The following is a 57,671-nucleotide window of genomic DNA, read 5'->3' as shown; positions in this document are numbered from 1 at the left end:
TTCATGCATTGATATTTCAGATGGTCTTGTCGCTGATTTAGGACATATTTTAACGAGAAGCCAATGTTCTGCGGAGATTGAGTTATCTTCCTTGCCTTTATCCACATCATTCAAAAAAACATATCGCTTAGAAAAAGCAGAAGCGTTTGCATTAAGTGGCGGGGAAGATTATGAGCTTTGCTTTACGGTTCCAGCAAATAAAAAATCTGAGATTGAGAAGTTATCTCAATCGTTGAATGTACCTTGTACCTGTATCGGAAAAATTGTTCCGCAAAATAGCAATCAGATTACTTTTTTAAAAGATGGGCAAGTAATCAATTATCAAGCGCCGTCTGGTTTCGATCATTTTAAGGATAAATAATGAATAGTTCACCACTTGATAGAGTCAGCTTAAAAAATCCAGTGCATTTACTTGCATTAGGTTTTGGTTCCGGATTAATTCGTCCAGCACCGGGTACATGGGGAAGTTTAGCTGGAACGATTTTAGGTTCGGCATTATTAGCTTGCCTTGGACTAAAAATCTTCTTAATTTTGACCGCGCTTTGCTTTGCGCTTGGCTGTTATCTATGTCAAAAAACCGCAGATGATATGGGCGTTCATGATCACGGATCTATTGTTTGGGATGAATTTGTTGGGGTATTTATTGTGCTAGCTGCAATTCCAACTTTATCTTTACCTTGGATCGCGATTGCCTTTGTGCTGTTCCGTTTCTTCGATATTTTAAAACCTTATCCTATTCGTTATTTTGACCAAAAACTGGAAAGTGGTTTTGGGATTATGGTGGATGACGTTTTAGCGGCAATCTATGCTGTTATCGTGATCGTGATATTACGCATTGTAGGCTTACCATGCTAAATTTGATGATTATTCATCTTGTTGGTTTACTTTCGCCAGGTCCAGATTTTTTCTATGTCAGCCGAATTTCTGCCATGCGCTCTCGCCACGAAGCCATTGGTGGCGTGATTGGGATTACCATTGGTGTATTAATCTGGGCAACGGCTGCTGTTTTAGGACTCGCTATTATTTTTGCCACCATGCCAATTATTCAAGGCATAGTGATGATGCTTGGTGGATCGTATTTAGTTTATCTCGGCATTAAAATGGCAAAAGTAAGAACCAATGCAGTCTTTGATGAAAAGCAGAATGCAAATACATCAAATCAATCGACTTTAACGAGCATTATGAAAGGCTTATTGGTCAATTTATCTAATGCTAAAGTTGTGATTTACTTCAGCAGTGTGATGTCATTGATTTTAGTGAATATTACCGAAACATCACAGATTTTGACCGCGCTAACCGTGATTACCGTAGAAACCTTTTTATATTTCTACATCATTTCGGTGCTTTTCTCGCGTTCTGTTGCAAAACAGTTTTATAGCCAATATAGTCGCTATATTGATAATGCCGCTGGGCTGATTTTTATTTTCTTCGGAATCTATTTAATTTATAGTGGCGTTCAACACGCTTTAATTTGATTAAAAAAGGACAAAACATGACATTAAAAATTGCGATCGCCGGTGCTGGCGGAAGAATGGGGCGTCAATTAATTCAAGCCGTACATAATGCAGAAGGGGCAGAATTAGGTGCTGCTTTTGAGCGTAAAGGTTCCTCTTTAGTTGGTGCAGATGCCGGCGAGCTTGCAGGCATTGGTGCATTAGGTGTCAAAGTATCAGATGATTTAAATGCAGAAAAAGACAATTTTGATTTGCTTATCGATTTCACCCGTCCAGAAGGCACGCTTGAGCATATCGCATTTTGTGTTGCTAATAATAAAAAGATGGTAATTGGTACCACAGGTTTTGATGATGCTGGCAAAGCCGCAATTCAAGCTGCATCAGAAAAAATTGCCATTGTATTTGCATCCAACTTCAGCGTAGGGGTGAATTTGGTGTTTAAACTATTAGAAAAAGCCGCCAAAGTGATGGGCGATTATTGCGATATCGAAATCATTGAAGCACACCACCGCCACAAAGTGGATGCACCATCGGGTACCGCACTTTCTATGGGCGAACATATTGCGAAAACCCTTGGTCGTGATTTGAAAACGCATGGCGTATTTTGTCGTGAAGGCATTACAGGCGAACGCAAACGTGATGAAATTGGTTTCTCTACCATTCGTGCCTCTGATGTAGTGGGTGAACATAGTGTATGGTTTGCAGATATCGGTGAGCGCGTTGAAATTGCTCATAAAGCATCAAGCCGTATGACTTTTACCAATGGCGCAGTGCGTGCAGGTAAATGGTTAGAAAAACAATCTCACGGATTGTTTGATATGACAGACGTGTTGGATTTGAATAATTTATAGAGTAGACTTAATTTTAAAATTCGCCGATCAAATAACGATCTATTCATTTTGTGTAGATCGTTATGTTTTTATTTGTGTATGGAAGTATCCCTTCCCCCTAAGCTTAGTACATCAGATAAATTAAAATAGAGATAAATAATGACAATAAATAAAATTATTAGAATAGCTATTGCTTCTATTTTGTCCACTATCATGATTTATTTGACTCTTTTACTTAGTGGGAAAATTGAATTTAGTACAGAAAAATTTTTTCATTATTTTGTGGTGTGGGGGGCTTTTTTGTTTTTTTCGGCTCTTCTAATTTCTTATTACTCACCTCTCATTTATGGGGAAGATAAAAAAGATGATGTCAAAAAAACTAGAACTAAAAAGAAGAAACGAAAGAAAGGAAAATAATGAAATATATAATGGTTGCATTTAGAAACTCATTTTTCATGCTACTTGGATTGCAATTAATAGTCTTTATAGACAGGTTCTTTTCTACTGGTGAAATAGATTAATTTGAATTATTTACCAATAAAGATTACTTGATTCTTTCTTTTAGAATATGGGGAGCTTTATTTATTATCTACTTTTGTGGATATTTTCTTGTAGGTGAGAAAACAAAATAAGAAACAAGCGCATGAGAGCTTTTGAACTTATACTATTACAATTAGTAAAATTTTTAGCTATATAAAATTTACATCTTATAGTTCTATTTCCAAATCACTTTCCACCCGACAACAACACAGTAGAATCTCATCGGGTTGAATAAAGGCAAGGGGCGCTTCAGCGTAGGAAACCTTGCCTTTTTTGATCTTCACGCGGCAAGAACCACAATAACCTGAACGACATTGATATTCATGGTGAATTTGATGTTGTTCTAAAAAGTTAAGCAGGGAAGTTTGGTTATCAAAATCTAAGGTGATTTGGCGCTGAATAAGATGGATTTTCATGAAATAAAATAAAACAAAATTTTACTCATTATAGAAGAAAGAGAAGTAAAACTCACGGCTCTTTTGTTGTAATATAGCGAGCTAATATTCATCATAAGGGAAGATCATGCGAACCTTTATAAAATTAACTTGGATTTCAACCGCACTTTTATTAACAGCTTGTAGCACCATTTCAAAAGAGCCGGTTAAGCATATTGATATGTATGTAAAGCCTTATTACGATGCCAGAGATGGGCGACTTGAACAGATTAATGTGAACAAAGATATTGATGCGTTATTACTGAAAAATACACAAAAAGATTTTGAAAGTGCGGTCAATATTATTGAGAAAAAAGTGGATTTTGTTTCTCCGATGACAATGTTTGCGCTTTCTGCTCGTGCTTATGATTTTGGCTTACGTGATGAAGCAGTAAAATGGTTTTATCGTGGACAAAACCGTTTAATCACCGCGTTATATGTGTTGGATTTAGATAAATTAACAGTATCGAATAACACAGCATTTGGGCAATTAGTGGGACAGCATGTTAATCCATATGCGTTCTGTGATTTGAACAAGCAACACAAAGCGGCGCAAGATGCGATTGACTGGGCTAAAAATCATCCGTATCAGGCGGTGTTTTTACCTCAATTACCAAGCAAGCATCCAGATAGAAAACAAGCGTTAAAAGAAGCAGAAGCAAAACTTGATGCACGTTTAGTTGAGCAAGACCGCTATTTTGCTAATCCTGAAAATAAAGCGAAATGGGAAAAAGAACGCCAAGATAACTTAGTTAATGAACGATTTTGTTGGTAATTTTAAAAATCTTAAGGTTGCTTAAGATTTCATTAAGATTTGTTGTGTTTAATAAGCATCAACAAGGCGGCAATGAGGATAATCCTTCGCTTTGAAACATGATTAATTTATGCTTAATTCTATTTAGGAGAACATGATGAAAAAATTTGCTTTAGCAACCCTTTTAGCTTTATCTACTTCAGCAGCATTTGCTGGTTTTAATGGCAACACTGCACAAGGTGGCTTCCAAGGTGGTGATCAAGGTCAACAATTGACTGTTAAACAAGCATTATCTGCGAAAGATAATTCTATGATTACCTTAGTAGGTAACATCACTCAACAAATTGACGGTGATGAATACGTTTTCACTGATGGCACAGACCAAATCAAATTAGAAATTAAAAAGCGCGTTTGGAATGGTTTAAATGTGGGACCTCAGGATAAAATCCGCGTTTACGGTAAATTGGATAATGAACCTTTTGAAAAACCAGAGCTTGAAGTAATTAGCGTTGAAAAAGCGCAATAATTCATATAATTTGAAGTGGTGGGCAAAAGCCCGCCATTTTTTCGTTTTGAGAAAGAGAAAAGTTCGGTCAATATTATGCGAGTTTTATTAGTAGAAGACGATGCTCTCATCGGCAATGGTCTGCAAATTGGTTTAACGAAATCAGGCTTTATTGTAGATTGGTTTACCGATGGTCAAAGTGGATTAAATGCCTTAATCGGCGCGCCTTATGATGCGGTGGTATTGGATTTAACCCTGCCTAAACTGGATGGTTTGGATGTATTAAAACAATGGCGTTCAAATAATCAAGATGTACCTGTATTGATTTTAACTGCACGTGATACATTGGATGAGCGCATTAAAGGCATTCAACAAGGTGCAGATGATTATCTTTGTAAACCCTTTGCCTTAGCTGAAGTGGTGGTGCGATTACAAGCACTAATTCGTCGTCGTTATGGGCAAGTTAAACCGCAGATTGAGCATGGCAATGTCAAACTCGATCCTGCTCAACGTAAGGCTTGGTTGAATGAAGATGAAATTACATTAACCGGGCGTGAATATAAATTACTCGAACTTTTTATGCTGAATAAAGAGAGAGTACTTTCTCGTGCAACCATCGAAGAAAAACTGTCAAATTGGGATGAAGAATTAAGTAGTGGTGCATTGGACGTGCATATTTATAATTTACGTCAAAAACTGGGTAAACAATTTATTCGTACTGTACATGGCGTAGGCTATGCTTTAGGACAAGTTAATGAAAAATAAACGACTGAGTTTTCGTCTCTTAATCGGTTTAAGTTTGACCGCACTTTGTGTGTGGTGCATTGCCACAGCTGTAGCATGGACGGTCGTCAAAAAAGAAGCTAAAGATGTGTTTAATGCACAACAAGTGCTTTTTGCTGAGCGTTTAGCGACGTCTGATTTGAAAAATGTCTTATTAGATGAAAATGCTAACTTTCCACGTGGTGGATTTAAACCGCAGAAACGTCATTACGATAATGACGCTCTAGCCTTTGCTATATTTTCTAACAAAGGCAAAAGACTATTAACCGATGGTGATAATGGCGACAAATTTATTTTTCAAAATAAGACGGGTTTTAGCAAAGAATATATTTTAGATGACGACGATGAATGGCTGATTTATTGGCAACCTGTCGGTAAAGGTGAACTTGTCATTGCGGTGGGACAAGAATTGGAATACCGCGAAGAGTTGGTCAATAAAATGGTCTTCAGCCAAACAGGGATTTGGTTTGCAGGATTACCAATACTATTATTGGTTGCGTTTATTGTGATTTATCGTGCATTAAAGCCAATTAATCGATTGAGTCGAAACGTACAAGCTCGCCGACCAGGTGATGTGTCGTTATTAGAAACTGATGATGTGCCAACAGATATTCTACCGTTAGTCCAAAACTTAAATCAATTTTTCACACGTACCAGTGAGCAGTTAGAACGGGAGCGCCGCTTTGTTTCTGATGCAGCACATGAATTACGTAGTCCATTAGCGGCATTGCGTATTCAAACAGAAGTCGCACAGTTAGCTGGCGATGATGCACAAACTCGTGAAATGGCCTTAGCGCATTTAACCCAAGGTATCGATCGAGCAACCCAATTAATTGAGCAGCTTCTTACACTTTCTCGATTAGATAATCTTAAAGAATTAAATCATCAGGAACCGATTTATTGGTCAGAAATTATAACTTCACTTATCGGTGAGTTGTATTTTAGTGCACAACAACGCCAAATCGAATTGCAGTTTGAGCATCAGGGAGATCCTGCCGTTAAGCAAGGGCAGCCATTATTACTTGCACAAATGCTACGAAACTTATTGGATAATGCCATAAAATATTGTCCGCAAGGCACTCAGGTTCGTGTGATTTTACAGCCTCGTAAAATTCTTATTGAAGATAATGGCGGTGGTGTTGCGCCAGAAGAATTAGCAAAATTAGGGCAGCGTTTTTATCGTCCTGCAGGACAAAATGAAAAGGGAAGTGGGCTTGGATTGTCTATTGTGGCAAGAATAGCGGAATTGCATCACTATCGTTTCCGATTAGAAAACATTGAATCTAACGGGCAAATTCAAGGTTTACGAGCTATCATTGAGTTATAAAAAAGGGCGTTTAATACGCCCTTATTGTTAAAACATTCCACCAATTAATTCTAATCGACCTTTCTCAACTTTAATTTCTTTGGCAAATTTCTTAATCAGCATTTGTTTCATATCACTTTCATCCAAGGTATAAACTGGCATCCGACTTAATAGTGCAGCCACACCGTCACTTAATAGTGGCATAACATCTTGGAGTTGCTCCATCACACTATTAGGTTCACCAGACCAGCGTAAAATTCGCAGATTTTTTAAATAGAGCGCACCTTCCTGTGGGTTATATTCAGGAACGGCATCAAAGGTTAAATGCAATTTAGCCGGATAGGTTTTACCGGATAAACGAATAAGCGTATCAGCCAAACCACTCATTTCAACACGATTACTTTCAGTTTGCCCGATTTGAGTTACTAAATCTTTCAGTGCGTAATCCACAGAAAATAATCCTGGAATACCGAGTTTGTCATTAATCGTGCCTTTTTCACTTAAATATTGGTTAATTTGTTGCTCGCTGATACTGAAGGGAGAGGCTTGTACAGATAGCGTACAGAAACCTAAGGTCAGTATGGTAAGCACTTTTTTCAAAAAATGCATATTTTTCTCCTTGATTGAAAAAGAATAAAAATTTTGTAGAATGTATCGCTTATCTTTTCAATACACAATAAAAATTTAAGTAGAGATTATGACTTTGTCACTTAAAGACCATGTGCAAAAGCTTCTTGAAGAACATCGTGGAGAACGCGTTTTCCGCTTTGAATATTTAGGAAAACATTATTGGTTAAAACAGCCTGAACAATTAAAAGGGATATGGTTATTATTAAAACCATATCCAAAACAACATTTTAAAGAAGAGTGTGAAATACTACAGCATTTAAATAATATTGGTGCACCAGTACCTAAATTATGCGGTTTCGGTGATGATTATTTAGTATTGGAAGATGCAGGGCCAACATTAAACATCTGGCTGAATGATGAAACATTGTCTTGGGCAGAAAAATCACATATTTTGCATTCAGCGATAGAAATATTGATTAATCTTCATCAACAAGGCATTATTCACGGTCGTCCAGCTATACGAGATATCGCATGGAAAGATGGTAAAATTAGTTTTATGGACTTTGAATCTCATTCAAAAAGCCATAATGAACATTGGTTGATTACACGTGATATGCTAGCATTTTTAGACAGTTTATGTCGTGTGAAAGGCTTAGATGATGAAAAGCTTAATGAATTATTTGATTATTATAAATCTCACTGTCCGACAACTTATTGGGTTGATATGTTGTCATATGTGAGAAGATTTCGTTGGCTTTATTATCTTTTACTTCCGTTCAAACCGATTGCACGAACGGACTTATTGGCCGTTTATCGGTTATTTGAACATTTAACAAAGGAAAATCTATGAAAAAATTATTTTTAGTGGCCGTATTAAGTGCTTTGGTGAGTGCTTGTTCTGTTGGCGTAGGTGCTGGTGGCGGCAGTAATGGTGTAGGCGTTGGTGTAGGCCTTGGTACTGGCTTTGGATTCTAATTATCACTTTAGATAAAGCAAAGTGCGGTCAAAAATCTTACGTTTTCAAGAAAATTAGTAGAAATCGCTTGATCTTTTGATTTAGATCACTATAATACACCCCATATTTCGGACGCGGGGTGGAGCAGCTTGGTAGCTCGTCGGGCTCATAACCCGAAGGCCGTCGGTTCAAATCCGGCCCCCGCAACCAATAACAAGTTCAGTAAAAAGAACCCCAAATTTGGGGTTTTTTTGTACGAGAAATTTAGAAACTGGGCTTAGGTTCATTGACGAACCTAGCCCTTTTTTTATGTCTGAATTTTAAGATTAGGAGCAAAAATTGGCAACATTAGAACAAAAATTGCAAGAGATACTTCAAGGTGCAGTAGAAGACTTAGGCTGCGAACTTTGGGGGATTGAATGCCAACGTGCAGGTCGTTTTATGACCGTGCGTTTATTCATTGATAAAGAAGGTGGCGTAGGCGTTGATGATTGTGCTGATGTAAGTCGTCAAGTGAGCGCGATTTTAGATGTGGAAGATCCTATTACGGATAAATATAACCTCGAAGTGTCATCACCAGGTCTCGACCGTCCATTATTTACGCTTGAACAATTCCAACGTTATGTAGGCGAGGATATCGCCGTACATTTACGTATTCCCGTTTTAGATCGTCGTAAATGGCAAGGTAAATTGGAAAAAATTGAAAATGACATGTTGACACTTATTGTTGATGGTCAGGAACAAGTTCTTATTTTTGGCAACATTCAAAAAGCCAATGTAATCGCAAAATTTTAAAGGAGAAAAAGGAAAATGAGTAAAGAGATTTTGTTAGCTGCTGAAGCAGTATCTAACGAGAAGTTATTACCACGTGAAAAGATTTTTGAAGCGTTAGAGAGTGCAATTGCGCTTTCAACGAAGAAAAAATATGACTATGAAACCGATATTCGTGTGTCTATCAACACCAAAACAGGGGAGTTTGATACATTCCGTCGCTGGTTGGTTGTGGATGAAGTTAAAGTGCCAACAAAAGAAATGACATTAGAAGCGGCACAATTTGAAGATCCTAATATTCAACTTGGTGATTATGTTGAAGACCAAATTGAGTCTATCGCATTTGACCGTATTGCAATGCAAACCGCTCGCCAAGTAATCAGCACTAAAATCCGTGAAGCAGAGCGTGCAAAAGTGGTTGAGCAATTCCGTTCTGAAGAAGGTAAGATTGTTACTGGTACAGTGAAAAAAGTAAATCGTGAAAGCATTATTTTAGATTTAGGCAATAAAGCTGAAGCCGTGATTATGCGTGAAGATATGCTTCCACGTGAAAATTTCCGTCCAGGCGATCGTGTACGTGGTGTGCTTTATAAAGTGAATCCAGAAAGCAAAACCGCACAATTATTTGTGACTCGTGCAAAACCTGAAATGTTAATCGAGTTATTCCGTATTGAAGTACCAGAAATCGGCGAAGAAATGCTTGAAATTCGAGGTGCAGCACGTGATCCTGGTTCTCGTGCAAAAATTGCGGTGAAATCAAATGATAAACGTATCGACCCAGTTGGTGCATGTGTGGGTATGCGTGGTGCACGCGTTCAAGCGATTACCAATGAGTTAGGTGGTGAACGTGTGGATATCGTACTTTGGGATGACAATCCGGCACAATATGTGATCAATGCAATGGCACCAGCTGATGTGACGTCAATCATTGTGGATGAAGATAACCACTCAATGGATATCGCAGTTAATGCTGATAACCTAGCACAAGCAATTGGTCGTAACGGTCAAAACGTACGTTTAGCGACACAATTAACCGGTTGGACATTAAACGTAATGACTACCGAACAATTAAATGAAAAACATCAAGCAGAAGATACCAAAGTATTAAATTTATTTATGGATAAATTAGGTCTTGATGAAGAGTTTGCTCAAATCTTAGTGGATGAAGGTTTTACTTCATTAGAAGAAGTGGCTTATGTTCCTGTGAGCGAACTGACTGCAATTGATGGTTTAGAAGATGAAGATCTTATCGAAGAGTTACAAGGCCGTGCAAAAGATGCGATTACTGCAGCCGCTGCAGCAGAAGAAGAAGCCTTGAAAAAAGCGAATATCGAAGATCGTTTATTAAATCTTGAAGGCATGAACCGTCATATTGCTTTTAAATTAGCTGAAAAACAAATTACTACACTTGAAGAACTTGCGGAGCAAGGTGTAGATGATTTAGCTGATATTGAAGAATTAACCGCAGAGCAGGCCGCTGATTTCATTATGGCTGCTCGTAATATTTGCTGGTTTAGCGAAGAGTAAGGAGTTTAATAATGACTGAAGATGTAAAAAATACGGATGCAAATGCACCGAAAAAACTAAGTATTCAACGCAGAACAAAAACAACCGTAAGCAGCACAACTGCTGGTGGCAAAGCAAAAGCGGTACAAGTTGAAGTTCGTAAAAAACGCACAGTGCCAACAGATGCCGCTAAAAAAGCGGAAGAAGCAGCAAAATTAAAGGCACAGCAAGAAGCTGAATCGGCTGCAAAGAAAGCGGCTGAAGAAAAAGCCCGTTTAGCCGCAGAAAAAGCAGCAGCTGAAAAGGCGAAAGCAGAAAAAGCTCAAGCGGAAAAAGCAGCGAAACCAGCACAAAGTGCGGTTGAAAATAAACCTAAATCTGTTGATCCAGAAAAAGAAAAACGTAAAGCAGAAGAAGCTGAACTTCGTCGTAAAGCGGAAGAACTTGCTCGCCAAAAAGCAGAAGAGCAAGCGCGTAAAGCAGCTGAAGAAGCTAAACGTTATGCTGAGTCTGACTCTTCAAGTAATGATAGTTCATCAGAAGATTACACGGATTATAATTTAAGCTCTCGTTATGCTTTAGAAGCAGAAGACGAAGAAGAACGTCGTAACGAAAATCGTGGTCGTGGCAAAAATAAAGTCGCTAAAGCGAAAAAAGAACGGGATGACGTGAAGAGCGGCAATAAAAATGAGCGCGAATCGAATCGTAAAAATCAAAAAGACGGTAAATTCGGTAAAGGTAAAAATGGTAAAAAAGGTGCTGCATTACAACAAGCCTTCACAAAACCTGTTCAAGTTGTAAAACAAGATGTTGTTATTGGCGAAACCATTACTGTTGCAGAATTAGCAAATAAAATGGCAACCAAAGCGACTGAAATCATCAAAGCAATGATGAAAATGGGCGAAATGGTAACCATTAACCAAGTACTTGACCAAGAGACGGCACAATTAGTGGCTGAAGAATTAGGTCACAAAGTGATTCTTCGCAATGAAAATGAACTCGAAGAAGAAGTATTAGGCGATCGTGATGTTAATGCAGAAAAAGTGACTCGTGCACCGGTTGTAACGATTATGGGGCACGTTGACCATGGTAAAACCTCATTACTTGACTACATTCGTAAAGCGAAAGTCGCAGCAGGTGAGGCGGGTGGTATTACTCAGCACATCGGTGCGTACCATGTAGAAATGGATGACGGCAAAATGATCACCTTCTTAGATACGCCGGGACACGCCGCATTTACCTCAATGCGTGCACGTGGTGCGAAAGCAACGGATATCGTCGTTCTTGTTGTTGCAGCAGATGATGGTGTGATGCCTCAAACCATTGAAGCGATTCAACACGCAAAAGCAGCAGGTGCGCCTTTAGTGGTTGCGGTGAACAAAATTGATAAACCAGAAGCCAACCCAGATCGCGTAGAACAAGAATTACTTCAACACGAAGTGATCTCTGAGAAATTCGGTGGCGATGTACAATTCGTGCCAGTTTCTGCGAAGAAAGGTACCGGTGTTGATGACTTATTAGATGCCATCTTACTTCAATCAGAAGTACTTGAATTAACCGCGGTGAAAGATGGTATGGCAAGTGGTGTGGTGATTGAGTCTTACCTTGATAAAGGTCGTGGTCCGGTTGCGACGATTCTTGTTCAATCAGGTACCTTACGTAAAGGTGATATCGTACTTTGTGGCTTTGAATACGGCCGTGTTCGTGCAATGCGCGATGAAAACGGTAAAGAAATCGATGAAGCAGGTCCATCTATTCCTGTTGAGGTGCTAGGTCTTTCTGGCGTACCTGCAGCTGGTGATGAAGCAACCGTAGTGCGTGATGAGAAAAAAGCTCGTGAAGTAGCATTACACCGTCAAGGTAAGTTCCGTGAAGTGAAACTTGCTCGTCAGCAAAAAGCGAAACTTGAAAATATGTTTAGCAATATGACAGAAGGTGATGTAGCTGAACTGAATATCATTGTGAAAGCAGACGTACAGGGTTCTGTGGAAGCGATTATTCAATCGTTACAAGATCTTTCTACTGATGAAGTGAAAGTAAAAGTAGTGGGCTCTGGTGTAGGTGGTATTTCTGAAACTGATGCAACCTTAGCTGCGGCTTCTAATGCGATTATGGTCGGCTTTAACGTACGTGCGGACGCTTCTGCTCGCCGTATTATCGAAGCAGAAAATATTGACCTTCGTTATTATTCTATCATTTATGAGCTCTTAAATGATGTGAAAGCTGCGATGAGCGGTATGTTACAACCTGAATTCAAACAAGAAATTATTGGTTTGGCTGAAGTGCGTGATGTGTTCAAACATCCGAAATTTGGTGCAATCGCAGGTTGTATGGTGACCGAAGGTGTAGTAAAACGTAACAATCCAATTCGTGTATTACGTGATAATGTGGTAATCTTTGAAGGTGAATTGGAATCTCTCCGTCGCTTTAAAGATGACGTCTCTGAAGTCCGTAATGGTATGGAATGTGGTATCGGCGTTAAAAACTACAATGACGTAAAAGTTGGCGACCAAATCGAGGTGTTTGAAGTCGTTGAAATTAAGCGTTCAATCTAATCGATAAAAGAGCGGTCAAAATTCAACGTATTTTTGACCGCTTTTTAATAAGAGAAATATTATGGCAAGAGAATTTAAACGCAGCGATCGTGTTGCACAAGAATTACAAAAAGAAATCGCCATCATTTTACAACGGGAAGTAAAAGATCCCCGTATTGGCATGGTAACCGTGTCAGATGTGGAAGTATCAAGTGATTTAGCTTATGCAAAAGTGTTTGTCACATTTTTGTTTGATCATGATGAGGTGGCGATTGCACAAGGCATGAAAGGGTTAGAAAAAGCAGCACCTTATATTCGTTCATTAGTGGGTAAAGCAATGCGTTTACGCATTGTGCCAGAAATTCGTTTCTTCTACGATCAATCCTTAGTTGAAGGGATGCGTATGTCTAATTTAGTAACAAACGTAGTACGTGAAGACGAAAAAAAACACGTTGAGGAAAATGACTAATGTCGAGACCTCGCAAGCGTGGGCGTGATATTGATGGTGTATTTTTATTAGATAAGCCACAAGGCATGTCATCGAATGACATTATGCAAAAAGTGAAACGCGTATTCCAAGCGAATAAAGCAGGGCATACCGGTGCGCTTGATCCATTAGCAACTGGTATGCTGCCTATTTGTTTAGGCGAGGCTACAAAGTTTTCACAGTTTTTGTTAGATGCAGATAAACGCTATGTGGTCACAGCAAAATTAGGTGAACGTACGGATACCTCAGATGCAGAAGGACAAGTGGTCGAGACGCGACCTATCAATGTAGAAACATCAAAAATTTTGACCGCACTTGAACAATTCCGTGGTGATATTTTACAAGTGCCAACTATGTTTTCTGCATTAAAGCACAATGGGAAACCGTTGTATGAGTATGCTCGCGCAGGCATTACCGTAGAACGTGAAGCACGTCCTATCACGATTTTTGAGCTAAACTTTATCAAGTATCAAGCACCTTTTCTAACCTTAGAAGTGCATTGTTCGAAAGGAACCTATATCCGTACATTAGTGGATGATTTAGGTGAAGTGTTAGGTTGTGGCGCTCATGTGACAGTGTTACGTCGAACTGCGGTTGCGGATTATCCAACAGAAAAGATGATGACATGGGATGCATTACAGGCGCTTGCAGAGCAAGGTGATCTTGCACAACTTGATCAACATCTTTTACCGACAGATACAGCAGTCAGTAAATTACCCGCATTACAGCTAAATGCCGAGCAAAGTAAAGGTATTGGCTTTGGACAACGTGTCAAATTTGCTAATGAAGCAAAATTACATGGTCAAGTGCGGTTGTTTTCTGACGAGAATATCTTTTTAGGCGTAGCTCTTGTAGATGATAACAATGTGATTCGTCCACAACGCTTGATTACGCAATCTCTCTAATCATTTGCCTTTCTGTTTTAATTCCAGTAATCTCACCTGTAATCTTTTAATTGCAACTATGTAAATAAGATATTACAGGTGAATTATGGATGCTCTTAACCATTTACGTCAGGAAATTGATGCACTCGATCGTGAACTGATTCAACTTTTCGCTAAACGTCTCGAACTGGTAAGCCAGGTAGGAGAAGTTAAGCACGAAAAAGGTTTGCCGATTTATGCACCAGATCGTGAATTAGCCATGTTACAAGCTCGCCGAGAAGAAGCGGCTAAAGCAGGAATCTCTCCACAACTCATTGAAGATGTGCTACGTCGTTTCATGCGTGAATCGTATTCCAATGAAAATCAATTTGGTTTTAAAACCTTGAATCCAGCCATTAACAAAATTGTTATTGTCGGCGGTTACGGAAAAATGGGGCAGTTATTTGCCCGCTATTTGCGTGCTTCTGGTTATCCTATTTCTATTTTAGACCGAAATGATTGGGATGTGGCAGAACGTATTTTAACGAATGCGGATGTTGTTATTGTCTCAGTACCGATTGATCACACGTTAGAAACAATAGAACGTTTAAAACCCTATTTAACAGAAAATATGCTACTGGCGGATCTCACCTCTGTGAAACGTGCGCCCTTGGCTAAAATGTTAGATGTGCATAAAGGGGCAGTGGTTGGGCTGCATCCCATGTTTGGTCCTGATATTGCGAGCATGGCAAAACAAGTTGTCGTGCGTTGTGATGGGCGCTTTAGTGAGCGTTATGAATGGCTACTGGAGCAAATTCAAATCTGGGGTACCAAAATTTATCAAATTGATGCTGCAGAGCATGATCACAATATGACGTACATTCAAGCATTACGTCACTTTTCTACTTTTGCGAATGGTCTGCATCTTTCTAAACAGCCTGTCAATTTAAGCAATTTATTGGCATTATCTTCCCCGATTTATCGTTTGGAATTAGCCATGATAGGTCGTCTATTTGCCCAAGATGCGGCACTTTATGCCGATATTATTATGGATAAGCCAGAAAATTTAGATGTGATTGAAAGCTTGAAGCAAACGTATGAAGAAGCGTTACAATTTTTTGAAAAAGGCGATCGCCAAGGGTTTATTGATGCTTTCCATCAGGTGAGAGAATGGTTTGGGGAGTATTCCGATCAATTCTTGCAGGAAAGTCGTCAGTTATTGCAACAAGCTCATGATTTACGACATGTATAAAATAAAAGTGCGGTTGATTTTCACCGCACTTTTGTTTTGTGATTTATTGTCTTGCCAAGCGTAAATTTTGCGGAATTTCCTCAAAGTTAGAACGGAATGGATTAATATCCAATCCACCACGGCGCGTATAGCGCGCATAGACGGTGAGTTTTTCTGGTTTGGCATAATGCATCAAATCACAGAAAATACGCTCAATACACTGCTCGTGAAACTCATTATGTTGACGGAAAGACACAATGTAGCGGAGAAGTTTTTCGCGATCGATTTGTTTGCCCACATAATGAATTTGTACGGTTCCCCAATCCGGCTGACTGGTGATAAGACAGTTAGATTTCAATAAATGGCTGACTAAGGTTTCCTCCACCACATTATCGGACGTGCAATTTTGCAAAATGTCTGCATCAAATTCGTAGCTGTGGATTTCAATATCCTGATCATCAATGCAATCTCCAGTTAAAGTATCAATACTTTGCCCTTGATAGTGGGGTAATGGATGTAAACGAACTTTGACCTCACCTTGAGCACAAGCGCTTAGGTCTTCACGCATCGTGCGTTCTACGCTAGCAAAATCAGCAAATTGACTTTGGTTAAAGCTGTTTAAATAGAGTTTAAAGCTTTTTGATTCAATTAAATTTTCACTGCGATAATCAATTTCCACATCTGCAATAGCCACTTGTGGCAAACCTTTTGGATTTAACCAAGAAATTTCATAGGCCGTCCAAATATCAGCGCCTTGGGTAAAAGGCTGTTGTTCGGTAATGCCTAAGCCATCACGATTGAGTTTGCGAGGCACGGGTTGTAACAAAGTGCGGTCATAATTTGCCGCATATTCTGTTGCTTGGCCGAGTTTTAAAGATTGAAGACTTTTATCTTGATAGTTCATTTGTTTTCCTAAATGACGAAAGCGTTATAAAAAATTCCACGACACATTCGAGACTAATCGACATTGGTCGCATTTAAAGTAAATTACATCAAATAGTGGCGTTTCTAATGCCCAATTACCACCACATTGCGGGCAACTGCGTTGTTGTTCAGATTCTAAAGAATGGCCTCCGACACGGTATAAATAATAATAGGTCGGTATGCCGCTTTCTTTTTCAATTTCAGCAGCAAGGTAGCGTCCATGTTTAGTAAGCGTGCTATTAACCTCGGCGATTTCATTTAGCGCTTCTTTTTCTAAAACCGAACCATTCATTTGCAGCTGATCGCAAGCTTGCCAATTTTCCTGCCATTTAATCAAATCTTGGCTTAAGTGCGGTTGATTTTTTAATTGTTTATAGAGCGGAATTGGAGAAAAATCTCCTCCGCTATGCAATGGCGAGCAGGATTGCAAATGTGTGGTGTAGAGCATTTGCCATGCTGGTTGGCTACATTCTACGGTGCTGTCCGCATTTAAATCATCGGCAATAATTTGAAAACCTTGAAAATTTAGACCGCTCTTTTCAGCATTTTCCATCGCCTGATTCACAGATTGATTATTGTTTTCGGGTAAAAGGCTATCTTGCTCAGGGCAAATAACGCGCATCGCAAAACCTTGTTCGCCATCTTCTTCCGTTAAATAAAGCGGGATTTCACGGCCGATAATTTGTCCGTTATAACGCCATTGGTCGATGACTGCATTGAGCAAACGGCTTTGTTGGCCAATGTCGTTTTCTAAGGCGGTCAATTTAAAAAAGGGTTCGATCAGATACATAATTACAGATTGTGCAAGATTTCTTCAATTTGTTTTAAACCGTTTAAGCGGGTTTCACTTAAGCGAGAGGCAATGCCAAGTTCATCAAAAAATTGACGGATATTAAATTGTTGTAGTTGATTATTGGTTTGTCCATTGATATTTTGCAGTAACAACCATAACAAACCATTCATAATGCGCGCTTCGCTGTAAGCTTGAAATTGAAACGTGCCGTCATTTTGTTGAATGGTCTTAAACCAAAGTCCTGCTTCGCAGCCTTGAATCGATTGCATTTGAGCCAATTCATCTGGAGAAGGTTGAGGAATATGTTTACCGGCTTGAATAATGAAACGGTAACGTTCTTCCCAATTTTTTGCCTGTTTAATGTTTTCTAGCATGCTAATAACTCTAAGGATTTATCTAATGCCGCAAAAAAAGCATCCACATCTTGCGGGCTGTTATAAGGTGCAAAAGAAAGTCGTAATGTAGTGCGTTCGCCAAGGCGGGCTAAGTAAGGTTGGGCGCAATGTTCGCCAACACGCAACGCAATTTTTTGTTCGCTTAATAGGGTAGCAAGATCTGAAGCTGCAATCCCATCAAAAACAAAACATACAACAGAACTTGGTTGCGGTGAATTAAATAAACGACAATTCGGATAGTTTTTTAACCGCACTTTACTTTGTTCGGCAAGCTTAACGGCATGCGCCTCGGCTGCTTGAAAATCCGATTTTTTGAGCCAATCTAACACCGCACCAAAGCCAATTACGCCCGCAATATTTGGTGTGCCGGCTTCTAATCGATAAGGCAAATCGGCAAAAGTAATGCATTCATGGGAGACGCGCTCAATCATTTTTCCACCGTAAAAAAGCGGTTGTAATAGGGAAAGCGAGCTTAATTTTCCGCTTAATACGCCAATGCCGTTTGGTCCATAGATTTTGTGTGCAGAAAAGGCAATAAAATCCGCATCTAATGCCTGTAAATCAATCTGTATATGACTAACAGCCTGAGCGGCATCTACTAAAATGAGCGCATTGCTATGTTGGCGGATTAGTCGAATTAAATGTTGGATATGTTGTTCCGTTCCCGTTACGTTGGAAACAAAATTGAGTGCCACTAATTTGGTTTTCTCATTTAAGGCTTTAATTAAGGCATTTTCATCAATTAGCCAATTATCCAAAATGGGCAGCACTTTAATTTTCGCGCCGCATTTTTTCGCTGTTTCGTGCCAAGTAACAAAATTAGCATGATGGTCCGCTTGGCTAATTAAAATCTCGTCATCTGCATGCAATGAGGGGAGTAAACCGTTAGCAACCAAATTAATGCTATGAGTTGTTCCAGAAGTCCAAATTACCGCTTTTTCATCTTCCGCATTAATTAAGGTTTTAACTAAGTGACGAGCATTTTCGTATTGTGCTGTTTGCGCCGCTTCATACTGACTACGATGCACAGAACCTGCCGATTGATAAAAAGTAGTCGTTGCATCAATGAGTGCTTGAGGTTTTAATGCCGTCGCTGCATTATCCAAATAGACCACGGCATTTGGCGATGTAAAATAAGGGAATTCATTTTTAAATGATTGATAATCAAAAGCCATGGTTATCTCCGTGTTTGAGTGTTTTTTTCTGTTTACGCCATTCATAAGGGGCAACAGGGTTGGGATCTCGCCATAAGCCGATTTTTTGTTGTTGGGCAAAATCTTGTGCCTGGAAGTAGATTGGATTTTTAGCATATTGCGGATAAACCCAAGCCATGCCGTTTTTCACCATTTCTAAGTTGATGTTTTGTTCTTGTAGATAAACCGTTGCTAAAATACGTTGGTAGCGATCATAACCGGAAACTGACAACGTCACATTTTGTTTGAAAACAAGCTGTGAAAGATATTGTTTGGCTTTCTTTCCAAATGGTTGGCCTTTTTCTGGAGCATCAATTTCTTGTAATCGCACTTTGAATTGTTTTTTAGTGGGTAAGAGGCAAGTTAAGGTGTCGCCATCACTGACTCCCACCACCCAACAAGACACTTGGCGTTCAGCTGAAATTGAAAATTGCGTCCAAAGTGCGGTTAAAAATAAGAAGAATTTTTTAATCATTTGGAATTTCTTTGATCTGCATCGCAAAATTTAGCTAAAATGAATGGGTAATTTTAACAAAAAAAGCGTAAAATAAATTTTAATTATTATTAAAAAAGTTGATAGAGGAAATATGTTACTCCAAAAAGGCGTTCAACTCGCTCGTTCGCTCATCATTTTATACATTATGTTACTACTCGGCAATTTGATTTCTCACTATATCCCCGTGGGGATTCCAGGCAGCATTTGGGGATTATTAATACTTTTTATTGGATTAACCACTCGTATTATTCGCTTGGAATGGATTTATTTTGGTTCTAGCCTGTTGATTCGCTACATGGCGGTACTTTTTGTACCAGTGAGTGTGGGGATTATAAAATATTATGATTTACTTGTTGCTCAATGGAAAATTTTACTCATTCCAAATATTCTAAGTACATTCCTGACACTCTTTATTATCGCATTTCTTGGTAATTATTTGTTTTACAAGCAATCCTTTGCCCATAAACGTCAAAAAGTATTAGAAAAACGTAATATTCAAGCAGATTAAGGTTTCATTATGCAATATGCAATTTATCTTTATACTGGTTTAACAATTTTCGGATTTTGGCTCGCGTTACAAATTAGTAAACGTTGGAAATCCATGATTTTCAATACATTTGTACTGACGGTATCAATTCTGGTGTTGGTTTTAGAAATTGGTGATATCTCTTATGATGATTACATGACGGGTAACGCACCAATTAATAATTTACTCGGTTTAAGTATCGTGGCACTTGCATTGCCATTGTATGAGCAGCTTCGTCAAATTGCGAAACAGTGGAAAATTATTCTTTCTGTGGTGACATTAGCTTCTTTGTTTTCTATGTTTACCGGTGCCATTTTTGCGATTATTTTAGGTGCGAGTCCTGAAATGGTGGCGACCGTATTACCAAAATCAATTACCACGCCAATTGCGATGGAAGTGTCTTCTCATTTAGGCGGTATTCCAGCTGTTACAGCCGTAGGTGTGATTGTTGCAGGTTTGCAAGGTTCGGTTTTTGGTTATCTCATCTTGAAAAAGATTGGTATTAAACAACAAGAAGCCGTGGGTTTATCTGTTGGAGCCGTTTCTCACGCATTAGGCACGGTAAGCTGTATGGAAGCCGATCCGAAAGCCGGTAGTTATAGTTCGATTTCTTTGGTACTTTGCGGTATTATGAGCTCAATTTTAGCCCCCTTAGTATTCAAAGTTATCCATCTATTTTTATGAGAACCCAATTAGCTGATTTTTGGACTGAACGTTTCCTTCCTGATCCGCCTCGCGAAAAAGATCACCGACCTCCATTTCGTCGTGATCGCGGGCGGATTTTACATTCCGCCGCTTTCCGTTGTTTACAAGCCAAAACACAGATTCATGCTGTGGGCGAAAATGATTTTTATCGCACGCGCCTAACTCATTCTCTAGAAGTGGCACAAATCGGTAGCAGCCTTGTTTCCCAATTAAAATTTGCGGAAAGTTATGTTGCTATTTCAGACCAGCTTCATATCGAAAAAAGTGAATTACAGAAACAACTCAAGCCTTTATTACCAAGCAATGATTTAATTGAAAGTTTGTGCTTTGCGCATGATATTGGTCATCCGCCGTTTGGTCATGGTGGGGAAGTAGCGCTTAATTATATGATGCGCAATCATGGCGGCTTTGAAGGCAATGCGCAGACATTTCGTATTATTACTAAACTCGAGCCTTATACTGAAACGGCTGGGATGAATTTAACGCGTCGTGCCATTTTAGGTGTGGTGAAATATCCGAATATGTTAGACTTATCTTCCCCTCAATATGCCCAGTTGCCGCATACTGAAAACGCTGATCCGCGTTATGTCAAAATTAGCGACTGGAAGCCTGGAAAAGGGTTATTCCGTGATGACGTCACAATGTTTACTTGGTTGTTGCAAAACCTTTCTGAAAATGACCTCACTTTGTTTGGTTCATTTCAAAAAGTGCGGTCAAATCCTGCTGAGTTTTTAAAAACACAATTTAAATCTTTAGATTGCAGCATTATGGAATTGGCGGATGATATTGCGTATGGCGTGCATGATTTAGAAGATGCGATTGTGACTGGTGTAGTAAATCAACATCAGTGGCAAGAAGCATTGGCTGAACTTAAAACAATTCCTTCAGATTGGTTGACAAAAAATATAGAACAAGTCAGCCAACGATTGTTCTCCAATCATCATTTTGAGCGTAAAAATGCCATTGGTGCATTAGTGAATTTCTTTATCACCCATGTGCGCTGGAAAGTCACCGGCAATTTTGATGAGCCTTTGTTACGTTATAACACGGAATTACCACAAGATGTGATTGCGGCATTAAATGTGTTCAAAAAGTTTGTGTGGAAATACGTGATTCGCCATGTCGAAACGCAGCGTATCGAATATAAAGGACAACGCATTCTCACCGAAATGTTCCAGATTTTTGAGTCTGACCCCGAACGTTTATTGCCAACGAATACGGCTAATCGTTGGAGAAATGCACCAGAACAGGGCAAAAAACGTATTATTTGTGACTATATCGCAGGCATGTCAGATGCCTATGCCTTAAAGGTTTATCACCAGCTTTAAAGTGCGGTTATTTTTATTGATATTTTGAATTTATAGGACAATTTTGTGGCATTAATTAGTTTAACTAACGCTTATCTTTCTTTTAGTGATCATCCGTTACTTGATCACGCTGAACTTCATATTGAACCAAATGAGCGCGTGTGTTTGGTGGGGCGTAATGGTGCAGGTAAATCGACTTTATTAAAAATTATTGCACAGCAAGTCACCATGGATGACGGCAAAGTGCAGTATGAAAAAGATTTAGTGGTTTCACGTTTAGAACAAGATCCGCCTCGCCATGCTGAAGGGAATGTATTTGATTATGTAGCAGAAGGCATTGAGCATTTAGCGGATTTATTAAAGGAATATCACCATATTTCACAAGAGTTGACACAAAATTACAGCGAACAAACTCTTAACCTGCTGGCACAAGTGCAAGCCAAATTAGAGCATGCCAACGGCTGGCAATTTGAAAATAAAATCAATGAAGTTCTGCAAAAGCTCGAGTTAAATCCTGATACTAAATTAGCCGATTTATCGGGTGGTTGGTTGCGTAAAGCCGCCCTTGCTCGTGCGTTGGTGTGTAACCCCGATGTCTTGTTATTAGATGAACCGACTAACCACTTGGATGTGGATGCAATCGAATGGTTAGAAAACTTCTTATTAGAATTTACCGGAAGTATTGTGTTTATTTCCCACGACCGTTCTTTTATCCGCAAAATGGCAACTCGTATTGTTGATTTAGATCGCGGGAAATTAGTGTCTTATCCAGGTAACTATGATTTATACCTCACCGCTAAAGAGGAAAGTTTACGTGTCGAAGCATTGCAAAATGAACTTTTTGATAAGCGTTTAGCACAAGAAGAGGTCTGGATTCGTCAAGGGATTAAAGCTCGCCGTACGCGTAATGAAGGCCGTGTGCGTGCTTTAAAAGCTATGCGTGAAGAACGTCGCCAACGTCGTGAGGTGATGGGTACTGCTAAGTTACAATTAGATAACTCAAGTCGTTCTGGCAAAATCGTATTTGAAATGGAAAATGTGAGCTATGAGATTGAAGGCAAACAGCTGCTCAAAGATTTCAGCACGACCATTTTACGCGGCGATAAAATTGCATTGGTTGGCCCAAATGGCTGCGGAAAAACCACCTTTATTAAACTTTTATTAGGTGAAATCAAGCCAACCAGCGGTCGCATTCACTGTGGTACAAAATTAGATATCGCTTATTTTGACCAATACCGCGCTGATCTTGATCCGGAAAAAACAGTGATGGATAACGTTGCCGATGGCAAGCAGGATATTGAAGTCAATGGTGTAAAACGTCATGTGTTGGGCTATTTGCAGGATTTCTTATTTCCACCCAAACGCGCCATGACACCCGTAAAAGCGCTTTCAGGTGGTGAACGTAACCGTTTATTATTGGCTAAATTATTACTAAAACCTAATAATCTATTGATTCTCGATGAACCAACCAATGACTTGGATGTAGAAACCTTAGAATTATTAGAGGAAATTCTCACGGATTATCAAGGCACCTTATTGATTGTCAGCCATGATCGTCAGTTTATTGATAACGTCGCAACGGAGTGCTATTTCTTTGAAGGCGATGGCGTATTGAATAAATACGTAGGTGGTTTCTTTGACGCGAAAGGACAACAAGCCAATTACTTTGCGATGAAAGCAGAGCAAGAGACTCAAAAATCCAAAAAAGAAGCACCAAAAGTACAGGAAAGTGCGGTCAAAAATGATGTTGTTTCTCAAAAGCCGAAATCCGTTAAACTTTCTTACAAAGAGCAACGTGAGTTAGAACTGCTACCACAATTGTTGGAAGAATTGGAAGAGAAAATTACCGCACTTCAAGCTGAAATTGGTGATCCTCACTTTTTCCAACAAGCCCATGATGTAACAGATGCTAAGCTTAAGGAATTATCAGACACTGAAGCTGAACTTGAAACAGCTTTCCTCCGTTGGGAAGAACTTGAAGAGAAGAAGACCCAAGCTGAAGCAAAATAGAGGATAGATAAAAAGAAACCGAGCTAAATAGCTCGGTTTTTTTATTAAATATTACTGATAAAAATCACCAAAATAATCACAGGAACCACAAATTTGACATAGTTAAACCAAATTGTGGTGAAGAGCGAATTTGGTGTTGGTGATAGTTCTTTTTTCGCATCATCTTTTAACACGAAACCAACGAAAATGGCACAGCCAAGTGCGGTCAGCATAAAGAGAATATTTCCGCTGACGAAATCGAAGGCATCGAAAATGCTTTTACCGAAAATGGTGACATCTTTCAAAAGGTTATCACCTAGAATAGATGGCAAGTTACCTAATAAGAAAATCCCCATTAAGGTAACAAAAATCGCTTTACCACGGCGCATTCTGAGTTTTTCTTGTAATGCGGTGATGATGACTTCGTAAATCGTGATTGATGTGGTTAATGCCGCAATAAGCAATAAACCGAAGAACACGATAGCAAAGAATTTACCCGCCCATAAATGTGAGAATACAATTGGTAAACTTTGGAAAACCAAGGTTGGCCCGGCGTTAGGTTCAATGCCGAATGTGAATAATGATGGGAAGATCATAAAACCACATAACACAGCGATAATGGTGTTAGTGAAGCCTGTAATAACGGCTGTGTGAATAAGGTTTTCTTCTTTGTTTAAATAGCTGGAGAGGGTAATCAATACACCGAAACCAAGGCTTAATGCGAAGAATACTTGCCCTAATACGAAGATGAATAATTTAGGGGTGATTTTGCTGAAATCAGGTTTTAAGTAGAAAGTCACACCTTCCATTGCGCCAGGTAAGGTGAGGTTACGAATCACCATACCAATTAGGAAGATAAAGAGTAATGGCATTAAGTATTTCACGGAACGTTCAATCCCGCCAATGATACCTTTCGCTAAAATAATGTAATTCACTGCCACAAATAGGAATGTGTAGAGCATGATTTCCCATGGACTATTGCTGATGTGTAAATCGTAGAAATCTTTGGCCACTTCTTTTGTAATTGGGGCGCTAATATCAAGGGTGTTATTCATCAGGCTGATGATATAAGACATCACCCAACCACCAAGCACCATATAATAGGCCATGATACCAAATGCGCCAAGAAGCCCCATATAACCGATAATTTTCCAATATTTGGAGATGTTTTTACCTTTATCTTGGATTTTATCGCCAAAGGCATCAATGGAATTTACACGTAAACGGCGACCAATGACGTTCTCTACTAAAATCATTGGGATACCAATCACAATCATCGCAATACAAAAGAGGAGTACATAGGCACCACCGCCATTTTCACCCACTAAATAAGGAAAGCGCCATGTTGCCCCAAAGCCAACTGTCGCTCCCGCAACGGTGAGCACATAAGTTAGTCGACTAGACCAAGTTTGGCGAGATTGATTGTTTGTTGTCATAATATATTCCGTTTAATTGTATTCGTTTAATAATCTGTTTTTTCTTTGTATTCGCAGAGGTCTTCAATTAAGCAAGCTCCGCAGCGAGGTTTGCGGGCAATGCAGGTATAACGCCCGTGCAAAATAAGCCAGTGATGCACATCGACTTTAAATTCTTTAGGCACAACTTTGAGCAGTTTTTCTTCTACTTTTACCACATCTTTGCCTGGGGCAAAATTCGTGCGGTTGCATACGCGAAAAATATGGGTATCCACTGCAATAGTTGGGTGGCCGAAAGCGGTATTTAATACCACATTCGCTGTTTTTCTACCAACCCCCGCAAGGGCTTCTAAGGCTTCACGGCTTTCAGGTACTTCGCCGTTATGTTTCTCAACTAAATCACGGCAGGTTTTAATAATATTTTCTGCTTTGCTGTTATAAAGCCCGATGGTTTTAATGTATCCTTTTAAACCCTCTAAGCCAAGATCTAAAATGGCTTGTGGTGTATTCGCCACAGGGAATAATTTTGCCGTCGCTTTATTGACACCTTTATCGGTGGCTTGGGCCGATAAGATCACGGCGATGAGTAATTCGAAAGGCGAATTATACTCTAATTCCGTGGTGGGATGCGGGTTTTGCTCCCGAAGTCGAGTGAGTATTTCAATTCGTTTAGCTTGGTTCATTTTTTCATATCAATTCGGTTTTTAATCGCCAATAGGATACCTAATCCAATAAATGCACCTGGCGGAAGAATAAAGAGTAAAAAGCTACTATCCGTTTGGTAAATATGTAATGTAAGGAATTTCGCACCTTGGCCAAATAAATTTTCAATGCCCTCAAAAAGGGTACCTTGACCTAAGATTTCACGTAACGCACCTAATACAGTGATACTTAATGCCATGCCTAATCCCATTGAAAAACCATCCCAGGCAGCATGTGCAACGCTATTTTTAGAGGCAAAGGCTTCTGCTCGACCGATGACGATACAGTTGGTCACTATTAAAGGAATAAAAATCCCGAGGGCTTGATAGAGCGTATAGGTATAAGCATTCATCAATAATTGCACCACGGTTACAGTGGTCGCAATAATCATCACATAAATTGGAATGCGAATATCATGAGGAATTTGCTTACGAAAGAGCGAAACAACTGTATTGGTGCAAGTTAAAACCAACATAGTCGCAAGCCCTAAACCTAAGGAATTTGTTGCAGTACTCGAAACAGCTAAGAGCGGACAAAGCCCCAATAATTGCACGAGGGTTGAGTTGTTTTTCCATACGCCCTGAATAAAGATTTCTTTCCAAACAGAAGGCGTTTGCGTTATTTCTTCTGAATTTTCAACCGCACTTTGCTCATCAAGTGCGGTCGTTTTTTCGGTTAAATCAGTCATAATAAATATCCTATTGCGCGTATTTTTTTGCCATCTCGTTGAGTAATACTTCATTTTCAAGCATCACGAGAGCAGAGCGTTTTACTTGATTAACAATCGCGCGCGGCGTAATTGTTGCGCCGGAAAATTGATCAAATTTACCGCCATCTTTTTTGACTGCCCAATCTTTTAGGCTTTCGGGCACAATAACCTGGTTTGTAAAACTCAAAATCCAGTCAGAAATGCGAAGTTCGATTTTATCGCCCAATCCTGGAGTTTCATGATGTTCGATGACTCGCACACCTAAAACTTCACCTTTTGGTGTCATACCCACTAATAAACGGATATTCCCTGAATAACCATCAGGTGCTGTCGTTTCATAAGCATAGGCGGTTGGCACATGATCTTTGATCGCAAAATAGACTTTTTGAATACCTTTGAGTTTATCTTGCTCGGACGTTTCTACGCTTTCAAGCAAGTTATTATTAAAATAATCCTGAGGGATGACTTGGAGCAATAAGGCTTTTTGGTGTTCAGCCATGGCTTCATCAATTTTATCTTTTGTCAGCATATAAATGCCTGCAGAAACAGCGGTACATACAAGCGCAATAAAACCTAATAACAAACCAAAACGGGAGGTGACTTTAAAAATACCCATTATTTTCTCCCTTTTGCAAAGTGTCCAGCTACACGAGGACGGGTGTAGTAGTCGATAAGTGGCACACAAATATTACTTAACAAAATCGCAAATGCCACGCCGTCAGGATAGTTTCCAAAGTAACGAATGAGGTAAACCAATAGTCCAACCAAAGCACCAAATACAAGCTTACCACGAGGTGTAATAGAAGCTGTGACAGGGTCAGTCGCAATAAAGAATGCGCCGAACATCATGGCGCCGCTAAAGAGTTGGCTTATCATACTTAAATGATGATGGCCTGACATTGCAGTGATTGTTGCTAAGGTCACAAAGGTCACGAGCATTGAAACGGGAATTTGCCAGTGAATTTTTTTCTTTAAGATTAATACAATCCCACCAAGCATGAATGCCAAATTAACCTGCCACCAACCTTCAGCAAAATCAGTCCCGTTTTGTAATAAAATCGGTAATTTTACAAAATCATGAAATACGCTTTCATCGCCTTGATGTAAGTTATAGAAGATTTTTGCACTGTCTAATGGTGTCGCTTGTGTAATTCCATCAATGGAATGAACAAGTTGACTCAAACTAAATCCATCAGTGGTTAAGCCTGTGAAAATTAAAGAAAGAGAATCAGCAAATGTTGGTGGTTCATTTAATAATGAAATCGGTGGCATCCAACTTGTCATTTGTAGAGGGAAAGAAATCAATAGTACTACATATCCCACCATAGCCGGATTAAACGGGTTTTGTCCCAAGCCACCGTAAACGTGTTTGCCTAGAATAACAGCGGAAAGCGTACCAATTAAAATCACCCAATAAGGTGCATAAGGCGGAATCGCCATCGCTAAAATTAAGGCAGTAAGTACCACACTAAAATCTGAAATATAGACAAGATTTGGCTTATTACGCAATTTAGTCACAATAAACTCAAGTAATAATGCGAAAGAAATAGCCAATGCGGATTGCACCAAAACACCCATTCCAAAATAATAAATCTGCGTGAGCAGAGCAGGCAGCATGGCTGCAATCACCCATAACATAATACGGGCGGTTAATTTGCCTGAATGGGTATGAGGCGAACTCTCCATTTTCTTAAACATAATCTTTTCCTGCGTTATTCTGTTTCTTTGGCTGCTTCAGCAGCCGATTTTTTTGCTTTAGCTCTTGCTATGGCTGCTGCGATAGCGGCTTTTTTCGGATCAAGTGCGGTTGGATTTTCATCTGTTTTTTCGACCGAGCTTTCAGTTGCATGTGTCGCAACAGTTTCATCTTGAGCAGCAGCTTTCTTAGCTTTGGCTCTCGCAATGGCTGCAGCTACGGCGGCTTTTTTCGGATCAAGTGCGGTTGGATTTTCATCTGTTTTTTCGACCGCACTTTCAGTTGCATGTGTTGCAACTGTTTCATCTTGAGCAGCAGCTTTCTTGGCCTTCGCTCTTGCTAGAGCAGCTGCAACAGCCGCTTTTTTCGCATCTTTTTCGTCAGTTTGTGACGTTGTTGCATCCGTCACAGCGCCAGTATCTGCTTGTGCTTGTTGTTTAGCTAGGCGACGGGCTTTACGCTGCTCCATGAGCTCATGGTTATCCGGTAAGATTTCGCCTTTCTCAGATACGATAGTTTTTGTTTCTTTATTTGCGGCTGAACCCGCTTGTTTTGCTTTCAGGCGTTCTAATGCCGCTTTAACTGGGTCTTCACCTTTTTGTTTTGCAAGTTCTTCACGGCGAGCTTCTGCAGCACGTTGTGAACGAGCTTTACGCTCTTGTTCTTCACGCTCCATACGAGCTTGTTTTGCTTCAAAACGGATTTTAGCCTCTTCGGCTTTTTTCGCTTTTTCTTTAATTTCCCAAATTTTAGCTTTTTCTTGTCGGAAATATTGAATAAGCGGAATATGGCTTGGGCAAACATAAGCACACACGCCACATTCAATACAATCTTTTAAGCTGTATTCTTCAGATTTTTGGTGATCTTCACTGCGAGCATACCAATAAAGTTGCTGTGGCATTAAATTGACAGGGCAAGCATCAGAACAAGCAGAGCAGCGGATACAAGATTGTTCCGGCTCGGGTTCACCATATTCAAAATGATCAGGTGCCAATAGACAGTTAATTAATTTGGTGACGGGTGCGTTGAGATCAGAAAGTTGTAATCCCATCATTGGTCCGCCTGCAAAAACAGGGAAGCGTTCGTCATATTGATAGCCAACTTGCGCCAATAAGTGATCAACCGGTGTGCCCAAGCGAACCCAGTAGTTGCCTTTCTCTGAAATTTTATCACCAGTCAGCGTAACGACACGCTCAATTAAAGGCTCATCATTAATGACCGCTCTTTTCACCGCAAAAGCTGTACCGACATTATGCATCAATACGCCAATATCGTAAGAACGTCCGCCACTTGGCACTTCCATGCCGGTAAGCAAATAAATCAGTTGTTTGGCAGCACCAGATGGATATTTAGTTGGAATAACGCGCAATTCAATATCATTTGCACCATGCAGCGATTGTTGAATAGCTTGAATCGCTTCGGGTTTATTGTCTTCAACCGCAATCACCACTTTTTCAGGACGTAAGATATAACGTAAGATGCGAATCCCTTCGATCATTTCATCCGTGTAATCACGCATTAAGCGGTCATCACAGGTAATATAGGGTTCGCATTCCGCGCCATTAATAATTAAGAGTTTAACTTTCTTTTCAGCTGATTGGATTTTGGCGGCAGTCGGGAATACCGCACCACCTAAGCCGGCAACGCCTGCTTGATAAATACGATCAATGAGTTGTTCGACAGGTTGTGTGAAAAATTCTTCAAGTGGAAATTGCTCACGCCATTTATCCAAGCCATCCGCTTGAATATGAATCATGTCCTCGGTTAAACCAGAAGGATGGGGCGCAACATGTTTTCCGATAAACTTTACGGTACCAGAAGTCGGCGCATGAACAGGTAAGGCTCTTAAACCATCACCTTGTGTTAGAGGCTGGCCTTTAAGCACATAATCACCTTCTTTAACTAATAGATTTCCTGCAGTGCCAGCGTGTTGTTTAATCGGCACGTAAAAATCATGAGCAAGTTCTGATTGCTGAATAGGGGATTGGTTTGATTGAGATTTCATTTCAGGAGGATGAATCCCGCCTTTGAAATCCCAAATTTTGCCGGAGTTAAATCTTGTTAATACATCAGCCATATTATTCCGACTCCCCAACCACTAATTTTTTCTCGATTTCTGTGGTATTTACAACCGGAATGACTAATTTAGGATCAAATTTCCAGTTCCAATTATCAATATCTTTTTTCACTTTAATCATGGAAATACAATCTGTCGGACAAGGTGCTACGCAAAGTTCACAGCCCGTACAGAGATCAGGAATAATAGTATGCATGGCTTTGTTTGTACCAATAATGGCATCAACAGGGCAGGCTTGAATACATTTGGTACAGCCAATACACATATTTTCATCAATAAAAGCAACCATTTCTTCAGGTTCAGCGACATCATCCATTGCTGGGACATCAACGCCCATGATTTCGGCAATTTTTACTACCGTCGGACGACCACCTGGCACGCATTTTGTGATAACGTCACCATTAGCAATTGCTTCAGCATAAGGCTTACAGCCAGGATAGCCGCATTGCCCACATTGGCTTTGCGGTAAGATAGCATCAATTTTTTCGACGATAGGATCAGCTTCGACTTTTAATTTAATCGAAGCAAAGCCTAAAATCGCGCCAAAAATTAAAGCGAGAACGGTTACTGAAATTAAGATAAACATTATTTTTTAGTGTTATTCCAAAATAATCCGAGAAAAATCACTGTTACAGTAATAAACATCAAGAGATAAATCATTTTACTAATCCGGCGAAGCCCATAAAGGCGAGAGACATCAAACCGGCCGTAATTAATGCGATAGACGAGCCACGAAACGTAATAGGGACATCTGCAGCAACAAGGCGTTCACGCAACGCGGCAAATAAAACTAAAACCAGCGCAAAACCTAAAGAGGCGCCAAAACCATAAATGACGGATTCGGTTAAATTGTGTGCCAAATTGACGTTTAATAATGCCACGCCGAGTACGGCACAGTTTGTGGTAATCAGTGGTAAGAAAATCCCTAATAAGCGATAAAGTGATGGACTCGTTTTATTGATTACCATTTCGGTAAATTGAACCACGACGGCAATCACTAAAATGAACACTAATGTGCGCAAGAAGGTGGCATTTAGTGGCATTAAAATATAATTATCGACTAAATAAGAACACAATGATGCGACGGTTAATACGAACGTCGTAGCAAGCCCCATACCAATTGCTGTTTCAATTTTTTTGGACACACCCATAAATGGACAAAGTCCTAAGAATTTGACCAAAACGAAGTTATTGATTAATGCAGTGCTGATAATAAGTAGAATGTAATGTGTCATTGCGTCTAAATTTATTTTATATAAGTGGCGTATTATCCCTGTTTATCGCCTTGAGAACAATAAAAAATTCGGGGTAGTGCGGTCAGTTTTTCCTTTGTTTTTTTATTTTGCAATCAGTTCTTTCTGACTATGTTGAAAATAGCGATATAACTGAGGTAGCAATTGATAAATCAAGTTAAGTTGCTGGTATGGCAACGCAAAGACCGCATTGTTTTTGGCTTGAGTTTCATCCCACTGAATTTTTTTGAGACTTTGTTCAATGCTATTTTGGAGTTTTTCAAAGATTTCTGGACGAAGCTTTTCAATATTTTCCAGTGCATATAAAACCTTTTTCGCAACAGGATAAAAATCTGACAAAAATTCGGTAGTTTGTTGTAATTGCGCCATTTTATTGCGATATGCCCCTAAAGCAGAAATATAGCTCAATAAGGAATAATTCATTTTTAACAAGTCAAAACCTTCCTGCAAATAAGCTTGATATTTCTTCGGTTCGTTGTTCATATTGGAAAGCGTGGTACTTAATGCTGCCGCATATTGATGAGCATTACGGCGTGCAATACGGTATTTTAAATTATCGCTTTTACCAAATTGCAGTTGGCTAATAATGTGTAAGAAATATTGTGCATCACTTTGAATCGCTTGACGGCTCACTTTATCGAGTTGGAGATATTTCCAATCCGGCCATAAATAAGAAACGGCAAACCATGCAATGGCTGAACCTAATACGGTATCAATCAGGCGAGGGAAGAGCGCTGATTGTGTGTCAAATCCCATCACATCAAAACTGATCAATACTTGCAAGGTAATAAAGAACGTGGAGAAACTGTAATTATTACTGCGGAAAAAGAAAAAGAGCGTACTGGTCACCACCATTAAGCCTAGTTTCATCTCTAATGTTGGGTTGAGGTAAGGTAATAAAGAGCCAATAATTACCCCTAAAATCGTACCAATAATACGCTGACGTAACCGCACTTTCGTCGCTGAATAGTTTGGCTGACACACAAAGACTGCAGTAAGTAAAATCCAGTAACCTAAATTAAATTGGAAAAATTCAACAATTGCGCAACACAAAAACACCACGATAGACAAACGTACAGCATGGCGGAAAAGTGGTGATTCAAAAGTGAAATTACTTCCAATAACAGAAAGAATATTTTTTAAGCCCGTAATTTGTTCGGTATGGATCTGTGCAGTTTGCTCATTTTCACTGGTTTCTTGCTCGAGCTGACGTAGCTGCCAGTTAATGCTTTGCAGATTATCAATAAGTGTTTGAAGGGCTAGCAAAACATTGTTTTGATTGGTATGTTCTTTGCTATAAAGTTCAAGGGATTGAATTGTGCCCATCAATGCTTTTTCTACGCGAATATTATAGTGATAAGGCGTATTCTGACGCAGGCAAGCCGTAATATCGTGACAGGCTTGCGCTTGTAATTCGAGCAAACGCTGAATGCGGAAAATTAAATCTGTATTTTTGAGTTGCTCTGCAATTTGTCGATAATCAAAATATGTGGAATTCGCACGTTCATGAATGTCTTGCGCTGCAAAATAATAGCGAATCATACGTTGTGTGCGAGCATGTCGATGTTGTCCACGAATGCGATAGAAAAGTGCTGTTCTGGCTTGGTTAAAGGCATCCACCACGTTGGTGTTTTTCATCGCAAAATTAAGATGTTTTTTCTCGATTTCATCAATTTCATCAGGATCAAAAAATTCTGATTTGGCATCTAAATAATTACCGAGGGCACAAAAAGCTTTTGCGACACTTTCTTGGACAGGACGGTTAGGGAAAAAAAGGTAAACGATGATGGTCACAATACTGTAGAGTAAGGTGCCCAATAAAATCATTACAGGATTAATAAACCAGCTTGCAGAATTATCCGGTGTATAAGTGAGGGTGGTATAAATGGCTACCACCAGTGTACCAAAAGCAATAGTACGATAACGTTCACCTACAGCGCCAACCATCGTAAATAAAAAGGTGATGATGGTCATCAACAATACATATTGGATAGGTTGACCAATATTAAGCTGAACGATGAAGGTTGAAATAGAAAAGGCAATTAATGTGTAAAAGATATTTTTTAATCGTCCAGTGAGGCGATTATCTAAATCCACCAAACCGCCTGCAATAATCCCTAAAATTAACGGCATGGATTGCGTGGAAATATCAAAAAACCAGACACCGAACTCTGCGATATTCACTGCAATAAAAATAGGTATTGAAGCGATTATTTTTGCATTAAGCCATTGGTTCATGTTGATATCCTTGCTTATTGTGTGACTAAAAATTGGATGATAAAAAAGTGAGCGGGAAGGCTCACTTCTTTATCAAATAGCGGTTAAAAAACGATTATTTTTGTTTTTTCGCCCAGTTTAAGAAACGAGTTTGAGTTTCTTTATCGGCTTGTTGGAACCAGTATTGTAATTGTTGTTCAGCAACGTTTTCACCTTGTACAACAACTTTGCCTTTCGCAGCTTTTCCTGACGCTGCAGGCATCATTCCAACTGCAGGAGCAGCTAAAGCAGAAACTGCTGCTGACGCATTTGATGCATTATATTCAGCTAAATCGTTAACAATATTCGCTGCTGGGAATAAACCTTCTTGTTTTAAAGTATCGATTTTAGCATCAATCACATTACCTGATTTCGTTTTAACAGTAATTTGTGGTTGAGCATTGAATTTCTCACCATCTTCTTTGGAGCGAATTTTTTCTGCAGATACCACAACATCATCAGCAGGACTTTGGAAAGTCACAATAATTGGGTTAGATTCAAAAAGCGCTTGGCTAGAACCAGTACCAACGATTTCACCTAAACGTACTACAACTTGTTGTGTTTGGTTTGCTTCAGCGTTGAATGATTTTTTTTCTTTTAGAATGGATTTGCTGGCTTTTTGGCCGTTGATTGCAAGAAATTCAAGGTTTGATGATGCTGTCACCATTCCTGCTAAGCTGCTCGTACTCACTGCAAGCGCAACAACACCTAAAGCAAACTTACATAATTTCATAATTACTCCTTTTATTTTTTGAATGAAATTAGATGGTTGTAATGCTATGCTAAATTTTAAAAAATGGGAATAGGAAAGTGCGGTTAATTTTTAAAAAGTTTTTGTAATAAAGGAGCAAATCATGGCAAAACGATTTGTCGTATATGGTCGAGTTCAAGGGGTAGGATTTCGTTATTTTACTTGGAAAGAAGCGGAGAGAATTGGCATTAAAGGCACCGTCAGAAATTGTGTCGATGGAAGCGTGGAAATTGTTGCCGAAGGTAATGACGAACAACTACAGGATTTTTATAATTGGTTAAAAGTCGGCCCTAGAACTGCAAGTGTTGAACGAGTTTTAGAGGATAATATTGAAAATAAACGCTATCCTGACTTTTCTATTATTCACCGTTAAAACTGACCGTACTTTACAGCGTTAATTGATACTCGTAGAATACGCCGCTTATTTATAAATAGGAAAAATTATGCGTAATCAAACAAAACTTCATCTTCAACAATTACAGCTTGCGATGCAAAAGCTTGATTTATGGCAAGCGGTTCCGCCTTCACAAGACGCTTTTTTAAGTGAAGAGCCTTTTGCTATTGATACCATGTCGCCAGAAGAGTGGTTGCAATGGATTTTCATCCCAAGAATGTTCGCATTACTCGAAAGCGGGGCTGATTTGCCTTCACAAGTTGCGGTATCCCCTTATTTAGAGGAAGCATTTAAAGAGGCAGAAGAAGATTTTTTAGTGGAATTATTAACACCGTTACGTGAATTAGAAGCCTTATTACAAAATCAATAAATGTTAGAAATTTTATATCAAGATGAATATCTTGTCGCCGTCAATAAACCAGCAGGCATGTTGGTGCATCGTAGTTGGCTTGATACTCATGAAACACAATTTGTGATGCAAACCTTGCGCGATCAAATCGGGCAGCATGTTTTTCCTATTCATCGATTAGATCGCCCAACATCAGGTGTATTGCTATTTGCCTTAAATAGTGAAATAGCAAATTTAATGTGTCAGCAATTTGAACAGAAAACGGTGCAAAAATCTTATTTAGCGATTGTGCGAGGTTATTTGCAAGGCGAAGGACGGATTGATTATCCCCTTAAAATCCAATTAGATAAGATCGCCGATAAGTTTGCGCAAGAAGATAAAACACCACAAGAGGCCGTGACGGATTATGAAGGCTTAAACATTATGGAAATGCCTTATGCTGTAGGGCGTTATCAAACCACGAGATATTCATTAGTGAAGCTAATTCCCCAAACGGGCAGAAAACATCAGTTACGACGTCACATGAAGCATATCTTTCATCCTATTTTAGGTGATACACAATATGGTGATTTACATCAAAATCGTGCTTTAACAGAATATTCTGGCTGTCAGCGTTTATTTTTACACGCAGATACACTTATTTTTGAGCATCCTATTCATTTTACCAAAATAGAAATTAAGGCTGGTTTAGATGAACAATGGAAGCACGTGATGGAATTATTTAATTGGTCAATTTAACGAGAAGAAATAATGTTAGATATTAATTTAACCCATGAACAACAACAAAAAGCAGTAGAACAAATTCAGGAATTAATGGCGCAAGGAATTAGTAGCGGCGAAGCAATTCAAATTGTGGCAAAAGCATTACGTGAAATTCATCAAAAAGATGAGAAAGAGACTTCTGATAATAAATAAGTAAAAATTTTGTGATCAATGTATCATTTTTAAAGTTTCGTTGTTGCATAAAAAAATAAAATGTTTGAATATATTTCCAATTGAGGTGATAAGGCATGAGTCTTATTGTTTTTAAGTATTAAGGGCGAAGCCTATAGAGGTCTACTATGGAAATTGGTGTAGTAAAATGGTTTAACAACGCAAAAGGATTTGGGTTTATTTCTGCAGAAGGCGTGGATACAGACATTTTTGCACATTATTCAGCGATTGAAATGGATGGTTACCGTTCATTAAAAGCAGGTCAACGTGTGCAATTTGAAGTGATTCACGGCGACAAAGGATCTCACGCCACAAAAATTATTCCGATTGCGGAATAGGCGAAACGCTAAAAACGTTTCAAAATCTTCTCTATTTAGCATAATCAAAAGCCAAGGTTTCGACCTTGGCTTTTTTTCATCTTATTTATTGAGTAAATTTTTCAAACCGGCTTTCATTGCCGTCATTTGGCTTTCATATAATGCTTTGCTTTCACGTTCATCAATCATATAAGTGATGGTTTCAGAAAGTGTCATTTTCATTTTTCGCGAATATTTAGATAAACGAAGCCAAACACCATATTCTAAATCAATAGATTTTTTCTTCGTTGATTGTTTTTCTGCATTAAAAAAACGTTTACGTCTTGCACGAATAGCCTGATCAAGCTTAATAGGTAAATCAAGAGAAAGGTGATTTTTAATCCATTCCTCGATTTTTTCAGGATAATTCTGACATTCTATTAATTCTTGAACTTTGCTTTCTTCTAAGCTTTTTTCTTCATAACGGGTAATTTTTTCCCCTTCGCGATGTTTGCGAATGAGATAAATCCATTTCCAGTTTGCTTCTTGGTTTTCTAATTTCTGATATTTCATCGTTTTATTATACTTTTTAGTGACGTGGTAACCTCATAAATATACGCGCTTTAAACAAAATTTTCCAGTAGATTTTTATAACGGATTTTCACTCAGTGTGAAGTGTGCGATAATACCGCCAATTTAATTAAAGCGAGATATGTCGTGACTTTAACATCTTCGGAACAAGCCTTAAATTGGCAAGCCTTACAACCAGAATTATCGATTACTGAACTTTCAGCTGAAAAGGCTGATTTTTGGTCATTACAAAAACATGCCACAAAAGCGATTTTTTTATTTTTAAAACAGCCGCGTCGCTCTCTATTGGTTTTAAAAGCAGATGATCAAGCAGAATATGCTGATTTATTAGCAGAACTTATTCGCCAAGAACAGCCAAAAGAGCGGTCAATTTTTGGGGTGAATTATGTCGTTGAGCAGGGAGATTCTTTTTCTTTCCCTCGTATTTATACCGAGCCTGCTCAATCACTAGCGGATAATTTTGCTGCACAAGGTGATATGCTGAAGGCATTACATGCCGATCAATTTAGTCTTTTTGGTAGTGTGCGTGTTCACCCAAGTTCGCAAGATATTTTGCTTACACCAGGTTTAGTGCATCAAGCCAATGGGGGCGTTTTGATTTTAAGTGCAGCAACGATGCTAAGCCAGTTTGATTTATGGCAACGCTTAAAACATATTTTACAAACGCAAACTTTTGATTGGTATTCAGCCCATCCATTTAAAACCTTACCTTGTGATATTCCAAGCTATCCACTTAATTTAAAAGTGGTGATTTTAGGCAATCGCACTGAAATTGCGACCTTAGGAGAGTTAGAAGAAGATCTTTACAGCTTGGCTGATTATGCAGAAATTGAAAGCTACTATTCTGTTGCGCAACCTAAAGCACAAGAAAATTGGGCTAATTATGTGTTGGCATTAGCCTCAAAATATGAGCTCGATTTAGATTTAACCGCATTAAATAAACTCTATCAGTTATTGGTGCGAGAGAGTGAAGATCGCTTTTTAATTAACATTTCACCGTTAAAAATAACAGAAATGTTGCTTAATGCCGCGACGTTGTCACAAAAACAAACCTTAAGTGCGGTTGATTTTGAGCAAGCCTTTAAACAAAAGAACGAACAGCATGGTTTCTTACGTGAACGCACTTATGCAGATATTCTCAATGAGCAAATTTATGTAGAAACCAACGGCGAAATTGTTGGGCAGATTAATGGCTTGTCTGTGATTGAATATCCAGGCACCCCCGTTTGTTTTGGTGAACCTTCTCGTATCAGCTGTTTAGTGCAGTTTGGTGATGGTGAAGTCGTGGATGTGGAGCGTAAAAACGAATTAGCGGGCAACCTTCACGGAAAAGGTATGATGATTTCTGAAGCGTGCTTGGCAAGTATCTTAGAGTTGCCATCACAGTTACCATTTTCTGCTTCTTTAGTATTTGAACAGTCCTATGGAGAAATTGATGGTGACAGTGCGTCTCTAGCTATTTTCTCTGTATTAGTCAGCGCGTTATCTGATTTGCCATTGCCACAAAATATTGCGATTACTGGTACCATTGACCAATTTGGTTTGGTGCACGCAGTAGGCGGAGTCAATGATAAAATTGAAGGCTTTTTCACCATTTGCCAACGTCGTGGTTTAACGGGTAAACAAGGGGTGATTATTCCTGCAACAACAATTCAGCAATTAAGTTTATCTGACGAAGTGGTTGAGGCGGTGAAAAATGAGCAATTCTTTATTTATCAAGTCGAGGATATTTATCAAACAGCCAAAATCTTATTTGACCGCGATTTATTGGAAGAGAAAGAAGAATATGCAAAGGGTAAAGAGCCTATTGCGCGTTTAATTCAAAATCGGATTGCTTTCCGTTCGGAAACGCCGAAAAAAAGCTGGTTAGATTTCTTTAAATCTTAATTTCTTTAAAGCGAACCTTGTGTTCGCTTTTCTTTTATCTTAATTACACTGACTGATCCGACAAGTTGAGCTAACAAGTGTTCGCTGTTTACATTTCTTATAAATCCTCATAGAATCCTTACTTATTGGTTGTAACCAAGCAAAACTATATATACAAGGAAATAAAAAATGGAAAACACCTGTACACCAAACATTAAAAGCAGCTATACCTATGAAGATTTATTAGCTTCAGGTCGTGGTGAATTATTTGGTAAAGAAGGCCCGCAACTTCCAGCACCAACGATGTTGATGATGGATCGTATTGTAAAAATGACCGAAGACGGCGGTGCGTTTGGTAAAGGGTATATTGAAGCGGAATTAGATATTCATCCAGATTTACCGTTTTTCGGTTGCCACTTTATTGGTGACCCAGTTATGCCAGGCTGTTTAGGCTTAGATGCGATGTGGCAATTAGTGGGTTTCTTTCTTGGCTGGGTTGGCGGTAAAGGTAAAGGCCGTGCATTAGGCGTTGGTGAAGTTAAATTTACCGGACAAATCTTACCAACGGCGAAAAAAGTGGTTTACCGCATCAATATGAAACGCGTAATTAATCGCAAATTAGTGATGGGAATGGCTGACGGTGAAGTGGAAGTAGATGGTCGCGTTATCTACACCGCAACCGATTTAAAAGTTGGCTTATTCCAAGATACATCAAGTTTCTAATTTAAATAAACACAACATCATAAAAAAAGATAGCCCGATTCATTCGGGCTTTTCTTTTTCTATTCTTCTTCTATTCTTCGTCAATAATATCGACAAATTCGGCATTCAGTAATTTAGCTAAATCTTGTGGGGCCAATTCGACGCTTAATCCGCGTTTACCACCTGAAACAAAAATCGTATCAAACTCAAGTGCGGTCGAATTTATCACTGTTTTTACACGTTTCTTTTGACCTAATGGGCTAATGCCACCGACTAAATATCCCGTGCTTTTTTGTGCTGCATCTTTATCGGCCATTTCCACTTTTTTTACACCAATTAATTTTGCCGCTTTCTTTAAACTCAACATATTTGCTGTGGAAAGCACAAAACACGCTAATTTTTTCTGATCACCATTTTCAGCAACTAAAAGTGTTTTAAAGGATTGGTGCGGATCAAGCCCAAGTTTTTCAGCGGCTTCATCGCCAAAATGCGTATTATTAGGGTCATGATCATAAGTATGGAGAGTAAAAAGAATTTTATTTTTCTTTAGTAAATCAATTGCCGGTGTCATCTGATTTCCTTATGTATTTATACGTCTTTTTTCTGTAGAATGAATCGGTTCAGAACATTTTACAGCGGAGAGAAAAATGGACGCAAGCCTAAATATTGCTATTGCAGCAGAATTTGATCTATGTGAAAAAATTGCCGAGGCACTTGAACAAAGTGAGCTAGATGTTGGCAAGGTTTCTATCGTAGAAATTTATCCTTTTGAAGAAGAGCAAGCGGTACGTTTTCGCAATAAAGCCGTTGCTCAATTAGCCACTGATGAGATTGAGTGGGATAGCGTTAATTATCTTTTCTTCGCAGGCCAAATTGACCAAGCCCCTTTATTAGCTCAAGCCGCAGAAAGTGGCTGTGTGGTGATTGATTTAAAAGGGATTTGCTCTGCATTATCTGATGTCCCTGTTGTTGTCCCAACAATCAATGAAGAAAATCTGACTGAATTAAGACAACGTAACATTGTGAGTTTACCCGATCCGCAAGTGAGTCAACTAGCTTTATCTCTACTACCAATTATTCAACAAACAAATTTAACTCAAGTCTTTTCAACGTCACTTTTACCCGCTTCTTATACGGATGGTGAAACCGTGAATAAACTTGCTGGACAAACTGCTCGTTTACTGAATGGTATGCCATTGGAAGAAGGTGAAACCCGTTTTGCCTTTGATGTGTTTCCACAACAAGCGGCTAATTTAAATCTGCAATTGCAAAAAATCTTCCCGCAGTTAGACAATGTGATTTTCCACCAAATTCAAGTTCCCGTCTTCTACGGTATGGCACAAAAAGTGACCGCACTTTCAGATTATGAATTTGATTACCAGCCACAACAAAGCGAATTGATTGAATTACACGATAGCCTTATTACCCCCGTGATTAACGGTGAAAACGAAAATGGTGAAGAAAGCGTCAAATTGCATATCAGCCAACAAAGTGCGGTTGAAAATGGTATTGAATTTTGGACGGTAGCTGATGAGCAACGTTTCAATATTGCCTTATTAGGTGTGAAATTACTTGAGTCGATTTATCACCAAGGTTATTAATTTAAGTTAAGGGGAAGACAATGCAACAATCTTTACTTGAACGCCTTTTTTCGATTAAAGAAAAGGGCAGTACGACCAAAACCGAAATTATTGCTGGTATCACCACCTTCTTTACTATGGTGTACATCGTGTTTGTGAACCCATCCGTATTAGGTGATGCAGGAATGGATAAGCAAGTTGTTTTCGTGACCACTTGTTTAATTGCCGCGCTAGGTACCATTGCGATGGGATTATTCAGTAATTTACCTATCGCCCTTGCGCCAGCCATGGGGTTAAATGCGTTTTTCGCCTATGTAGTCGTTGGCAAGCTTGGTTATTCTTGGGAAGTGGGCATGGGTACCATTTTCTGGGGCTCGATTGGTTTATTTGTTCTCACCTTATTCCAAATCCGTTATTGGTTAATGGCTTCTATTCCGCTTTCATTGCGCGTGGGAATTGGTGCAGGTATCGGCTTTTTTATTGCGTTAATTGGCTTTAAAAATATGGGATTGGTTGTCGCGAATCCCGCAACCTTAGTGGCATTAGGTAATTTGCATGATCCTAAAATTCTGCTCGGCGTATTAGGTTTCTTTATTATCGTAGTTTTAGCTGCACGTAATATTTTCTCTGGTGTTTTAATTTCTATTGCGGTAGTAACTGGATTAGCGCTTTTAATTGATGACCAAGTTACCTTCCACGGCATTGTTTCGATGCCACCAAGTTTAGGTGCTGTTGTGGGGAAAGTGGATATTGCTGGTGCTTTAGATACGGCTTTGCTCGGCATCATTTTCTCATTCTTATTAGTAAACCTATTTGACTCATCAGGCACCTTATTAGGTGTAACCGATAAAGCAGGTTTCAGTGATGAAAAAGGTCGTTTCCCGAAAATGAAACAAGCTCTTTATGTAGATAGCGTGAGTGCGGTAGTCGGTTCTTATATCGGCACATCTGCTATCAGTACCTATATTGAAAGTGGTGCAGGGGTTTCAGTTGGTGGTAGAACAGGTTTAACGGCGGTGACAGTCGGGGTTTTATTCTTACTTACCATTTTCTTCTCGCCACTTGCTAGTGTCGTACCGGCTTATGCAACCGCAGGGGCATTAGTCTATGTAGGGATTTTAATGGCATCCAGTCTTATTCGTGTACACTGGGATGATTTAACCGAAGCTACCCCAGCTTTTATCACTGCAGCGATGATGCCATTTACTTATTCAATTACTGAAGGTATCGCATTTGGCTTTATTAGTTATTGCGTCATGAAGGCCTGTACTGGTAGAATACGCGAGGTCAATGCCCCTGTGTGGGTGGTGTCTTTATTATTTGTAGCTAAGTTCGTTTGGGTTGGCTGATTTCATAAAGTCGTAATTTATTACGCCTTCATTTTTATAGCATTGCAACAAGGAGTGCGTCATGCAAAATATTCTTTTTATCGTCAATGATTCCACATATAGTGGAGAAAAAACGTTCAACGCTGTTCGTTTCGCCATCAATATGAAAGAAGAGTACAGCAAGGATGTGAATATTAAATTATTCTGCTTTTCTGATGCGATTTTATGCGGTATTGCTGGGCAAAACCCAAATGAAGGTTTCAATATCCAACAACTTATCGATATTTTAGCGGCACAAGGTGCTGAAATTAAATTATGCACTAGCTGCGTGAAAGCACGTGGTTTATTAGACGCTAAATTAATTGACGGCGTGACCCTTGGTACCTTAGATGATGTATCCGAGTGGACATTATGGGCGGATAAAGTTTTAACGTTCTAATTTCTGGTAAAACTGACAAAATAAAAAGGTGTAATCAATAGATTACACCTTTTTAATTCTATATAGTTGATTTAAGTTTTTAAACCTCGCCACCAATCCCAACAAACTTCTCAACAAAGGCAACAATCTTTTGGAAAATGCTTTGTTTTTTCGTGAGATATTGCGGATTAAGCGGACTCATTTTCGGTAGGGCATCATTTAAATCCGTACCTTGTTCACTAGCATATCCGCGTTTTAAGGATACGTTAATATAACGCTTCGCGGCATCAATATTCAGGCCTTCACTGCTAATTAATTCGTCAGCCTCTTTCTGTTGCTCTTTTTGGGCAAATTGGAAGAAGGATTCAATAATACCGGCTTTATCGACAATGCTATCTAAGTCAGTTTGATTGATAAAATCTACGATTAAACTTTCTTTGGCGCGATTCCCTAGGCTCGCTCGGATTGTGGTTCGAATTTCATCAATCAGCTCAGCTTTATTTTTCATTTTTTTGTTGTGTTCAAAAATCAATTCTAAGATGTAATCTAGATTGATTTCTTGAGATTTTAATAAATCCACTTCAAACACTACATCGTCCCAATCAATGGTCGATTTTGCTTTTTCCTCGCCATCTTTTTGATGACGGAGCCAATCCCGAATATCGTTGTAAGTCGAACGGTAATTTTGAATGCTACGTTCGCTTGGCATATCAATAGGTTGCATTTCAGCAAAAGCTTCATCCGTTAAATAATATTTTTCTTTAAAGGCTTCAACGGCTGTTGTATTGCTGGTATCGAGCGATTGAAATGCTTGTAAAGCAGCAAACTCATCATAGTTTTGTAGAATGTTTTCAACTCGCAAATATTCACCAAATAATTTTACAAAGTCTTTCTTGTCTTTTTCTGTTTGAATTTCATCTGGATCAGGGAAGCGTTCTTGCAATTCAGCAATAACCTCTAAATACCCACGACGGGCTTCACCTGCATCGGTAAAGCCTTCCATATATTCTTGGTAACTTTTTTCTAATACGATATTACGTGTATTGGATTTACCGAAAAGGGTAATCGCATCAATGGTATCTTGTTCCAAATCACGGAAAGTGACGATATTGCCAAAACTTTTGGTGCTGTTGTAAATACGGTTTGTACGAGAATAAGCTTGAATCAAACCATGGTAACGTAAGTTTTTATCTACAAATAACGTGTTTAAGGTTGGGGCATCAAAACCGGTTAAAAACATTCCAACGACAATCAGTAAATCCACTTCTTTGTTTTTGACGCGTTTGGCGAGATTACGATAGTAGTTTTGGAACGATTTCGCATCCACATCATAATTGGTGGCAAAATAGCCGTTGTAATCATCAATAGCAGATTTTAAAAATTCCTTAGCCGAGGAGTTCATCGCTTCCACTTCAAAACTTTCATCAACAATATCGCCAATCGCATCTTGCTCTTCATTCGCGGCAAACGAAAAGATTGTTGCAATTTTAAGTGGATTTTTGACCGCACTTTGTAACTTTTTAAAAGTTTGATAATAAGCTTTAGCAGCATCTACGCTACTTACTGCAAACATGGCATTAAAGCCATTATTACCGGCATTAAAGCGATGGGTCTTTTGTTTGAAATTATCTAGAACATATTGTGCAATTTGCTCAATACGTTTAGGTTGTAAAAAGGCTTGTTTTTTCTCGAGTTTTGTTAGCTCTTCAAGATTCTTTTCAGTTTCAATGCTCTTAAATTGTGGCCGTACATCATTGTAATCCACTTTAAATTTCAACACTTTTTCATCACGAATCGCGTCTGTGATAATGTAAGAGTGGAGTTCAACGCCAAAAACGCTCGCAGTAGTTTCAGCACCTAATGCGTTAGTTGGAAAAATAGGCGTGCCGGTAAAACCAAATTGATAGTATTTTTTAAATTTTCTCGTTAGATTTTTTTGCGCTTCACCAAATTGAGAACGATGGCATTCATCAAAGATAAAAACGACCTGTTTATCGTAAATCGATAATTTATCTTCCGATTTCATCAGGTTGTTGAGTTTTTGAATGGTGGTAACAATGATCTTATTGTCGTCTTTGTCGATATTGCGTTTTAGCCCAGCCGTACTTTCCGAACCATTCACGCTATCCGGTGAAAAACGTTGGTATTCTTTCATAGTTTGATAGTCCAAATCTTTTCTATCTACTACGAAGAATACTTTTTCAATAAAGTCTAATTCTGTTGCAAGGCGTGCGGCTTTAAAGCTGGTGAGCGTTTTGCCTGAGCCTGTAGTGTGCCAAATGTAGCCGCCACTTTCTTTATGGCTACAATTTTTCGCCTGATATGAGCTTTTAATTTTCCATAAAATACGCTCGGTGGCGGCAATTTGATAGGGGCGCATAATCAATAGGGTGTCAGAAACATCAAACACGCAGTAATTTACCAACACATTAAGCAGGGTATGTTTTTGTAGGAATGTCGCCGTAAAATCCTTTAAATCTTTAATCAGAGTATTTTTTGCCGTTGCCCAATTCATTGTGAAGTCATAGCTGTTCTTATCTCGCTTGGTGGTATTGGCAAAATAGCGGGTATCTGTGCCATTAGAAATGACAAAAATCTGAATATATTTAAAAAGAGAGTTTTCTTTATTGAAGCTTTCTTTGCTGTAGCGATGAATTTGATTAAAGGCTTCACGAATAGCCACGCCACGTTTTTTTAATTCAATATGTACAAGCGGTAAACCATTCACCAAAATTGTCACATCATAACGATTGTCATAGCTGCCGGTTTGTTCAAATTGATTGATAACTTGCACAGCGTTATTAGCAAGATTTCTCTTATCTAGCAGATAAATATTCTGAATGTGTCCATCATCAAACACAAAATCATAAATATAGTCATCATGAATTTTACGGGTTTTCTCGATCAGATTATCACTGGGTTTATCTAAATATTCTTCTAAAAAACGTCGCCATTCCGCATCAGAGAAAACTACGTTATTTAAGCGTTGTAATTGTGCCCGTAAATTTTTAACCAATGCATCATGATCATTGAGTCCTTGCAAATACTCATAGCCTTGCGCCCGTAAATCACGAATAAATTCACGCTCAAGGCTCCCTTCTGTTTGATAACCAGCATGGGGCTCTTCCACAAACTTTTTGTACTGATCTAAAACGATAAAATGGTTGGATTCGGCAATGGTTTTGTATTGGGTCATTGTTTTTCCTTGGTATATTTTTCAGTTATTAAGTGATAATTTATAATTAAATATTTTAACCATTTGTATTTAAATGAGTTTTTATTTTTTTGCTGTATTTTATACATAGGTGAGGAAAAATCTAATAAACTAATTGAAAATTAACCAGCTATAACTTTCTACTAGGAGTAATGATATATAGCGAAAGCTAGTGTCACCATAGATAAGTTTTACCATCATTTCAGTTTTATTATAGAGTTTGCTAATCTCTTCTCATTACCTATAGGGGTTGTGTAAAAACGTTGTTCAATTCCATATAATAATATTTTTAATTCATTATCAGTTGATATGTTGAATTTCTGAGTTTCTTTATTGAAATTTAGATTATCTCCACAATATTCATTAATATAGTTCAAAATTTTATTTTTTGAGTCGTTGTCTAATTTAGATAATGTGTCTATTACCATAGCAATTCTCTTTCTATTTGGCTTGGATACATTTTCAGTACTAAAATTTTCATCTTTATTAATAAAATTATTAGAAAGAAAATTATCAACATCCTCATTTGTTGCTTCTCTATACAATTGGTCAATGCCTCTAAATACACTAGATATAGTTGCAATATTTCTAAATATAAGAACGTCTTTATCTTTAAAGTAAACGGCATCTGGAATATTATTTATAGTAAATACAGTTTTATTTTCTTCTAATGCTATATTATCGCCTATGCTTATAAACTTTTTCCTTAAATAAGAAGACTTTGGAGTTTTTTGGAAGCAATAGATATTTTCATCTTGTACTGATAAAATATACTTAATAGAGTTAAAGTTATCTCTTGTAATAGAATCATATTCTTTGGAATCGAACTCGATTTTTAGTATCTTAGGACAGAAATCTTGAGAAGAAAAATTCTCAATTTTAAACCAGCATTCTTCATCAAGATTATGATCATGACTATACTCTACATAACTACTATCATCATAGGATATATTTTTATATAATTTCTCGTCAGAAAGAAGCTTCCAATATCGTTTTGATGCTCTTGCAATGATACAATCCATTTAAACCTCACTTTTTTGTGTATCTATATATGTTGAATTATTTATTCTGTATACTTTTTCTATAATTACTTCATCAGATTTTTTGAATTCTTTTTTACTTATTAGTAAAAGTGAGAGTCCTCCCTTGGTTTTAATTTTGTAAAATTTATATCCTAAAATCAACAGGAATGGATTGAAATAATTAGTTTGAGAATAAAAAACAAATAAAACGATAATAAAGTAAATAATAGACATGGTTAGAAAGTCATTATCACTTATACTCAGCGCCACAAAAAAGTAGCCAAGATAACTAGGTAAAAAATTGTTAGTTGAGTTTTCTATTTCAATAATCTCTCCTTCTTTTATTCTATCTTTACTAAGTTTTTCTAGTAATTTCATAGAGATTGCCAAGAATAATAAAGGGATCGAAATAAACCCTACTAACGAATATTGTTCAATATTATTTATTTTAAAGAAATTATCTAAATAAAAATAAAAATTGGATTCAAAAATATAACACTTTGATTTTATTAGAAATATAACAATAAATAATGATGTCGAACTTATGGCTAAGAAAAACCTAAATAATCCATTCATTTTAATCTATTGATTACTCCCGCTAAAACTCAATAATAATTCTCTGTAATACTCATACCGCTTTTGGCTTTGCTCAATCGCTAAAGGTAAGCCTTCAGTAATGGAGTTGGTGAGGGTTTCAAATTTATCGAGGATTGAAACAATGTGTTGTTGTTCTTCGAGTGGGGGAACATCAAACTCATATTGTAAAATTGCAGCTTTATCTCCTCGAGGCATTTTGGCACCTTTTGAATATTTAACGTTGTATTCAAAGAAATGTTCATTTGCCAATATATGATAAAGATAGCGAGGAAGAATGTTTTCGTCTGTTAAGCGTATAACTAACACATCTCCATTTGTTCCTCCTTTTCGATCCGATAGCCAAATTTTTCTTAAATAGGGACGAATATTCCCAATCAAAATATCATTGGGAAGATACTCAATAAACGCACCATCAGTTGGTACATAATTAGAGCTTGTTTTACCCAGTTTGTTTTGAAGTAAATTTTCTACACCTACGTAATTTTCTTTATCCAACTTATCAGCCAAGATGCGTACTTTTGCATAAATTGCAACATCAATAAGTTTCTTCTTCGCCCCCCCCATATTTAATTGCTCTAGACTATCGAAAGATAACAATTTTTCCCGATAGTATTCATACTGCTTCCGGCGTAGTATAAGCTCGCTGGTAAGCTCGCTGGTAAGCGCAGTCAATGCGTCCAAAATTTTTACGATTTCGGTTTGGACGGAGAGTGGGGGGATGGGGACTAAATATTTATCTGTATCAGGTGTTGCGATCTGAGGCATTTGCATCTTTGAACCTAAATTTTGGAAATAAGGCTCCTGATTTTTCAAAACATAATAAATGTATTTAATATTAATATTTTTATCATTTGAATAATAAGACCACATTTCGTTTTTATGAGAAAAAGGCTTATCGTAATATTCAAATTCAATAATCCCTCGAGACTTTACAATAATTGAAGGATTTTTATTGATGTCTTTTTCAGGGATATCTTCAAAATTTACTAACGCAAATGTTTTCCCTCCAGCAAAGATTTTTAGTGGTGCATTGTCTTTATGCAATATTTTCATTTCAGCAGCTGTAATTTTTGTGCCTTTAGTTCTGATTAGAATGTCTTTTAAAGGCTTCCACTCAACCTCAGCCCCATCCAATAATTTCTCTAAAAAAGTGCGGTTATTTTTCATGGTGTTTTACCCCTCAATTTCCGCCACAATCTTGTCAATTTCCGCACGCAAGCGGTCGATATTAGCAACTGTTTTACGAATTTCCGCATTGAGTTCATCAATATCAATGACTTCTCGGGTGTCTTTTTGTTCCACATAAGAACTTACCGCAAGGTTGTATTCATTGTTAACGATTTCTTCAAAGGACACGGATTTGGCTAAATGTGGCACATTTTCTTTATTGGCAAACAGTTTGAGAATTTGCTCAATATGTTCCTCTTCCAAAATATTGTTATTGGTGGCGGATTTAAATAAACCGCTGGCATCGATAAATTGGGTCTGGGTATCGGGTTTATGTTTGGAAAGCACCAAAATATTCACCGCAATACTGGTGCCGAAAAAGAGATTTGGCGCAAGCGCAATGACCGTTTCCACATAGTTATTATCCACCAAATATTGACGAATTTTTTGCTCGGCACCGCCGCGATAAAAAATGCCGGGGAAGGAGACAATCGCCGCGCGGCCTTTGGCTGAAAGATAACTTAACGCATGCAAAATAAAGGCAAAGTCCGCTTTGGATTTTGGCGCAAGCACGCCGGCAGGTGCAAAGCGTTCATCGTTAATCAATGTCGGGTCGTCTGAACCAATCCATTTCACGGAGTAAGGCGGGTTAGAAACGATTGCATCGAAAGGTTTATCATCACCAAATTGAGGATTCATTAAGGTGTTGCCAAGGGAGATATCAAACTTGTCGTAGTTGATGTTATGCAAAAACATATTCATACGGGCAAGGTTATAAGTGGTGTGATTAATTTCCTGCCCGAAGAATCCTTCTTCGATGATGTGTTCATCAAATGGTTTTTTCGCTTGCAATAATAAAGAACCGGAACCGGCCGCAGGGTCGTAAATTTTATTGACCTTATCTTGTCCATACAAAGCCAGTCGAGCAATCAGTTTGGAAACGCATTGTGGCGTAAAGAACTCGCCACCCGATTTACCGGCATTAGCAGCATAGTTGGAAATTAAAAATTCGTAAGCATCACCGAATAAATCGATATGATTATCTTCAAAGTCACCAAAATCTAACTCGGCAACGCCTTTTAATACGGCGGCTAGACGGCTGTTTTTATCAGCAACGGTATTACCCAAGCGGTTGCTGGTGGTATCAAAATCAGCAAATAAGCCTTTGATATCCTGTTCGGAAGGGTAGCCAGTAGCGGAGTTTTCGATATCTGTAAAAATACTTTTTAGGTCTGTATTTAAATTCGGATTAGTATTGGCTGTTGCGACGACATTTTTAAATAGCTGGCTTGGATAAATGAAGTAACCTTTACTTTTTACCGCCTCAGCTTTAATTGCTGGTGTGATAATATTATCGGATGATTTTGCGTAATTTATACTTTCATCCCCGTTTTCCATATAGTTGACAAAATTTTCGCTGATAAAACGATAGAAAAGAGCCCCTAAAACGTATTGTTTAAAATCCCAACCGTCAACAGCACCTCGTACATCATTAGCAATTTGCCAAATACGGCGATGAAGTTCATCACGTTGTCGTTGTTGAATTGCAGCTGCCATAAAATCCTCAGAATATTTTGTGTCATTATTAAGATATAAATGCTCCAAATTATACAAGAAATAAATAATAACTAAATGAATTTCTATGGAAATTCCTCTACAATAAGAACACGCTAATGTTTCCAAAAAAATAAAAAATGAGCCCAAAATCAACCGCACTTAATGCCATTTCGTTACCCTTAAATCAAGTCAATTTAATTGAAGCCTCTGCAGGTACAGGGAAAACCTATACCATCGGTTCTATCTATCTTCGTTTACTTTTACAGGCGGGTGAGAATTGTTTTTCTCGTCCGTTGAATGTGGAAGAGATTTTGGTGGTAACCTTTACTGAAATGGCGACGGAAGATTTAAAACGCAAAATTCGGGAACGTTTAACGGCAGCAATTTCGGTTTTTTCTGAATATTATGAAAAGCAAGATAAGGCGATTTTTACTGGGGAACATCAATTTTTAGCGGAATTATTGCCTTATTTAGAGGATATTCCGACCGCTCTTCGCCGCTTAAAGCTGGCCGAACAAAATTTAGATTTAGCCTCCATTTATACCATTCACGGTTTTTGTCGCCAAATGCTGATGCAACATGCTTTCAATTCAGGCGTGCATTTCAATTTAAAACTTCTCAAAGATCAGTCTGATTTACTCAAACAATTTGCAAATGAATTTTGGCGGGAGCATTTTTATGATTTGCCTTTCCATTTGGCTGCATTTATCTCAAAAGAATTAAAATCGCCAGAAGATGTATTGAATGATTTAGGTTCAAACATTGGGAATGATTTTTCTATACAACTGGATAAACCAAAACTATTAGAACTGTCATTAAAAGAATTTTTGCAAAAAGATATCACTAAAAATGCGGAAATTATTGAAAAGATTAAAGACACTTGGTTAGAAAGTGCGGTTGAAATCCGAAACCTTTTTGATGAAGAAGTCGTGAAAAAAGAGAAATCTTGTTTAAATGGAAAAACACATTCAAGTAAAACAATTTTATCTCTTGTCGATGAAGTCACCTCATGGGCAAAAAATAGAGCAGATATCACCTTAAATGAAACGCTAGTAAAAAAATTTACGCAATCGGCTTTAGATAACGCGGTCAACGCACCTTTCAAGAAAAAAGGTGTAAGAATAACACATTCAGCCTTTGAAGAGATTGAAGCTTTAATTGAAGAAATTCAACCAAGTGATTTATTTAAAAAAATCATTCTCTATCACTATCGTCAAGGTATTCAAAAGAAACTCCTTGAATACAAAGCAAATCATCCTGAAAAATCTTTTGATGATTTATTACGCTTATTGAAAGAAGCATTACATAGTGAGGGTGGAGAACAGTTAGCGGAGTTAATTCGTTTTCAATATCCTTTTGCCATGATTGACGAGTTCCAAGATACGGATGCGTTGCAGTATCAAATTTTCTCGAAAATTTATCGTAATGAAAGTGCGTCCGGTAATGTTGGCTTTATGATGATCGGGGACCCAAAACAGGCGATTTATCGTTTCCGTGGTGCCGATATTTTCACTTATCTAAAAGCAGCAAAAGAAGCGAATGAACATTTTAACTTAGGCACAAACTACCGTTCATCCAGACCTTTAGTGGAAGGGGTAAATCGATTATTTGATTTTAAAAATTCACCTTTTATTTATGAAAACATCGAATTTTTAAACGTCGGCGCAGCCAAGAAGAATCTTGTTTTTCAGTTGAATAATCAATCTGAACCGGCCTTCCGTTTTTACATTAATGATAAAGACGACCCCACCCAGCAAGATTATGCGAAAGCTTGTGCAACATCGATTCAGCAATGGTTAAAAAGTGCGGCTGAAAATCCGGTTGTTTTTCCGAATGAAAGCAAAGCGGAAAATCAAACATTGCGAGCAGAAAATATTGCCGTTTTGGTGCGTGGTTATACCGAAGCGGATCTCGTGAAGAAAGAATTGCAAGCACTCGGTATTACTTCGGTTTACCTTTCGGATAGGGGAAATGTCTTTGAGAGTAACACAGCAAAAGAACTGGCCTTGATTTTGCAAGCCTGTTTGAGTGTGACGGAACGCCCAATTTTAAATGCAATTGCGACCGCACTTTTCGGCTTAAATGCAGCTGAAATTCACCAAATTCACCAGGATGAAATTCAGTGGCAACGTTGGGCTGAAAAATTCGCAGAGTATCAACAAATTTGGCAACGCCAAGGCGTCTTGCCGATGTTGCACCATTTACTTTTAGCTGAAAATATCACAGAAAATCTCTTATCTCGGCCTGATGGCGAACGAAAACTGACGGATTTATTACATTTAGCTGAAATTTTACAGCAAGCAGCCGCATTAAATGAAAGTGAAGCGACATTATTGCGCTGGTTTGAAAAGCAAATTCAAGATAATGGTCGTCAAGAAGCTCAAATTCGTTTAGAAAGCGAACGCCAGTCAGTGAAGATTGTGACTATCCATAAATCTAAAGGGTTGGAATATGATTTGGTTTGGTTGCCATTTTTAGGTAATGAAGCAAAAGACCCAACAAAATCAGGCAAGCAGAAGAAACTGTTTAATTTATATTACGACAGTGATGAAGAGAAAACCTTGTGGGATATGCAAGATCAGCACTTGGATGAATTAACAGAAGAAGTTTTTGCGGAAGAATTGCGTTTGCTTTATGTGGCATTAACCCGAGCAAAATATCAAATGGCCTTTGTGTTACCGAAAGCCTTTGATAAAAAATGGAATGCTTTATTGTATGTTTTAACGCAAGGTGAAATTGGCCGAAAACTCGATTTGCCAGCTAATTGGGATACCCAACCGTTATTGGAAAAATTTAAGCAGCTTTTACCCAATGATGTAGCGATTGAATTAACTGATGTGTTACAAGCCAGTGAACCACTTACCTTAAATGTTTCTCAAGAAAATTTAAGTGCGGAAATTTTCCAAGGTGAAATTGAACAAGATTGGCGAGTGACAAGCTTTAGTGGCATTGAACAAACTCATCAACGTAAAGCTTATTTGAATGAAAGTGCGGTGAAAAAATCGCTCATTTTTGATGACGCGAAAGATTATGATGCATCGATTTCAATAGAAAATATCCCTGAAAATCTGACCGCACTTGATCATAATAACGATGAAATGGTTTTGGATTTCCCACGTGGAACACAAATCGGTACGTTATTGCATCGTTATTTTGAAAAAGTGCCTTTTGCTCAACTGGCTGAGAAAGAAAACATTGAAAAATTATGTCAGGATTTGAATCTTGCCGAAGAGCAATTTGCAGCAGTTCAACAGTGGTTTGCACAAATACTCAGTACGCCAATTTTGCCAAATAATGATCTTACTCTTGCTCAGATTAACGAAAAACAATGCTTAAAAGAGTTGGCGTTTTATCTCAATATTTCAAGCTATTTTGATGTCGCTGGTTTTAACCGAGCATTAGCAACCTTACATTATTTGCCATCAGAACCGTTACAGTTTGATGATATTCAAGGCATGGTGCGAGGCACAATGGACTTAGTTTTCAGTTATCAAGGTAAATATTATTTGCTTGATTACAAATCGAATTTCTTGGGTGAGGCATTAAAGGATTACGATCAAGCTGCATTGAAAAAAACCATGTTAGAGCATCACTATGATTGGCAATACTTGTTGTATGTGGTGGCATTACACCGTTATTTAAAAACACGTTTGCCTCACTACGATTACAACCGAGATTTTGGTGGTGTGGTTTATGCATTTTTACGAGGAATGAATGGTTCGCCACAATCGGGCATCTTTTTTGATAAACCAGATTGGCAATTAATCCAACAATTAGAGGAATTATTTTAATGTTAAGCCTATTAAAATCCTTGCAAGAACAAGGTGTGATTACTCAAGGCGATTATTATTTTGTTCAATTAATTGCTGATAAACAAAAAGATAAAGGCTATGCCGAACCCGTACAAAATTTAGCGATTTTATTAGCCGCACTTTGCAACTGGAGCTATACGCAAGGCAATACTTGTTGTGTGTTAGATCGTTTCTTAGAACGTAATTTATTCGGTTTGGCTTATCGTCATACTGAAACGGATTTTTTGTTGCTGATCAATGAAAAGATTGGTTCACTTCCTGTATCAAAATGGCAATCAGCCTTAGCGGGGCATATTGCTTTTACACAAGATCCTGAAAATCAGATTGCGCCTCTCGCATTTCAATTTGGGGCGATTTATTTCTATCGAGCTTGGCAGGATGAATTCCGCGTTGCGCAATATATTAAAAACGCATTGAAAAATGACCGCACTTTATCGGTAGAACCGCAACAAATCAGAGCATTATTAGATCGTTATTTCCCTCAACAACAAGCGCAAGTTGATTGGCAAAAAGTAGCAGTCGCAACGGCGGTAAAAAGTCCATTTTCTGTGATTACAGGTGGCCCTGGAACAGGGAAAACCACGACAGTCACTCGCTTGTTATGCGTATTACAGGAATTATTTGGTGGCAAACTTCACATTAAATTGGTTGCGCCAACGGGGAAAGCGGCGGCTCGTTTAACGGAATCCATCGAAAACGCTTTGGCACAAATGCCGATTTCAGATGAGTTATGTGCATCCATTCCTAAAACAGCAGAAACGTTGCATCGCTTACTAGGCGTTCGACCTTTTACCGATAGCGTAAAATATCATGCACATAATCCACTGCAAATTGATGTATTAGTGGTGGATGAAACCTCGATGATTGATTTGCCTATGATGGCGAAACTTGTGCAAGCGTTGAAGCCCGAAACACGTTTGATTTTATTGGGAGACCAGGCTCAATTAGCTTCAGTAGAAGCGGGGGCAGTATTAGGTGAAATTGCACAATTTTTAACGCAAGATTATAGTCCTGCTCAAGCTGATTATATTCATACAACAACAGGCTATACTGTTCCAACTTCGGATGAACATAGTCCGCTGCGTGATGCCATTTGCCATTTAACCTTTAGTCGCCGTTTCCGAGATGATTCGGGCATTAAACAACTTGCAGAGCAAATTCAACAAGGAAAAGGTGAGGGCAGTGTGGCGACCTTTGCGGAATATCCACAAGAGTTGCATTTTCATCATTTTGATGAAGAACAAGACGTTAAAGAATCGGTGCGCCAAGTGGTGAAAAGTGCGGTTGAAAATTACCGTGTTTATTTAACCCAACTTCAAACTTATTTTGCTCATAAGAAAGATCTCAATGCAAAATTTATAGATGAAAAGGGCAACGAAAAAACTTATGCGGAAGCAATTTTAGATCGCTTTAATTCGGTGAGATTTTTGACCGCACTTCGTGCTTCGGTATTAGGTGTGGAAGAATTAAATCGTGAAATTGCTTTAGCATTACGAGCTGAGAAATTACTTTGGTTCCGTCAAGAAGATGATTGGTATATCGGTAAGCCAATTATGATTACCGAAAATGATCATAATGTGAAACTGTATAACGGTGATATTGGCTTGTGTTTAGCTAAAGGCAAAGTATGGTTTGGCAATCGAGAAGTTTCTACCAGTCGTATTCCCGCTCACGAGCCTGCATTTATGATGACGATTCATAAATCCCAAGGTTCGGAGTTTGAACATACCGTCATGGTGTTACCAACAGAACCTAATCCAGTACTTTCACGAGAGCTTGTATTTACCGGTGTTACCCGTGCAAAAAATCAACTTTCCGTATTTGCCAATGAAAAAATCTGGCAAAGTGCGGTCAGAAATACCGTAAAACGACAAAGTGGATTAGGAAAATTATTACAGGAAAAAGAGGAGTAAAAAATGAAATTATATGTTTACGATCATTGCCCGTTTTGTGTGCGAGCCCGCATGATTTTCGGTTTAAAAAATTTACCGGTAGAACTTGTAGTGCTGGCAAATGATGATGAAGCAACGCCAATCGGTTTAGTAGGGAAAAAAGTTGTACCAATTCTTGTCAAAGAAGATGGTACCGCGATGCCAGAAAGTTTGGATATCGTGCATTATGTAGATGAGCATTTTGGTGAAAAAATCCTATCTGAACACGTTCGTCCTGAAATTGAAGCATGGTTAAAAGAAGTCGGCAGTTATTATGGCCATCTTACGACTGCACGCTTTACGCAAATTGGCTTAGCAGAATTTGAAACCCAAAGTGCGGTCGATTATTTCACTAAAAAGAAAACGGAATTTATTGGGGATTTTGCTGAAAATATCGCGAAGACAGAAACCTATCTTACTCGCTTAAAAGGCGATTTAGAGAAATTAGCGGTATTAATTCAATCTGAAAATGCCTTAAACGGCCAACTTTCTCTTGAAGATATTATCGTTTTCCCGGTATTACGAAATCTTACTTGTGTGAAAGGCATCGAATTCCCACCAGCGATTTTAGCTTATATCACGAATATGGCTAAGTTAAGCAATGTGCCGCTGTATTTTGATAAAGCCATTTAATCTCTATTAAGTCATAGGTTTTGGAGATACTGAACTTTTGACTTGGATCATAGATACGGTCATTTTTTCAGTATTTTTTATTCATCGATCTATAATCTCTAAGGTTTACTTTATAAGAGCGCAGAGATATGGATCAGGAATACCAACGAGCGGTTACCCGTATTTGTGTGGAAACCGCTTTGTTATTATTACAGCATGGGGCAGAAAGTGCTGTCGTCGTACAAATGGCTCAGCGATTAGGTGTAGCTTTAGGCATTGAAAGCGTGGAGTGTGCTTTGACGGCAAATGCCGTCTTATTGACCACACTTTCTAAGCAACATTGTATTACTACCGTGCGGAAGAATGTCGATAAAGGCATTAATATGCAAATTGTTACGGATGTTCAGCACATTGTAGTTGCCGTAGAACATCACTTGTATGATTTGTCCATGGCTCAAAAGAAACTAGACAAATTAAAACCACTAAAATATAACCGTTATTTGGTGGTGTTTATGATTGGTTTATCTTGTGCCTCTTTTGCTCACCTTTCTGGCGGAGATATGACAATTTGTGCGATCACCTTTATTGCCTC

59 protein-coding genes and 1 tRNA gene (2 of these 60 cut by a window edge) are annotated in these 57,671 nt (G+C 38.5%); 36 read left to right on the top strand and 24 right to left on the bottom strand.

Annotated features, from left to right (window positions below; all coding sequences use genetic code 11):
- The 5 genes from thiL to A9500_RS09625 form a co-directional block, all read left to right on the top strand.
- On the top strand, positions 1-361 hold the 3' portion of the coding sequence (gene thiL, locus A9500_RS09645) for a thiamine-phosphate kinase (RefSeq protein ID WP_065244769.1). 620 nt of this gene lie to the left of the window's left edge; the window shows 361 of its 981 coding nt (coding positions 621-981); the start codon falls outside the window, past its left edge; the stop codon is at positions 359-361.
- A complete protein-coding gene (locus A9500_RS09640) occupies positions 361-855 on the top strand; it encodes a phosphatidylglycerophosphatase A (protein WP_065244768.1) in 495 nt (164 codons plus the stop codon). Before thiL ends, A9500_RS09640 begins: the two co-directional genes overlap by 1 nt.
- A complete protein-coding gene (locus A9500_RS09635; protein ID WP_065244767.1) occupies positions 849-1,475 on the top strand; it encodes a LysE family transporter in 627 nt (208 codons plus the stop codon). Before A9500_RS09640 ends, A9500_RS09635 begins: the two co-directional genes overlap by 7 nt.
- Positions 1,476-1,492: 17 nt before the next feature.
- A complete protein-coding gene (gene dapB / locus A9500_RS09630) occupies positions 1,493-2,305 on the top strand; it encodes a 4-hydroxy-tetrahydrodipicolinate reductase (protein WP_065244766.1) in 813 nt (270 codons plus the stop codon).
- 138 nt (positions 2,306-2,443) lie between these two features.
- The gene (locus tag A9500_RS09625) at positions 2,444-2,701 is read left to right on the top strand and encodes a hypothetical protein (protein ID WP_065244765.1); all 258 of its coding nucleotides are present in this window, start codon (positions 2,444-2,446) and stop codon (positions 2,699-2,701) included.
- A gap of 290 nt (positions 2,702-2,991) precedes the next feature.
- On the opposite strand, the gene yfaE is transcribed toward A9500_RS09625, so the two are convergent.
- Positions 2,992-3,240: a class I ribonucleotide reductase maintenance protein YfaE gene (gene yfaE, locus A9500_RS09620; protein WP_049365833.1), complete on the bottom strand. Its 249-nt coding sequence runs from the start codon at positions 3,238-3,240 to the stop codon at positions 2,992-2,994.
- Positions 3,241-3,346: 106 nt separating this feature from the next.
- Between yfaE and A9500_RS09615 the strand changes: the two genes are divergently transcribed.
- The 4 genes from A9500_RS09615 (at position 3,347) to qseC (ending at position 6,627) form a co-directional block, all read left to right on the top strand.
- Positions 3,347-4,033: a hypothetical protein gene (locus tag A9500_RS09615; protein WP_065244764.1), complete on the top strand. Its 687-nt coding sequence runs from the start codon at positions 3,347-3,349 to the stop codon at positions 4,031-4,033.
- Positions 4,034-4,169: 136 nt separating this feature from the next.
- Positions 4,170-4,538, top strand: a complete 369-nt coding sequence (locus tag A9500_RS09610; RefSeq protein WP_054419432.1) for a YgiW/YdeI family stress tolerance OB fold protein — start codon at positions 4,170-4,172, stop codon at positions 4,536-4,538.
- 75 nt (positions 4,539-4,613) lie between these two features.
- On the top strand, positions 4,614-5,282 hold the full coding sequence (locus tag A9500_RS09605) for a response regulator (RefSeq protein WP_054419433.1): 669 nt from the start codon (positions 4,614-4,616) through the stop codon (positions 5,280-5,282).
- Entirely contained in the window at positions 5,272-6,627 is a 1,356-nt protein-coding gene (gene qseC, locus A9500_RS09600; protein ID WP_065244763.1) for a quorum sensing histidine kinase QseC, read from the top strand. Before A9500_RS09605 ends, qseC begins: the two co-directional genes overlap by 11 nt.
- Before the next feature lie 27 nt (positions 6,628-6,654).
- On the opposite strand, the gene A9500_RS09595 is transcribed toward qseC, so the two are convergent.
- Positions 6,655-7,215 carry a DUF1439 domain-containing protein gene (locus tag A9500_RS09595; RefSeq protein ID WP_065244762.1) on the bottom strand — a complete coding sequence of 187 codons (561 nt, stop codon included), beginning with the start codon at positions 7,213-7,215 and terminating at the stop codon, positions 6,655-6,657.
- A gap of 88 nt (positions 7,216-7,303) precedes the next feature.
- Here A9500_RS09595 and A9500_RS09590 point away from each other — a divergent pair, with 88 nt between their 5' ends.
- The 9 genes from A9500_RS09590 to tyrA all read left to right on the top strand — a co-directional run bounded on the left by A9500_RS09590 (position 7,304) and on the right by tyrA (position 15,544).
- The gene (locus A9500_RS09590; protein ID WP_065244761.1) at positions 7,304-8,026 is read left to right on the top strand and encodes an RIO1 family regulatory kinase/ATPase; all 723 of its coding nucleotides are present in this window, start codon (positions 7,304-7,306) and stop codon (positions 8,024-8,026) included.
- Positions 8,023-8,151: a hypothetical protein gene (locus A9500_RS10950; RefSeq protein WP_005696016.1), complete on the top strand. Its 129-nt coding sequence runs from the start codon at positions 8,023-8,025 to the stop codon at positions 8,149-8,151. The genes A9500_RS09590 and A9500_RS10950 overlap by 4 nt, the downstream gene beginning before the upstream one ends.
- Before the next feature lie 113 nt (positions 8,152-8,264).
- Positions 8,265-8,341, top strand: a tRNA-Met gene (locus A9500_RS09580).
- Between the two features lie 129 nt (positions 8,342-8,470).
- Entirely contained in the window at positions 8,471-8,926 is a 456-nt protein-coding gene (gene rimP, locus A9500_RS09575; protein ID WP_065244760.1) for a ribosome maturation factor RimP, read from the top strand.
- Between the two features lie 15 nt (positions 8,927-8,941).
- A complete protein-coding gene (gene nusA / locus A9500_RS09570) occupies positions 8,942-10,429 on the top strand; it encodes a transcription termination factor NusA (protein ID WP_065244759.1) in 1,488 nt (495 codons plus the stop codon).
- A gap of 11 nt (positions 10,430-10,440) precedes the next feature.
- Complete coding sequence (infB, locus tag A9500_RS09565) at positions 10,441-12,963, top strand: translation initiation factor IF-2 (protein WP_065244758.1); 2,523 nt, start codon at positions 10,441-10,443, stop codon at positions 12,961-12,963.
- Positions 12,964-13,024: 61 nt separating this feature from the next.
- Positions 13,025-13,411, top strand: a complete 387-nt coding sequence (gene rbfA, locus A9500_RS09560) for a 30S ribosome-binding factor RbfA (protein ID WP_005696020.1) — start codon at positions 13,025-13,027, stop codon at positions 13,409-13,411.
- Positions 13,411-14,334 carry a tRNA pseudouridine(55) synthase TruB gene (gene truB / locus A9500_RS09555; protein WP_065244757.1) on the top strand — a complete coding sequence of 308 codons (924 nt, stop codon included), beginning with the start codon at positions 13,411-13,413 and terminating at the stop codon, positions 14,332-14,334. Before rbfA ends, truB begins: the two co-directional genes overlap by 1 nt.
- Before the next feature lie 85 nt (positions 14,335-14,419).
- A complete protein-coding gene (tyrA, locus tag A9500_RS09550) occupies positions 14,420-15,544 on the top strand; it encodes a bifunctional chorismate mutase/prephenate dehydrogenase (protein WP_065244756.1) in 1,125 nt (374 codons plus the stop codon).
- 43 nt (positions 15,545-15,587) lie between these two features.
- Here tyrA and queF read toward each other — a convergent pair whose 3' ends face one another.
- The 5 genes from queF to A9500_RS09525 are packed head-to-tail and all read right to left on the bottom strand — an operon-like array spanning position 15,588 to position 19,303.
- A complete protein-coding gene (gene queF, locus A9500_RS09545; RefSeq protein ID WP_065244755.1) occupies positions 15,588-16,427 on the bottom strand; it encodes an NADPH-dependent 7-cyano-7-deazaguanine reductase QueF in 840 nt (279 codons plus the stop codon).
- A gap of 24 nt (positions 16,428-16,451) precedes the next feature.
- Positions 16,452-17,237 (bottom strand): Zn-ribbon-containing protein, encoded by a 786-nt coding sequence (locus tag A9500_RS09540; protein ID WP_065244754.1) that lies wholly within the window; start codon positions 17,235-17,237, stop codon positions 16,452-16,454.
- 2 nt (positions 17,238-17,239) lie between these two features.
- Complete coding sequence (locus tag A9500_RS09535; protein ID WP_065244753.1) at positions 17,240-17,614, bottom strand: SufE family protein; 375 nt, start codon at positions 17,612-17,614, stop codon at positions 17,240-17,242.
- On the bottom strand, positions 17,608-18,810 hold the full coding sequence (locus tag A9500_RS09530) for a cysteine desulfurase (protein WP_065244752.1): 1,203 nt from the start codon (positions 18,808-18,810) through the stop codon (positions 17,608-17,610). The genes A9500_RS09535 and A9500_RS09530 overlap by 7 nt, the downstream gene beginning before the upstream one ends.
- Positions 18,800-19,303 (bottom strand): thermonuclease family protein, encoded by a 504-nt coding sequence (locus tag A9500_RS09525; protein WP_065244751.1) that lies wholly within the window; start codon positions 19,301-19,303, stop codon positions 18,800-18,802. The genes A9500_RS09530 and A9500_RS09525 overlap by 11 nt, the downstream gene beginning before the upstream one ends.
- 112 nt (positions 19,304-19,415) lie before the next feature.
- On the opposite strand from A9500_RS09525, the gene A9500_RS09520 reads away from it, so the two are divergent.
- The 4 genes from A9500_RS09520 to A9500_RS09505 are packed head-to-tail and all read left to right on the top strand — an operon-like array spanning position 19,416 to position 23,872.
- A complete protein-coding gene (locus A9500_RS09520) occupies positions 19,416-19,832 on the top strand; it encodes a CidA/LrgA family protein (protein WP_065244750.1) in 417 nt (138 codons plus the stop codon).
- A 9-nt stretch (positions 19,833-19,841) separates the two neighbouring features.
- Positions 19,842-20,534, top strand: coding sequence for a CidB/LrgB family autolysis modulator (locus tag A9500_RS09515; protein ID WP_065244749.1), 693 nt, complete (start codon positions 19,842-19,844; stop codon positions 20,532-20,534).
- Positions 20,531-21,883 carry an anti-phage deoxyguanosine triphosphatase gene (locus A9500_RS09510; RefSeq protein ID WP_065244748.1) on the top strand — a complete coding sequence of 451 codons (1,353 nt, stop codon included), beginning with the start codon at positions 20,531-20,533 and terminating at the stop codon, positions 21,881-21,883. Before A9500_RS09515 ends, A9500_RS09510 begins: the two co-directional genes overlap by 4 nt.
- 45 nt (positions 21,884-21,928) lie before the next feature.
- Positions 21,929-23,872: an ABC transporter ATP-binding protein gene (locus A9500_RS09505; RefSeq protein WP_065244747.1), complete on the top strand. Its 1,944-nt coding sequence runs from the start codon at positions 21,929-21,931 to the stop codon at positions 23,870-23,872.
- A 44-nt stretch (positions 23,873-23,916) separates the two neighbouring features.
- Here the strand turns inward: A9500_RS09505 and A9500_RS09500 are convergent, their stop codons facing one another.
- The 10 genes from A9500_RS09500 to A9500_RS09455 all read right to left on the bottom strand — a co-directional run bounded on the left by A9500_RS09500 (position 23,917) and on the right by A9500_RS09455 (position 34,692).
- The gene (locus A9500_RS09500) at positions 23,917-25,287 is read right to left on the bottom strand and encodes a sodium-dependent transporter (protein WP_065244746.1); all 1,371 of its coding nucleotides are present in this window, start codon (positions 25,285-25,287) and stop codon (positions 23,917-23,919) included.
- 26 nt (positions 25,288-25,313) lie between these two features.
- Entirely contained in the window at positions 25,314-25,949 is a 636-nt protein-coding gene (gene nth, locus A9500_RS09495) for an endonuclease III (protein WP_065244745.1), read from the bottom strand.
- Positions 25,946-26,656, bottom strand: a complete 711-nt coding sequence (locus tag A9500_RS09490) for an electron transport complex subunit E (RefSeq protein WP_065244744.1) — start codon at positions 26,654-26,656, stop codon at positions 25,946-25,948. Before A9500_RS09490 ends, nth begins: the two co-directional genes overlap by 4 nt.
- Before the next feature lie 10 nt (positions 26,657-26,666).
- Positions 26,667-27,293 carry an electron transport complex subunit RsxG gene (gene rsxG, locus A9500_RS09485; RefSeq protein ID WP_065244743.1) on the bottom strand — a complete coding sequence of 209 codons (627 nt, stop codon included), beginning with the start codon at positions 27,291-27,293 and terminating at the stop codon, positions 26,667-26,669.
- A complete protein-coding gene (gene rsxD, locus A9500_RS09480) occupies positions 27,293-28,375 on the bottom strand; it encodes an electron transport complex subunit RsxD (protein ID WP_065244742.1) in 1,083 nt (360 codons plus the stop codon). The genes rsxG and rsxD overlap by 1 nt, the downstream gene beginning before the upstream one ends.
- Before the next feature lie 14 nt (positions 28,376-28,389).
- The gene (gene rsxC / locus A9500_RS09475; protein ID WP_065244741.1) at positions 28,390-30,450 is read right to left on the bottom strand and encodes an electron transport complex subunit RsxC; all 2,061 of its coding nucleotides are present in this window, start codon (positions 30,448-30,450) and stop codon (positions 28,390-28,392) included.
- Position 30,451: 1 nt separating this feature from the next.
- Positions 30,452-31,036, bottom strand: a complete 585-nt coding sequence (gene rsxB, locus A9500_RS09470; protein ID WP_049365523.1) for an electron transport complex subunit RsxB — start codon at positions 31,034-31,036, stop codon at positions 30,452-30,454.
- A gap of 70 nt (positions 31,037-31,106) precedes the next feature.
- Positions 31,107-31,685, bottom strand: coding sequence for an electron transport complex subunit RsxA (rsxA, locus tag A9500_RS09465; protein WP_032804147.1), 579 nt, complete (start codon positions 31,683-31,685; stop codon positions 31,107-31,109).
- A gap of 102 nt (positions 31,686-31,787) precedes the next feature.
- On the bottom strand, positions 31,788-33,941 hold the full coding sequence (gene yccS / locus A9500_RS09460; RefSeq protein ID WP_065244740.1) for a YccS family putative transporter: 2,154 nt from the start codon (positions 33,939-33,941) through the stop codon (positions 31,788-31,790).
- 94 nt (positions 33,942-34,035) lie between these two features.
- Positions 34,036-34,692, bottom strand: a complete 657-nt coding sequence (locus tag A9500_RS09455; protein WP_065244739.1) for a DUF2057 domain-containing protein — start codon at positions 34,690-34,692, stop codon at positions 34,036-34,038.
- Positions 34,693-34,813: 121 nt separating this feature from the next.
- On the opposite strand from A9500_RS09455, the gene A9500_RS09450 reads away from it, so the two are divergent.
- The 5 genes from A9500_RS09450 (at position 34,814) to cspD (ending at position 36,724) form a co-directional block, all read left to right on the top strand.
- Entirely contained in the window at positions 34,814-35,083 is a 270-nt protein-coding gene (locus A9500_RS09450) for an acylphosphatase (RefSeq protein ID WP_083180419.1), read from the top strand.
- A gap of 70 nt (positions 35,084-35,153) precedes the next feature.
- A complete protein-coding gene (locus A9500_RS10945; protein WP_065244737.1) occupies positions 35,154-35,474 on the top strand; it encodes a YqcC family protein in 321 nt (106 codons plus the stop codon).
- The gene (gene truC, locus A9500_RS10775; protein ID WP_065244736.1) at positions 35,475-36,191 is read left to right on the top strand and encodes a tRNA pseudouridine(65) synthase TruC; all 717 of its coding nucleotides are present in this window, start codon (positions 35,475-35,477) and stop codon (positions 36,189-36,191) included.
- Positions 36,192-36,203: 12 nt separating this feature from the next.
- On the top strand, positions 36,204-36,368 hold the full coding sequence (locus tag A9500_RS10770) for a YoaH family protein (protein WP_065244735.1): 165 nt from the start codon (positions 36,204-36,206) through the stop codon (positions 36,366-36,368).
- Between the two features lie 146 nt (positions 36,369-36,514).
- The gene (gene cspD / locus A9500_RS09430; protein WP_005696050.1) at positions 36,515-36,724 is read left to right on the top strand and encodes a cold shock domain-containing protein CspD; all 210 of its coding nucleotides are present in this window, start codon (positions 36,515-36,517) and stop codon (positions 36,722-36,724) included.
- Positions 36,725-36,805: 81 nt separating this feature from the next.
- On the opposite strand, the gene matP is transcribed toward cspD, so the two are convergent.
- Positions 36,806-37,255: a macrodomain Ter protein MatP gene (gene matP, locus A9500_RS09425; RefSeq protein WP_005696051.1), complete on the bottom strand. Its 450-nt coding sequence runs from the start codon at positions 37,253-37,255 to the stop codon at positions 36,806-36,808.
- Positions 37,256-37,357: 102 nt separating this feature from the next.
- Between matP and A9500_RS09420 the strand changes: the two genes are divergently transcribed.
- Positions 37,358-39,160, top strand: a complete 1,803-nt coding sequence (locus A9500_RS09420; RefSeq protein WP_065244734.1) for a Lon protease family protein — start codon at positions 37,358-37,360, stop codon at positions 39,158-39,160.
- Between the two features lie 168 nt (positions 39,161-39,328).
- The gene (fabA, locus tag A9500_RS09415) at positions 39,329-39,862 is read left to right on the top strand and encodes a bifunctional 3-hydroxydecanoyl-ACP dehydratase/trans-2-decenoyl-ACP isomerase (RefSeq protein WP_005698958.1); all 534 of its coding nucleotides are present in this window, start codon (positions 39,329-39,331) and stop codon (positions 39,860-39,862) included.
- A 70-nt stretch (positions 39,863-39,932) separates the two neighbouring features.
- Here fabA and ybaK read toward each other — a convergent pair whose 3' ends face one another.
- Positions 39,933-40,412 carry a Cys-tRNA(Pro) deacylase gene (gene ybaK, locus A9500_RS09410; RefSeq protein WP_065244733.1) on the bottom strand — a complete coding sequence of 160 codons (480 nt, stop codon included), beginning with the start codon at positions 40,410-40,412 and terminating at the stop codon, positions 39,933-39,935.
- Positions 40,413-40,488: 76 nt separating this feature from the next.
- Here ybaK and A9500_RS09405 point away from each other — a divergent pair, with 76 nt between their 5' ends.
- The 3 genes from A9500_RS09405 (at position 40,489) to A9500_RS09395 (ending at position 43,188) form a co-directional block, all read left to right on the top strand.
- Positions 40,489-41,442, top strand: coding sequence for an oxidoreductase (locus tag A9500_RS09405; protein ID WP_065244732.1), 954 nt, complete (start codon positions 40,489-40,491; stop codon positions 41,440-41,442).
- Positions 41,443-41,462: 20 nt separating this feature from the next.
- Positions 41,463-42,770: an NCS2 family permease gene (locus A9500_RS09400; protein WP_049358074.1), complete on the top strand. Its 1,308-nt coding sequence runs from the start codon at positions 41,463-41,465 to the stop codon at positions 42,768-42,770.
- 61 nt (positions 42,771-42,831) lie between these two features.
- Positions 42,832-43,188, top strand: coding sequence for a DsrE/DsrF/TusD sulfur relay family protein (locus tag A9500_RS09395; RefSeq protein WP_065244731.1), 357 nt, complete (start codon positions 42,832-42,834; stop codon positions 43,186-43,188).
- Positions 43,189-43,267: 79 nt separating this feature from the next.
- On the opposite strand, the gene A9500_RS09390 is transcribed toward A9500_RS09395, so the two are convergent.
- From A9500_RS09390 to A9500_RS09370, 5 genes are all read right to left on the bottom strand, one after another.
- A complete protein-coding gene (locus A9500_RS09390; protein ID WP_065244730.1) occupies positions 43,268-46,363 on the bottom strand; it encodes a type I restriction endonuclease subunit R in 3,096 nt (1,031 codons plus the stop codon).
- A 215-nt stretch (positions 46,364-46,578) separates the two neighbouring features.
- A complete protein-coding gene (locus tag A9500_RS09385) occupies positions 46,579-47,403 on the bottom strand; it encodes an ATP F0F1 synthase synthase (RefSeq protein WP_065244729.1) in 825 nt (274 codons plus the stop codon).
- Complete coding sequence (locus tag A9500_RS09380; RefSeq protein WP_143421593.1) at positions 47,404-47,781, bottom strand: hypothetical protein; 378 nt, start codon at positions 47,779-47,781, stop codon at positions 47,404-47,406.
- A gap of 204 nt (positions 47,782-47,985) precedes the next feature.
- The gene (locus A9500_RS09375) at positions 47,986-49,167 is read right to left on the bottom strand and encodes a restriction endonuclease subunit S (protein ID WP_065244727.1); all 1,182 of its coding nucleotides are present in this window, start codon (positions 49,165-49,167) and stop codon (positions 47,986-47,988) included.
- A gap of 6 nt (positions 49,168-49,173) precedes the next feature.
- Complete coding sequence (locus A9500_RS09370; protein ID WP_065244726.1) at positions 49,174-50,724, bottom strand: type I restriction-modification system subunit M; 1,551 nt, start codon at positions 50,722-50,724, stop codon at positions 49,174-49,176.
- Between the two features lie 137 nt (positions 50,725-50,861).
- Between A9500_RS09370 and recB the strand changes: the two genes are divergently transcribed.
- From recB to A9500_RS10675, 4 genes are all read left to right on the top strand, one after another.
- A complete protein-coding gene (gene recB / locus A9500_RS09365) occupies positions 50,862-54,515 on the top strand; it encodes an exodeoxyribonuclease V subunit beta (RefSeq protein ID WP_065244725.1) in 3,654 nt (1,217 codons plus the stop codon).
- A complete protein-coding gene (gene recD / locus A9500_RS09360) occupies positions 54,515-56,449 on the top strand; it encodes an exodeoxyribonuclease V subunit alpha (RefSeq protein ID WP_065244724.1) in 1,935 nt (644 codons plus the stop codon). The genes recB and recD overlap by 1 nt, the downstream gene beginning before the upstream one ends.
- A gap of 3 nt (positions 56,450-56,452) precedes the next feature.
- The gene (gene grxB, locus A9500_RS09355; protein ID WP_065244723.1) at positions 56,453-57,100 is read left to right on the top strand and encodes a glutaredoxin 2; all 648 of its coding nucleotides are present in this window, start codon (positions 56,453-56,455) and stop codon (positions 57,098-57,100) included.
- Between the two features lie 128 nt (positions 57,101-57,228).
- Positions 57,229-57,671 carry the 5' portion of a threonine/serine exporter ThrE family protein gene (locus A9500_RS10675; RefSeq protein WP_049358065.1) on the top strand. It continues 328 nt past the right edge of the window, so 443 of the gene's 771 nt are visible here — the first part of the coding sequence; it begins with the start codon at positions 57,229-57,231; its stop codon lies off the right edge, out of view.

This window comes from Haemophilus sp. CCUG 60358, assembly GCF_001679485.1.
GTDB lineage: Bacteria > Pseudomonadota > Gammaproteobacteria > Enterobacterales > Pasteurellaceae > Haemophilus_D.
Note: the sequence above shows the minus strand (reverse complement) of the source record. Positions and strands in the feature narration are given on the sequence as shown.

Bases quoted from the DNA above. Each gene is read 5' to 3' on its own strand.
- rbfA (WP_005696020.1), top strand. From the start codon at position 13,025: ATGGCAAGAGAATTTAAACGCAGCGATCGTGTTGCACAAGAATTACAA.
- A9500_RS09590 (WP_065244761.1), top strand. From the start codon at position 7,304: ATGACTTTGTCACTTAAAGACCATGTGCAAAAGCTTCTTGAAGAACAT.
- truC (WP_065244736.1), top strand. From the start codon at position 35,475: ATGTTAGAAATTTTATATCAAGATGAATATCTTGTCGCCGTCAATAAA.
- A9500_RS09640 (WP_065244768.1), top strand. From the start codon at position 361: ATGAATAGTTCACCACTTGATAGAGTCAGCTTAAAAAATCCAGTGCAT.
- dapB (WP_065244766.1), top strand. From the start codon at position 1,493: ATGACATTAAAAATTGCGATCGCCGGTGCTGGCGGAAGAATGGGGCGT.
- A9500_RS09605 (WP_054419433.1), top strand. From the start codon at position 4,614: ATGCGAGTTTTATTAGTAGAAGACGATGCTCTCATCGGCAATGGTCTG.
- A9500_RS09380 (WP_143421593.1), bottom strand. From the start codon at position 47,781: ATGAAATTACTAGAAAAACTTAGTAAAGATAGAATAAAAGAAGGAGAG.
- A9500_RS09375 (WP_065244727.1), bottom strand. From the start codon at position 49,167: ATGAAAAATAACCGCACTTTTTTAGAGAAATTATTGGATGGGGCTGAG.
- grxB (WP_065244723.1), top strand. From the start codon at position 56,453: ATGAAATTATATGTTTACGATCATTGCCCGTTTTGTGTGCGAGCCCGC.
- matP (WP_005696051.1), bottom strand. From the start codon at position 37,255: ATGAAATATCAGAAATTAGAAAACCAAGAAGCAAACTGGAAATGGATT.
- A9500_RS09540 (WP_065244754.1), bottom strand. From the start codon at position 17,237: ATGTATCTGATCGAACCCTTTTTTAAATTGACCGCCTTAGAAAACGAC.
- cspD (WP_005696050.1), top strand. From the start codon at position 36,515: ATGGAAATTGGTGTAGTAAAATGGTTTAACAACGCAAAAGGATTTGGG.
- rsxD (WP_065244742.1), bottom strand. From the start codon at position 28,375: ATGTTTAAGAAAATGGAGAGTTCGCCTCATACCCATTCAGGCAAATTA.
- fabA (WP_005698958.1), top strand. From the start codon at position 39,329: ATGGAAAACACCTGTACACCAAACATTAAAAGCAGCTATACCTATGAA.
- A9500_RS09390 (WP_065244730.1), bottom strand. From the start codon at position 46,363: ATGACCCAATACAAAACCATTGCCGAATCCAACCATTTTATCGTTTTA.
- nth (WP_065244745.1), bottom strand. From the start codon at position 25,949: ATGAACCAAGCTAAACGAATTGAAATACTCACTCGACTTCGGGAGCAA.
- A9500_RS09535 (WP_065244753.1), bottom strand. From the start codon at position 17,614: ATGCTAGAAAACATTAAACAGGCAAAAAATTGGGAAGAACGTTACCGT.
- rsxB (WP_049365523.1), bottom strand. From the start codon at position 31,036: ATGTTTATCTTAATTTCAGTAACCGTTCTCGCTTTAATTTTTGGCGCG.
- nusA (WP_065244759.1), top strand. From the start codon at position 8,942: ATGAGTAAAGAGATTTTGTTAGCTGCTGAAGCAGTATCTAACGAGAAG.
- tyrA (WP_065244756.1), top strand. From the start codon at position 14,420: ATGGATGCTCTTAACCATTTACGTCAGGAAATTGATGCACTCGATCGT.
- A9500_RS09450 (WP_083180419.1), top strand. From the start codon at position 34,814: ATGGCAAAACGATTTGTCGTATATGGTCGAGTTCAAGGGGTAGGATTT.
- A9500_RS09500 (WP_065244746.1), bottom strand. From the start codon at position 25,287: ATGACAACAAACAATCAATCTCGCCAAACTTGGTCTAGTCGACTAACT.
- A9500_RS09610 (WP_054419432.1), top strand. From the start codon at position 4,170: ATGAAAAAATTTGCTTTAGCAACCCTTTTAGCTTTATCTACTTCAGCA.
- A9500_RS09490 (WP_065244744.1), bottom strand. From the start codon at position 26,656: ATGACTGATTTAACCGAAAAAACGACCGCACTTGATGAGCAAAGTGCG.
- A9500_RS09515 (WP_065244749.1), top strand. From the start codon at position 19,842: ATGCAATATGCAATTTATCTTTATACTGGTTTAACAATTTTCGGATTT.
- A9500_RS09635 (WP_065244767.1), top strand. From the start codon at position 849: ATGCTAAATTTGATGATTATTCATCTTGTTGGTTTACTTTCGCCAGGT.
- A9500_RS09510 (WP_065244748.1), top strand. From the start codon at position 20,531: ATGAGAACCCAATTAGCTGATTTTTGGACTGAACGTTTCCTTCCTGAT.
- A9500_RS09595 (WP_065244762.1), bottom strand. From the start codon at position 7,215: ATGCATTTTTTGAAAAAAGTGCTTACCATACTGACCTTAGGTTTCTGT.
- recB (WP_065244725.1), top strand. From the start codon at position 50,862: ATGAGCCCAAAATCAACCGCACTTAATGCCATTTCGTTACCCTTAAAT.
- yccS (WP_065244740.1), bottom strand. From the start codon at position 33,941: ATGAACCAATGGCTTAATGCAAAAATAATCGCTTCAATACCTATTTTT.
- A9500_RS09370 (WP_065244726.1), bottom strand. From the start codon at position 50,724: ATGGCAGCTGCAATTCAACAACGACAACGTGATGAACTTCATCGCCGT.
- A9500_RS10945 (WP_065244737.1), top strand. From the start codon at position 35,154: ATGCGTAATCAAACAAAACTTCATCTTCAACAATTACAGCTTGCGATG.
- A9500_RS09525 (WP_065244751.1), bottom strand. From the start codon at position 19,303: ATGATTAAAAAATTCTTCTTATTTTTAACCGCACTTTGGACGCAATTT.
- A9500_RS09520 (WP_065244750.1), top strand. From the start codon at position 19,416: ATGTTACTCCAAAAAGGCGTTCAACTCGCTCGTTCGCTCATCATTTTA.
- A9500_RS09625 (WP_065244765.1), top strand. From the start codon at position 2,444: ATGACAATAAATAAAATTATTAGAATAGCTATTGCTTCTATTTTGTCC.
- A9500_RS09385 (WP_065244729.1), bottom strand. From the start codon at position 47,403: ATGGATTGTATCATTGCAAGAGCATCAAAACGATATTGGAAGCTTCTT.
- A9500_RS10950 (WP_005696016.1), top strand. From the start codon at position 8,023: ATGAAAAAATTATTTTTAGTGGCCGTATTAAGTGCTTTGGTGAGTGCT.
- qseC (WP_065244763.1), top strand. From the start codon at position 5,272: ATGAAAAATAAACGACTGAGTTTTCGTCTCTTAATCGGTTTAAGTTTG.
- A9500_RS09405 (WP_065244732.1), top strand. From the start codon at position 40,489: ATGGACGCAAGCCTAAATATTGCTATTGCAGCAGAATTTGATCTATGT.
- rsxC (WP_065244741.1), bottom strand. From the start codon at position 30,450: ATGGCTGATGTATTAACAAGATTTAACTCCGGCAAAATTTGGGATTTC.
- infB (WP_065244758.1), top strand. From the start codon at position 10,441: ATGACTGAAGATGTAAAAAATACGGATGCAAATGCACCGAAAAAACTA.
- A9500_RS09395 (WP_065244731.1), top strand. From the start codon at position 42,832: ATGCAAAATATTCTTTTTATCGTCAATGATTCCACATATAGTGGAGAA.
- truB (WP_065244757.1), top strand. From the start codon at position 13,411: ATGTCGAGACCTCGCAAGCGTGGGCGTGATATTGATGGTGTATTTTTA.
- A9500_RS10770 (WP_065244735.1), top strand. From the start codon at position 36,204: ATGTTAGATATTAATTTAACCCATGAACAACAACAAAAAGCAGTAGAA.
- A9500_RS09455 (WP_065244739.1), bottom strand. From the start codon at position 34,692: ATGAAATTATGTAAGTTTGCTTTAGGTGTTGTTGCGCTTGCAGTGAGT.
- recD (WP_065244724.1), top strand. From the start codon at position 54,515: ATGTTAAGCCTATTAAAATCCTTGCAAGAACAAGGTGTGATTACTCAA.
- queF (WP_065244755.1), bottom strand. From the start codon at position 16,427: ATGAACTATCAAGATAAAAGTCTTCAATCTTTAAAACTCGGCCAAGCA.
- ybaK (WP_065244733.1), bottom strand. From the start codon at position 40,412: ATGACACCGGCAATTGATTTACTAAAGAAAAATAAAATTCTTTTTACT.
- A9500_RS09400 (WP_049358074.1), top strand. From the start codon at position 41,463: ATGCAACAATCTTTACTTGAACGCCTTTTTTCGATTAAAGAAAAGGGC.
- yfaE (WP_049365833.1), bottom strand. From the start codon at position 3,240: ATGAAAATCCATCTTATTCAGCGCCAAATCACCTTAGATTTTGATAAC.
- A9500_RS09615 (WP_065244764.1), top strand. From the start codon at position 3,347: ATGCGAACCTTTATAAAATTAACTTGGATTTCAACCGCACTTTTATTA.
- rsxG (WP_065244743.1), bottom strand. From the start codon at position 27,293: ATGGGTATTTTTAAAGTCACCTCCCGTTTTGGTTTGTTATTAGGTTTT.
- rsxA (WP_032804147.1), bottom strand. From the start codon at position 31,685: ATGACACATTACATTCTACTTATTATCAGCACTGCATTAATCAATAAC.
- A9500_RS09530 (WP_065244752.1), bottom strand. From the start codon at position 18,810: ATGGCTTTTGATTATCAATCATTTAAAAATGAATTCCCTTATTTTACA.